This window comes from Thioalkalivibrio sp. AKL19, from assembly GCF_000420165.1.
GTDB lineage: Bacteria > Pseudomonadota > Gammaproteobacteria > Ectothiorhodospirales > Ectothiorhodospiraceae > Thioalkalivibrio.
Genome location: NZ_ATUK01000010.1, coordinates 565,778 through 620,515, shown reverse-complemented (window position 1 = coordinate 620,515; position 54,738 = coordinate 565,778). Strand labels below are relative to the sequence as shown.

Genomic DNA, 54,738 nt, shown 5'->3' with positions numbered 1-54,738 from the left:
GCACGATCCTCGACATGTTCAACATGTTCTCGGGCGGTGCGCTGGAACGGCTGTCGATTTTCGCCCTCGGGGTGATGCCATATATCTCGGCGGCGATCATCATGCAGCTGCTCGCGGCGACCGTGCCGGCCCTGCAGCAGCTGAAGAAGGAGGGCGAGCAGGGTCGCCGGAAGATCACGCAGTACACGCGCTACGGGACCGTGGCGCTGGCGCTGTTCCAGAGTATTGGGATTGGTATCGCGCTCAATGGGCAGACCATCCAGGGGATGCCGATGGCGCTGAACCCGGGCCCGATCTTTATCTTCACCGTTGTTGTGTCGCTGGTGACCGGGACATTGTTCCTGATGTGGCTCGGTGAACAGATCACCGAGCGCGGGATCGGGAACGGTATCTCGATCATCATCTTCGCGGGCATCGTGGCCGGGCTTCCTGGTGCGATTGGCGGTACGCTGGAACTGGCCCGAACCGGTGAGCTCGCCGCGGCATTCGTGGTGATCCTGATCGTCCTTGCCCTGGCGGTGACCGCGTTTGTGGTCTTCGTCGAGCGGGGGCAGCGGCGGGTCACGATCAACTATGCGAAGCGTCAGGTCGGGCGCAAGATGGTGGGTGGGCAGTCTTCCCACCTGCCGCTGAAACTGAATATGGCCGGGGTGATCCCGCCGATCTTCGCATCGAGCATCATCCTGTTCCCCTCGACGCTTGGGCAGTGGTTCGGCCAGGCGGAAGGGATGGACTGGTTGCGCGAGATCTCGACGACGCTCGCACCCGGGCAACCGCTCTACGTGATGTTCTATGCGGCTGCGATTATTTTCTTCTGCTTTTTCTACACCGCACTGGTGTTCAATTCGCGGGATACCGCGGAGAACCTGAAAAAGCAGGGCGCCTTCATTCCGGGGATTCGGCCCGGGGTGCAGACGGAACGCTTTATCGACGGGGTAATGACCCGGTTGACCGCAGTGGGTGCGGTGTACATCACCGCCGTCTGCCTGTTGCCGGAGTTCCTGATCCTGTACTGGAACGTGCCGTTCTACTTCGGGGGGACGTCACTGCTGATCATCGTGATCGTGGTGATGGATTTCATGGCCCAGTTGCAGTCGCATCTGGTGTCCCACCAGTACGAAGGCTTGATGAAGAAAGCGAATCTGAAGGGTTTCGGCGGGACCGGGATCCGCTAGACCAGGAGAAAGACCATGAAGGTACGTGCATCTGTAAAGCCGATCTGCCGGAACTGCAAGGTGATTCGGCGTAACGGTGTCGTGCGGGTAATCTGTTCGGATGCCCGCCACAAGCAACGCCAGGGCTAACGCTTGGCGTAACGGATATTCATTGCTACTATAGCCGGCTTTGCCGGATTTAGATGGAGAGGTTGGATGGCTCGCGTCGCTGGAATCAATATTCCTGACCAGAAGCACACGGTAATCGCGCTGACCGCGATCTATGGCATTGGCCCGACCCGGGCCGGCCTGATCTGCGATGCCGCCGGTGTGCGTCGGGACATCAAGGTGCGGGATCTGACTGATGCCGAAGTGGACGCCCTGCGCGCCCAGATCGACAAGATCCCCGTGGAAGGGGATCTTCGCCGCGAAGTCAGCATGAACATCAAGCGGTTGATGGATCTGGGCTGCTACCGGGGTGTGCGTCATCGCCGCGGGCTTCCGCTGCGTGGTCAGCAGACGCAGACCAACGCACGCACCCGCAAGGGCCCGCGTCGCCCGATTCGCAAGTAATCAGACTGGGATCTCAGGTACATGGCACAAGCGCAGACTCGGACCAAGAAAAAGGTCCGCAAGAACATCGCCGAGGGCGTGGCTCACGTATATGCCACGTTCAACAACACGATCATCACGATCACCGACCGGCAGGGCAACACGATCAGCTGGGCCACCTCGGGTGGTTCCGGTTTCCGTGGTTCCCGCAAGTCGACCCCGTTCGCCGCGCAGATCGCGGCCGAACGTGCCGGGACGACGGCGGCCGAGCACGGCGTGAAGAATCTTGACGTGATGGTGCGTGGCCCGGGTCCGGGCCGCGAATCGGCGGTACGTGCGCTGAACAATGCCGGGTTCAAGATCACGAACATCAGTGACGTGACCCCGATCCCCCACAACGGCTGCCGGCCGCCCAAGAAACGCCGCGTTTAAGGCTGGAGTTCAAGAATGGCTCGTTACATTGGACCGAAATGCAAGCTCAGTCGCCGCGAAGGCGTTGACCTGGGGCTGAAAAGCGGCGCCCGGGCGCTGGAGACCAAGTGCAAGCTGGACAAACCGCCGGGTCAGCACGGCGAGCGCCGTACTCGGCTGTCGGATTACGCGGTGCAGCTGCGCGAGAAGCAGAAGCTTCGCCGGATCTACGGCGTGCTGGAGAAGCAGTTTCGCAATTATTACAAGAAGGCCGCCCAGCGCAAGGGCTCCACGGGCGAGAACCTGCTGAAGCTGCTGGAAGGCCGGCTGGATAACGTGGTGTATCGCATGGGCTTCGGCTCGACGCGGTCGGAGGCCCGCCAGCTGGTAGCCCACCGCTCGATCATGGTGAATGGTCAGGTGGTAAACATCGCCGCCTATCAGGTCCAGCCGTCGGACGTGGTCACGGTTCGCGAGAAGGCACGCAAGCAGGTTCGGATCCAGGACGCGATGACCCTGGCCGAGCAGAGCGGCTTCCCGAGTTGGGTCGAGGTCGACACCAGCAAGTTCGAAGGGACGTTCAAGGCGATCCCGGATCGCTCGGATCTGCCCGCGGACATCAACGAGTCGCTCGTCGTCGAGCTGTACTCGAAGTAATCGTTTTTCGGCCTGGCGCCAGGAGTCACAATGCAGTCGAACGAACTGGTCAAGAAACAGCAGATCGAGGTCGAGGCCGAGAACCGGAATCAGGCCAAGGTCGCACTCGAGCCGCTGGAACGCGGCTTCGGTCACACGCTGGGCAATGCCCTGCGCCGTGTGCTGCTGTCGTCCATCCCCGGAGCCGCGATCGTCGAGGCCCGGATCGAAGGCGTCCTGCACGAGTACACCACGATCGAGGGTGTGCAGGAGGACGTGGTCGATATCCTGCTGAACCTGAAGGGTGTGGCGCTGCGGATGCACAGCCGTGACGAGTCCACGCTGAGCCTGAAGAAAAAGGGGCCGTGCGTCGTAACCGCTGGTGATATCCAGGTGGACCATGACGTGGAGGTGGTCAATCCGGAACACGTGATCGCGACCATCACCAAGAACGTCGAGCTGGACGTAACCCTGACGGCGCGTGCCGGCCGTGGCTACGAGCCGGTGAGCACCCGTCGCCAGGCCGAGGGCGGGGACGACACCGGGATTGGTCGGCTGCTGCTGGACGCCAGCTTCAGTCCGATTCGCCGTGTCTCCTACCGTGTCGAGAGCGCGCGTCTGGCGCAGCGCACCGACATGGATCGGCTGGTTCTGGAACTCGAGACCAATGGCGCGATCGCCCCGGATGACGCGGTGCGTCAGGCGGCCACGATCCTTCAGGGGCAGCTCGCCCCGTTCGTCGACCTGCAGGAAGAGGCCGGTGAAGTGGCGGGCGTCGCGGGGGGCGCGATCGATCCGGTGCTGCTGCGTCCGGTGGACGAGCTGGAGCTGACCGTTCGCTCCGCGAATTGTCTGAAGGCCGAGAACCTGTACTACATCGGCGACCTGGTGCAGCGCACCGAGGTCGAACTGCTTCGGGCCCCGAACCTGGGCAAGAAGTCGCTGACCGAGATCAAGGACACGCTGGCGACCCACGGGCTGTCGCTCGGCATGCGTCTCGAGAACTGGCCGCCGCCGGGTCTGCGCGACGACAACGAGTAACCACGGCGCGCCGCGCCCATCGTTTTTCTAGAGGAAGCCTCTCATGCGTCATCGTCATTCCGGCCGTCAGCTGGGCCGTAACAGCTCTCACCGCAAGGCCACGTTTCAGGCCCTGTCCGTGGCCCTGTTCCGGCACGAACTGATCAAGACCACGCTGCCCAAGGCGAAGGAACTGCGCCGCGTCGCCGAGCCGCTGATCACCCTGGCCAAGGAAGATAGCGTGCACGGTCGCCGGACCGCGTTCGCCCGCCTGCGGGACAAGGAGATCGTGGGCAAGTTGTTCAGCGAACTGGGTCCGCGGTACCAGCAGCGCCCGGGTGGCTATCTGCGCATCCTGAAGTGCGGCAACCGTCCGGGCGACAATGCCCCGATGGCTTACGTCGAGCTGGTCGATCGCCCGGAGAGCGAGTCCGGGGATGGCGAGGCCGCCTGAAACGTTCACCGTCTGACGAAGTCGTAGCGCCCGAACGGGGCGCCTGAGAAGCCGGCCTCGAGCCGGCTTTTCTGCGTCTGGTGCCGGCCATCAGCGATCAGTGGGGTGAGGGATGAAGCCGCTGGCGGAACGGCGTCCCCGGCGGGTGGCGGTCCGGGGCGCAGGGATCAGCCGCTGGCGGCCGCTGGTCTGCTGGCGGGGAGCATGGGGGCGAGGAACTGGCCGGTATGGCTGTGGGGTGTAGCGGCCACGGTCTCCGGGGTTCCGGCGACCAGCAGTTCGCCACCGCCGCTGCCGCCTTCGGGTCCGATGTCGATCAGCCAGTCGGCGGTCTTGATCACGTCGAGGTTGTGCTCGATTACTACGATGGTGTTGCCGTGGTCGCGGAGCCGATGCAGGACGCGCAGGAGCTGTGCGATGTCCTCGAAATGCAGGCCGGTAGTGGGCTCGTCCAGGATGTAGAGGGTGCGGCCGGTATCCCGCTTGGACAGCTCGCGGGCGAGCTTGATGCGCTGGGCCTCGCCCCCGGAGAGGGTGGTGGCGTTCTGCCCGAGCTGGATGTACGAGAGTCCGACCTCCATCAGCATTTCCAGCTTGCGGTGGATGACCGGGACGGGCTGGAAGAAGTCCAGTGCCTCCTCCACCGTCATCTCCAGGACTTCGTGGATGTTCTTGCCCTTGTAGCGGACCTCCAGGGTCTCGCGGTTGTAGCGATGCCCCTTGCAGACATCGCAGGGTACAAAGACGTCGGGGAGGAAGTGCATCTCCACCTTGATGACGCCGTCGCCCTGACAGGCCTCGCAACGGCCACCGCGGACATTGAACGAGAAACGCCCGGGCTTGTAGCCGCGCGAACGGGCCTCGGCCGTTGCCGCGAACAGCTCACGGATGGGCGTGAACAGGCCGGTGTAAGTTGCGGGGTTGGAGCGTGGGGTGCGCCCGATCGGGCTCTGGTCGATGTCGACCACCTTGTCGATCAGCTCCAGGCCGTCGATGCGGTCGTGATCTTCGATGTGGTGGCGGCCGCCGTGCAGCTCGGTAGCGACCGCCGGATAAAGCGTGTTGTTGACCAGCGTGGACTTGCCCGAGCCGGAGACGCCAGTGACGCAGGTGAACAGTCCGGTGGGAAAGGCGAAGTCACCCCCCTTGAGGTTGTTGCCGCGGGCCCCGATGACGCGGACCTCGCGTTCCGGGTCAGCCTCGGTGCGCTGCTCGGGCACCGGGATACAGCGGGTGCCGCGCAGGTAGGCACCGGTAAGCGAGTCCGGGTGGCTGGCGACCGTCTCGGGGGTGCCGGCGGCCACGATATGTCCACCGTGGCGGCCGGCGCCGGGCCCGATATCGACCACGTAATCCGCCTGGCGGATGGCATCCTCATCATGTTCCACGACGATCACGGTGTTGCCCAGGTCGCGCAGGTGGCTAAGGGTGTTCAGTAGCCGTGCGTTGTCGCGCTGGTGGAGGCCGATGGAAGGTTCGTCGAGGATGTACATGACCCCGACGAGCGCCGACCCGATCTGTGACGCCAGGCGGATGCGCTGGGCCTCCCCACCGGAGAGCGTGTCCGCCGAGCGGTCCAGCGTCAGGTAGTCGAGGCCGACATCGTTGAGGAAGCCCAGCCGCGAGGCGATTTCGCGCACGATCTTCTCCGCGATCTGGGCGAAACGGCCCGGGAGGCGAAGGTCGGCGAAGAACGCCTGGGCGTTGGCCACGCTCATGTGCGTGACCTCGGGCAGGGTGAGGGCGTTGACGAACACGTGGCGTGCGGCGGAGTTCAGGCGCGTGCCATGGCAGTCGGGGCAAGGCTGTTCCGCCAGATAGCGGCCCAGCTCCTCACGCACGGCGGAGGAGTCGGTCTCGCGGTAGCGGCGTTCGAGGTTCGGGATGACCCCCTCGAACACGCGCTCGTCCGTACGCAGCCGACCGTTGGCGGCGGGGGTCGAGAGCTTGACCTTCTCCTTTCCGGACCCGTGCAGGACGACGGCGCGGACCTCGGGGGGCAATTCCTCCCACGGGGTTTCCACGTCGAAGCCGTAGTGCCGGGCGAGACTGGTCAGCAGGCTGAAATACCAGGCGTTGCGTCGGTCCCAGCCGCGCACGGCCCCGCCCGCCAGACTCAGCTCCGGCTGCGACACCACGCGCTCCGGATCGAAGAACTGGTGCACGCCGAGCCCGTCGCAGGTGGGGCAGGCACCCGCGGGGTTGTTGAACGAAAAGAGCCGCGGCTCCAGTTCGCGCAGTGCATAGCCGCAGACCGGGCAGGCGAAGCGCGCGGAGAAGATCATCGGCTCGCGCTCGGGCTCGTCCATCCAGGCGATCAGGGCCAGGCCGTCGGCGAGCTCGGTTGCGGTCTCGAAGGATTCGGCCAGGCGCTGGCGCAGGTCCTCGCGCACGCGGAACCGGTCGATCACGATCTCGATGTTGTGCTTGCGTTTGGGGTCCAGTGGCGGGAGCGCGTCGAGGTCGTGGATCTCGCCGTTGATCCGTGCGCGCAGGTAGCCCTGGGAGCGCATCGCCTCCAGCATCTTGTGGTGTTCGCCCTTGCGACCGCGCACGACAGGCGCCAGCAGCATCACCTTGTCGCCCTCGGGCAGCTCCAGCACCTGGTCGACCATCTGCGAGATCGTCTGCGCGGCCAGGGTCTCGCCATGCTCCGGGCAGCGGGGTTCGCCGGCGCGCGCGAACAGCAGGCGCAGATAGTCGTAGATCTCGGTGATGGTGCCGACGGTAGAGCGCGGATTGTGCGAGGTGCTCTTCTGTTCGATGGAGATCGCCGGCGAGAGGCCTTCGATCTGGTCCACGTCGGGTTTTTCCATCATCGACAGGAACTGCCGGGCGTAGGTGGACAGGCTCTCCACGTAGCGGCGCTGGCCCTCGGCGAACAGCGTGTCGAAGGCGAGCGAGGACTTGCCCGAGCCGGAGACGCCGGTAATCACGATCAACCGCTCGCGCGGAAGGTCGAGGTCCACGTTCTTCAGGTTGTGCGTGCGGGCGCCGCGTATGCTGATGCTGTCCATGGGGCTGGATCGACTCCACTGGGTTGCGTCGCGCGGCGCCGCCGGGATGCCTCGAGGCGCCGCAAACCGTCCATGGTAACACCCGGTGCCGCGCCGCCACGGGTTCCCCCTGCGCGGGTGGCGGCACGCCCTCTGCTACACTCCGCGCGCATGAAGACCCGCTCCCTCCACTGTCGCGACTGAGCCCATGAACCCTCGCGAACTGCGCGCCACTACGGGCCTGGCGGCGATCTACGGCGTGCGCATGGCGGGCCTGTTCATGGTCCTGCCGGTGTTCATGCTGCATGCCGACCGCATCCCCGGCGCCACCCCGCTGTTGATGGGCCTGGCGCTGGGGATCTACGGGCTCACCCAGGCCGTGCTGCAGATCCCCTTCGGTCTGCTGTCCGATCGCGTCGGGCGCAGGCCACTGATCCTGGCCGGGCTCCTGCTGTTTGTCGCCGGCAGCCTGGTGGCGGCCCTTGCCGAGACCATCCACGGGATCATCCTGGGACGCGCGCTGCAGGGGGCGGGCGCGGTGGCGGCGGTGATTCTGGCGCTGACGGCGGACCTGGTCGGCGAGGAGCGGCGCATGCGGGCGCTGGCGGTGATCGGCCTGACCATTGGCCTGACCTTTACCGCCGCGATGGCGCTGGGGCCGGTGGTGGATCGTTCCGCGGGGCTGGAGGGGATTTTCGGGCTCTCCGCGTTGCTCGGGCTGGTCGCGATCGCGATCCTGTTCCTGTGGGTGCCGGCACCGGACCGGGCGAGGGTGCATCCCGACATGGTGCCGGTGTGGTCGGCCCTGCCACGGGTCCTGCGCGAGCCCGACCTGCTGCGGCTGAATCTCGGCATCTTCGTGCTGCACCTGGTGCTGGCCGCGAATTTCCTGGTCATTCCAGTCCTCCTGCTGGAGACCCTGGGATTGCCGGGGCCGAGCCACTGGAAGTTCTACGTGCCGGTCCTGCTGGCCGGCTTTGTGTTGATGCTGCCGGGGATCATCTTCGGCGAGCGCCACCGCCGCGTGCACAGCGTGCTGCGCGCGGCCATCGTCCTGCTGGCCGGGGTGCAGATCCTGCTGGCCCTGCTGGTTCTGGACGGCGGGGGCCTGTGGTCGTTCGCCGCCCTGATGATCCTGTTCTTCGCCGCGTTCAACCTGCTCGAGGCCGGGTTGCCGTCGCTGGTGGCCCGCATGGCCCCGGTGGCGCACAAGGGCACCGCGATGGGCGGCTTCGCCACCGCGCAGTTCCTCGGGATCTTCGCCGGCGGCGTGCTTGGCGGCGTGCTGCTGACCGTGGCCGGTCCGGCCGGCGTGTTTCTTGCCGGGGTGCCGTTGTTATTGCTCTGGTGGTGGACCGCTCGCGGGATGCATCCGCGCTACCGCTCCAACCGGGTGCTGGCGGTGCCCGCCCACTGGTCCGGGCGCGAGCTCGAACTGCGACGGATCCTGGCGGACTGGCCGGGCGTGCACGAAGCGGAGTTGTCGCCGGATGCGGGCACCCTGTACCTGAAGGTGGACCCCGGTGGGCCGGATACCCCCGATCTGACCGACTGGCTGGCGCGCCCGGCCGCCCGCTAGGTGTGGAGTCTCACAAGGTTGTCCTCGGTCTACCTGAGGACAACCTTGTGAGACTCCACACCTAGGGCCCTGCGTACCGGACCCGCATCCTCATCGCGGACCGGTGCACTGTCGCGGCGGGGGTGGGCTGCTACACTATCGGGTCTGTCTCTCCATGCCCGACTGAAGGAGGCCCCATGGCCCGCGGCGTCAACAAAGTCATCCTGCTCGGAAACCTCGGGGCCGACCCGGAAAAGCGCGAGACCCCGAACGGGGTTACCGTCACCAACCTGCGTCTGGCGACGTCGGAGCAGTGGACCGACAAGAACTCCGGCGAGAAGCGCGAGAACACCGAATGGCACCGGGTGGTGATGTTCGGGCGCCTGGCGGATATCGCCGCGCAGTACCTGTCCAAGGGCTCGCAGGTCTACATCGAAGGCAAGATCCAGACCCGCAAGTGGCAGGACCAGTCCGGCAATGACCGCTACAGCACCGAGGTGGTCGCCAACGACATGCAGCTGATCGGCGGTCGCGGTGGCGGCGGCGGAGGCGGGTTCGACCAGGACCCGGGCTACGGCGGCGGCAATGCCTACGGCGGTGGCGGCCAGCAGGGCGGCAATCGCAGCAGCGCGCCGGCCTCCGGTGGCGGCTTCGACGATGACGACGTCCCGTTCTGACGTCCGGCGATTCCTGAACTCCCCAACCAGCGAAGTACCCATAGCATGATCCGCAAGGTCTACATCCAGACGCACGGCTGCCAGATGAACGAGTACGACTCCGATCGCATGCTCGACGCGCTGCGCGAGCTGCACGGGGCCGAGCGCACCGACGATCCGGAGCAGGCCGACGTCCTGCTGATGAATACCTGCTCCATTCGCGAGAAGGCGCAGGAGAAGGTCTTCTCGCTGCTGGGCCGCTGGCGGCAGATCAAGGAGCGCCGGCCGGAGGTGATCATCGGCGTGGGCGGCTGTGTGGCCAGCCAGGAGGGCGACGCCCTGCGCGAGCGCGCCCCGTACGTGGATCTGGTATTCGGGCCGCAGACCCTGCACCGGCTGCCGGCCATGATCCAGTCGGTGCGCCGCGAGCGCGCCCCGGTGGTGGATATCTCTTTCCCCGAGATCGAGAAGTTCGACCGTCTGCCGGAGCCGAAGGCCGAGGGGCCGACGGCGTTCGTCTCGGTGATGGAGGGCTGCTCCAAGTACTGCAGCTTCTGCGTGGTGCCCTATACCCGTGGCGACGAGATCAGCCGCCCGTTCGACGACGTGATCGCCGAGGTGGTCGCGCTCGCCGCGCAGGGGGTCAAGGAGATCAACCTGCTGGGGCAGAACGTGAACGCCTATCAGGGGCCGATGGAGGATGGCGACACCGCCGACCTGGCGTTGCTGATCCACTACGTGGCGGCCGTCGAGGGCATCGAGCGCATCCGTTTCACCACCTCGCACCCGGTGGAGTTCTCCGATTCGCTGATCCAGGCCTTTGCCGACGAACCGAAGCTGGTCAGCCACCTGCACCTGCCGGTGCAGAGCGGTTCGGATCGCATCCTGGCGCAGATGAAGCGCGGCCACACGATCCTGGAGTACAAGTCCAAGATCCGCCGCCTGCGCGAGGCGCGCCCGGATCTGGATCTCTCCTCGGACTTCATCGTCGGCTTCCCCGGCGAGACCGACGCCGACCACGCCGCCACGATGAAGCTGATCGAGGAGCTGCACTTCGATTTCTCCTTCAGCTTCATCTACAGCGCGCGCCCGGGCACCCCGGCCGCATCGCTGCCGGACGACGTGCCGATGGCGACCAAGAAGGCCCGTCTGGCCGAGTTGCAGGCCCTGATCGAGCAGAACGGGCGCGCGCGAAACGAGTCGATGGTGGGCAACGTCGAGCCGGTACTGGTAGAAGGTCCGGCCAAGCGCAACCCTGGCGAACTGGCCGGGCGCACGGCGAACAACCGTATCGTCAACTTTGCCGGGGATCCCGGCCTGATCGGGCAGCTGATCCCGGTCGAGATCACCGAGGCACTGGCGCATTCCCTGCGCGGCCGCACGGTGGAGCGGGCAATGCCCGCCGCCGTCGGCGCCTAGGGAAACCGACGCATGGCCAATCGTCTGGACTTCACCCTGGAGCCCGGTGACCAGGAGACGCTCGCGCGGATCTCCGGACCCCTGGATGCCCACCTGCGCCTGATCGAGTCGCGCCTGGGCGTGGCGGTGCACAACCGCGGGCCGCGTTTCAACCTGACCGGCCCGCAGTCCGCCGTGCAGGCGGCCGGCGCCCTGATCCACGACCTGCACCGCATGGCGCAGGAGGAACCGGTCAGCCTGGAGCAGGTGCACACGGCCCTGCAGACGGCGCACGTCGAGGGACTGGCCGAAGCCGACAATGACGGCGGTGACCCGTCGCTGCGCCTCAAGCGCGCGGTGATCCGCGGGCGTGGCCCGCGGCAGGCGAAGTACCTGTCCGCGATCGCGCAGCACGACCTCAGTTTCGGCATCGGCCCGGCGGGGACGGGCAAGACCTTCCTCGCGGTGGCGGCGGCGGTGGCCGCGCTGGAGCAGGATCGCGTCCAGCGCCTGGTGCTGGTGCGCCCGGCGGTGGAGGCCGGCGAGCGCCTGGGCTTTCTGCCCGGCGATCTGGCGCAGAAGATCGACCCCTACCTGCGGCCGATGTACGACGCCCTGTACGAACTGATGGGGTTCGACCAGACGGCGCGCCTGATGGAGCGCCAGGTGATCGAGGTCGCCCCGCTGGCCTACATGCGCGGACGCACCCTGAACGAGGCCTTCATCATCCTTGACGAGGCGCAGAACACCACCGTCGAGCAGATGAAGATGTTCCTGACCCGCATCGGTTTCGGCTCCACCGCCGTGGTCAATGGCGACATTACCCAGGTCGATCTGCCGCGTGGCCAGCGTTCGGGGCTCAAGCACGCGATGCAGATCCTGAACGACGTGGAGGGGGTGCATATCACCCGCTTCCAGGCCGGGGACGTGGTACGGCATCCACTGGTGCAGCGCATCGTGGAGGCCTACGACGCCCATGACAGTGCCTCCGGGAAACCGGGAGCGGCGCCCGAGTCCGATGCCGGTGGTGCCACCGTGGACGGGCAGGACGCCGATGGCGCTTGAAGTCGCGGTACAATACGCCGTGCCGCGGGCCGGCCTGCCGGCCGCCGCCACCCTGCATCGCGCGGCCCGGGCGGCCTGGCGCCGGGAGGGCGAGGCCGCGGTCACGCTGCGGGTGGTCGACGCCGCCGAGGGGCAGTCACTGAATCACGCCTTTCGCGGACGCGATTATGCAACCAACGTGCTGTCCTTTCCCGCCCCCGCCCTGCCGCCCGGTCTGCCCCCGGAGGCGGACGCCTATCTCGGCGACGTGATCCTGTGCGCGCCGGTGCTGGCCCGCGAGGCGGCGGAGCAGGGCAAGACCCTGGCCGCCCACTACCACCACATGGTGGTGCACGGGATGCTGCACCTGCAGGGCATGGACCACCAGACGCCGGACGAGGCCGCGCGGATGGAGGCAATTGAGTCCTCGATCCTGGCCGGGTTAGGCTATCCGGACCCCTACGCCGAGCATCCGGCCCGCGTCCTGTCGTCGCCCCCAGCCGGAAACGCCCCCGATGCCTGAACCCGAACCCGACGAGCAACCGATCTGGCGGCGCTGGCTGAGCCGTGCCGGGGAGATCCTGCGCCCGCGCCGTGAGCCGGCCACCCGCCGCGAACTGGTCGAGACCCTGCGGGGCGCCCAGGACCGCGAACTGGTCGATCCCGAGGCCCTGACCATGCTCGAGGGCGTGCTCAACGTCGCCGACATGCAGGTGCGCGACATCATGATCCCGCGGGCACAGATGGAAGTGGTGCGCCGCGATGCCGGGCTTTCCGAGTTCCTCCCCGACGTGGTCGCCTCCGCGCATTCGCGCCTGCCGGTGGTGGGGGACCATCGCGACGAGGTCGTCGGCGTCCTGCTGGCCAAGGACCTGCTGCGCTTCTTTGGCGAGCCGGACGATGCCGCCTTCGACATGCAGGAGATCCTGCGTCCGGCGGTGTTCGTGCCCGAGAGCAAGCGTTTGAACGTGCTGCTGAAGGAATTCCGCCTGAGCCGCAACCACATGGCCATCGTGGTGGACGAATATGGCGGCGTGGCCGGCCTGGTGACCATCGAGGACGTGCTGGAGCAGATCGTCGGCGAGATCGAGGACGAGCACGACGTCGAGGACTACCTGACCCAGATCATGCAGCACCCGGGCGGGCGCTATACCATCAAGGCGCTGACCCCCATGGAGGAGTTCAACGCCTACTTCCAGACCGCCTACAGCGAGGATGACTTCGACACCATCGGGGGCCTGGTGCTGTCGCATTTCGGGCATGTACCGCGCCGCGGCGAGCAGATCGTCGTGGACGGCATGCAGTTCCGCGTGCTGCGCGCCGACAACCGGCGCCTGCACCTGCTGGAGATGCGCCTGCCCGAGCCGGATGCCCAGGCCGCCACCAGCGCGGGATCGCAGCCGTTCGATGGTCTGGCCCCCGAGCCGGACGACCGCAGCACCCGTTGAACCTCATGCCGGTTCGCGTCGCACAGTTGCCTCCCTTGGCTGCGGGGCTCGCGGCCCTGATGGCCGGGGCGGGCGCGACCCTGGCCTTTGCCCCGGTCAGCTGGTTCCTGGCCGCCCCGCTGGGGCTGGCGGCATGGTTCGCCCTGCTGCCCGGGGTTGCCCCGCGCCGGGCCGCCTGGATCGGCTACGCCTTCGGCCTCGGGTTCTTCGGGACCGGGGTGACCTGGATCTTCAACAGCCTGCTGGTGTTCGGCCAGGCGCCCCTGTTGGTTGCCTCGCTGATTACCGTGCTGTTCGTGCTGGCCATGGCGGCCTATCCGGCACTGCTGGCCGGATTGGCGGCACGCTTTCTGCCGCTGGAGCGTCCGGCCGGGATGCTGGCGCTGGCGGCTGGCCTGGTGCTGATGGAGCTGGCGCGTTCCTGGTTGTTCTCCGGGTTCCCCTGGCTGCTGTTCGGCCACACCGTGCTGGATACGCCGCTGCAGTCCTGGCTGCCGCTGGCCGGCGAGTTGGGGGCGGGGCTGGTGGTCGCACTGCTGGCGGTGGCGCTGGTCAGCGTGTTCCGGCCCGGACAACGCGGGCTCGGAGCGGGGCTGGCGGGGGCGCTGGTACTGGCCTCGCTGGCGCTGGGACTTGCCCGCTGGGTGGAGCCGGGCGGCGAGCCGATCTCGGTGGCCATGGCGCAGGGCAATATCGATCAGGCGCGTAAGTGGGATGCCGATGGCATCGAGTATTCGCTGGGGATCTATGAGGAACTGACGCGCGAGGCAGACGACGTCGACCTGGTGGTCTGGCCGGAGACCGCGATCCCGGCGTTCTATGTCGAGGTGCAGCGCCCGCTCGGGCAGCTCGCGCAGTCGTTGGCGGAGCATGACAGCGAACTGCTGACCGGGGTCTTCGACCATGCGTCGGCCGGACGCCATGTGTACAACTCGGTGGTCAACGTGACCACGGGTGCCGGATACAACAAGCGCCAGCTGGTGCCCTTCGGCGAGTACATCCCGTTGCGCGGCCAGCTCGACTGGCTGGACCGGTTGCTGGCGATCCCGATGTCCGACCTGTCCCCGGGCACCGGCGACGGGCGCATGCGGGTCGCCGGTCAGACGGCCGGGGTCAGCATCTGCTACGAGGCGGCATATTCGCGCCACATTCGCGCCGCGCTGCCAGAGGCCGGGTTCCTGGTCAATGTCTCCAACGATGCCTGGTTCGGTGACAGCCTCGCCCCGGCCCAGCATCTGCAGATTGCGCGGGTGCGGGCGGTGGAGACCGGGCGCCCGATGATCCGGGCAACCAATACCGGCATCTCGGCCCTGATTGATGCCGATGGCCGGATACTCGAGCGTTCGGGGATCTTCACCCGCGAGGTGGTGACGGGCACGCTGCAGCCTCGCCACGGCGTGACGCCGGCAACCGCCACCGGGGCGGGGCCGGCCGTGCTGGCCGCGCTGGTGCTGGTGGTTGCCGGTGCCGCGGTCGGCCGTCGCCGCCGACGCTGACGGGTTATTCGGCCTCGGTGCCGCCGGGGCCGCGACGGAACGTCGTGTTGTGGCAGTTGGAGCACGGCGGGATGCGGCCGACCTTCGTCATGTGCACGGGATGGCCGCATTGCTTGCAGAGCAGTTCGCCGGGGCCGGTGATCTCGCCGGTGTGCCACTCGCCCATCACCTGGGCGCGCGCGGTCAGTTCGGTGATCTCGATCCGGGTGCGATCGGCGATGCGCTCCAGGGCGCTCTTGATACTGGCCTCGATCAGGCCCAGGTCGATCTGCAGCCAGCCGCGCCAGTCGGAGCTGCGGCTGTCGAGGTAGGCGCCCAGATCCTGCAGGTCCCGGCGCAGGTAGTCCATGACCTCGTGGGCCTCTTCGCGGGTCAGGTCGCTGGCCTTCTGTACGCGATCCCGGGCGTTCTCGAGGGACTCGGTAATGGCCTTGCTGGTCTTGTCTTCCAGCTTTTCGAGATCCTCGGTGACCTCGTGCAGCATGCGGTGATAGGCATCGCTCAGGCGCGACTCGCGCTCCTGGTCCTGGGCCTGATCCTTCTGTTCTTCGCTCATCGGCCTCTCCTTTGCGGTCGCAGATCCGTTCGACAGGGTCCCACGTTAGCACGAGCGCCCGCACCCGGAGCAGCGATGCCCCGGGTGGGTGGTATGGCTATACAGGTGGGTGGGGTGGGCATCTCGCGCCGACGGGATCAGGTCGTCGCGACCAGATCGCGGTAGCCGTGCCACATGGCGAAGCCCAGCCACGGGAAGATCACGATCAGGGCCAGCAGGGCGGTCGCGACCGAGACCATGAACAGGGCCGTGATGACCAGGCCCCAGAGGATCAGTGGCCCCGGGTTGTGGTTGAAGGCCTTCAGGCTGACGCCGATGGATTCGATCAGGCTCTTCTGTGCGGCCTCGTCGCGTACCCGGTGATCCAGCAGGGCCGGGATCGTCGCCAGACTCAGGGCGAATACCACCAGGCCGAAGACGATAGCGGCCACCACCACTCCGATCAGCGAGACGATGCCGGCGCCGCTGCTGAGCATCGCGCCGATCAGGTGATGCAACTGGCCCATCACCGCGAGTTCGCCGATATTGAGCACCGCGATCCACATCCACACAAAGCTGGCCCAGATCACGAACAGCAAGGCGAGCAGGGCGGCGAAGGCCCAGACCGAACCGCCCAGGGCCCCCAGCCAGCCAAGACCGGCGCCGCCCGGCTCCCCGCGTTCCCTTTGCAGGGCGAGGTAGTTCACGCCCACGGCGAGCACGGGGCCCAGCAACAGGATGCCGGCGAGGAATGAAAACGCCATCCACGGCTGGTTCCACGACAGGCTGATCAGCACCAGGCCGGCCAGGGCGATCACCAGGCCGTGCACCAACGCCACCGGCATCTGCCAGAGGTCGCGCCAGCCCTTGCCGAGCCAGGTGCCGAGGTCCTCGGGCGTGACCTCGCGAATGGTCGGGGACTCGGTCTCCGGGGTGTGTTCGGGGTGGGTTTCGCCCAGATCCTCGGGGTAGGCCCGCTGCACAACGGGAATTTCGTCCTTCTCGTGCATATCCAGCCTCCTTGGAAACTCCGGTTCAACGTTTCCAGTCGATCTACCCGTGAGGCAGTCCGGAAAGGGCCTCTGTTCCTGACTGGTTGTGATGGGAGTCACATGCCACCGGCGGCGAGACGGGTCGTCCGGCGCACCTCGGTTGGCGGTGCGGCCGTATCGGTGAGGGGCGGTTTCCCTTGGAGGGGGTGGGGGGCGCTGGTATTCTGCGCAGTTCTTTGTTTCCGGCGACGACAGGACAGGTGAGGCGCATGCAGGAGCACTATTCCCCCGAGGCGATCGAGGCGCAGGTGCAGCGCCAGTGGGAGGAGGCCGACTGCTTCCGGGCGCGCGAGGATGCTGCCGGCGAGCCGTTCTACTGCCTGTCCATGTTCCCCTACCCCTCGGGCAAGCTGCACATGGGCCATGTGCGCAACTACACCATCGGTGACGTGATCGCGCGCTTCCAGCGCATGCAGGGGCGCAGCGTGCTGCAGCCCATGGGCTGGGACGCCTTCGGCCTGCCGGCCGAGAACGCGGCGATGCAGAACCACGTGCCGCCGGCCGCCTGGACGCGTCAGAACATCGAGCAGATGCGCACCCAGCTCAAGCGTCTGGGCTTTGCCTACGACTGGTCGCGCGAATTCGCTACCTGCGACGCCGACTACTACCGCTGGGAACAGTGGCTGTTCGTGCGCCTGCTGAAGAAGGGCCTGGTCTATCGCAAGAAGGCGACCGTGAACTGGGACCCGGTGGACCAGACGGTGCTCGCCAACGAACAGGTGATCGAGGGCCGTGGCTGGCGCTCCGGGGCGGTCGTCGAGCGCCGCGAGATGCCGCAGTGGTTCCTGCGCATTACCGACTACGCCGACGAACTGCTGGAGGCTCTGGATGACCTCGACGGCTGGCCGGACCAGGTGCGCACCATGCAGCGCAACTGGATCGGGCGTTCCGAGGGCGTGGAGCTCGAGTTCGCAGTCGAAGGCGGCGAGGCGCTGGCTGTCTACACCACGCGCCCGGATACCCTGTTCGGTGTGTCCTACATGGCGCTGGCGCCGGAGCACCCGCGGGTGCAGGCGCTGGCGGAGCAGGACGCCGAGCTGGCCGCGTTCGTCGCCGACTGTGCGCAGGGCGGGGTGGCCGAGGCGGACCTGGCCACGATGGAGAAGAAGGGCCGCTCGCTGGGCTTCACCGCTCGCCACCCGCTGACCGGCGAGGATGTCCCGGTCTGGGTCGCCAACTTCGTGCTGATGGAATACGGCACCGGTGCGGTGATGGCCGTTCCGGCGCACGACGAGCGCGACCACGAGTTCGCCACGAAATACGACTTGCCGATCCGCCAGGTGATCGCTCCGGCCGACGGCGCGGAGGTCGATGTGCAGCAGGCCGCGTTCACCGACGCCGGCGTGCTCGTGAACTCGGGGGATTTCGACGGGCAGGCATCGGAGGCGGCCAAGGCAGCGATCGCCGAGCACTTGGAGCAGACCGGCATCGGCCGGCGCCGGCGCAACTACCGCCTGCGCGACTGGGGCATCTCGCGCCAGCGCTACTGGGGTTGCCCGATCCCGGTGATCCATTGCGAGGCATGTGGCGCGGTGCCGGTGCCGGAGGCGGACCTGCCGGTGCGCCTGCCGGAGGACGTGATCCCGGACGGGGCCGGCTCGCCGCTGGCGCGCATGCCCGAGTTCTTCGAGGCGACCTGCCCGGAATGCGGGAAGCCGGCGCGGCGCGAGACCGATACCTTCGACACCTTCTTCGAATCCAGCTGGTACTTCGCCCGCTATGCCTGTGCCGACAACGACACGGCGATGCTGGATGCGCGCGCCGACCACTGGCTGCCGGTGGATCAGTACGTCGGTGGCATCGAGCACGCCGTGCTGCATCTGCTATATGCGCGCTTCTTCCACAAGCTGCTGCGCGACGAGGGCCTGCTGGCCTCCGACGAGCCGTTCACCCGCTTGCTGACCCAGGGCATGGTGATCGCACCCACCTTCTACCGCGAGCGCAGTGACGGCGGGAAGGACTGGATCAACCCGGCGGACGTCGAACTGGAACGTGCCGAGGACGGCTCGGTGAAGGCCGCGCGCCACCGCGAGGATGGCCAGCCGGTCATGGTCGGCGGCATGGAGAAGATGTCCAAGTCGAAGAACAACGGCGTGGACCCGCAGGCCCTGATCGAGCGCTTTGGCGCGGATACCGCGCGGCTGTTCACCATGTTCGCCGCACCCCCGGACCTGTCGCTGGAATGGTCCGACTCCGGCGTGGAGGGCGCGCATCGCTTCATCAAGCGCCTGTGGCGCGCGGTGCACGAGCACGTGGGCGGCGAGTCGCCCGGGGCGCTAAACACGGACGCGCTGGACGATGCCGGGCGCGAGCTGCGGCGCAAGCTGCACGACACCATCGCCAAGGTTACCGACGACATCGGCCGGCGCCAGACCTTCAACACCGCGGTGGCCGCGAACATGGAACTGCTGAACGACCTCGGCAAGTTCCCGCAGGACGCCGCCGGGGCTGCGGCCGTGCGCCAGGAGGCGCTGGAGGGGATCGTGCGCATGCTGGCGCCGATCATCCCGCACGTGACCGAAACGCTGTGGCGGACCCTGGGTCGCGACGAGCTGGTGGCCGCCACGCAATGGCCGCAGGTCGACGAGGCCGCACGCCAGGCCGCGCAGGAGACCCTGGCGGTGCAGGTGAACGGCAAGCGCCGTGCCGAGATCGCGGTCCCGTCCGGGGCTGACAAGGACGCGATCGAGACCGTCGCCCGCAACGACGAGAACGTGCAGCGCCATATCGAGGGGCAGGATGTGATCAAGGTAATCGTGGTGCCCGGACGCCTGGTCAACTTCGTGGTGAAGCCGCAATGACCGCCCTGCTGCGCGCGGGGCTGGTGCTGTTGCTGGCGGTTTCGCTGGCCGCCTGCGGCTTTCAGTTGCGCGGCAGCGGCGAATGGCCGGAGGCGCTGCAGCCGGTGCAGATCACCGGCATCAATACGCGCGACTCGCTGTACCGGGAACTGGCCGTGACCCTGGGTTCCTCCGGCGTAGAGGTAGTGAATCAACGCCCGGAGGGGCAGGGCGCGATCCTGGAGATCCGCTCGGTCAACGATCAGCGGCGCACGCTGTCGGTGACCGAGGCCGCCCGGGTCTCCGAGTACGAACTGATCCGCACGGTCAACGCCCGTCTGCGCCCGGTGGAGGGGGAGGCGGTCGACCTGGGGCCACTGCGTGCCTCGCGCATCTACCTGTTCGACGGGACCGCGGTGCTCAGCCGGGGCGAGCGCGAGGCCACCCTGCGCGCGGCGATGGACCGCGACATCGTCGGCCAGCTGCAGCGGCGGATCGCCGCGCTGATCGAGCCGGACGGCAGCCTGCGCCAGAGTGTGGAGGACCCGGCCCCGTAATGGCGCTGGATATCGCCCGCCTGGAGCAGGATCTGGCGCGCGGGCTCGCCCCGATCTACCTGTTGCTGGCCGAGGAGCCGCTGCAGGCGATCGAGGCGGCCGATGCAATCCGCGCCGCCGCCCGCGACCAGGGCTTCCTGGAACGTACGGTGCTGGATCTGACCGCGCAATCCGACTGGGGCCCGTTCGAGGCCGCGATCCGTGATCGTTCGCTGTTCGCCGAGCGCGCGGTGCTGGACATGCGCCTGGCCACCGGCAAGCCGGGCAAGACCGGCGGCGACCATTTGAAGGCCTACGCCGGCGACCCGCAGGATGACCTGGTCCTGCTGCTGCACCTGCCGCGTCCGGACCGCGACATGCGGCGGGCCGCCTGGTTCAAGGCTCTGGAGAACCGTGCGGTGGTCATTCATGCACGTCCGGTGCCGCTGGCCCAGCTGGGCAACTGGATCCGCGCGCGGCTGCAGAAGAACGGTCTGCGCATCACGGACCCGGCGCTGGCGTTGCTGGTCGCGCGGGTGGAGGGCAACCTGCTGGCCGCGCGCCAGGAGATCGAGAAGCTGGCACTGGCCGGCGTGACCGAGATCGACGAGACCGTGCTGGCGGAGGCCACCACGGATTCTGCGCGCTTCGAGCTGTTCGCTCTGGCCCCGACCGCGCTGCGCGGTGATGTCCGCCATGCCCTGCGCATGCTGGAGGGTCTGCTGGATGAGGGCCAGGCCGAGCCGCTGATCCTGTGGGCGCTGGCGCGCGAGTGCCGGCTTCTGGTGCAGGCGATGGAGCGCAAGGCCGCCGGTGCGCCCGACCGCGAGGCGTTCCAGGGCAGCTTTGGCGACGGCCAGAAGGCCCTGCGCCAGGCGATGTCGCGTCTGGACCTGAGCGCGGCGCGGGGCCTGCTGGGCGAGGCCGCGCGCGTGGATCGGGTCATCAAGGGTCAGGAAAACGGCAATGCCCGGCAGGGGTTGCTAGACTTGGTGGCCCGTATGGCGGGGCGGCCGCTTGCCCGGCCCGAACCCGCACTGAATCCCCAACGAGTCTGATTGCATGAACGCTGCCGTGAACCCCACCGAATCCCCTGCCGACGACGTGATCGCCCAGGTCGAGGCGCTGGGGCGCGCCGCGCGCGCTGCTTCCCGGCGTATGGCCGAGGCCGAGCCGGGCGCGAAGAACGCCGCGCTGCACGCGATCGCCGAGGGCATCGCCGCGCGCCGTGCGGAGCTGGCGGAGGCCAATAGCCGCGACCTCGAGGCCGGGCGTGAGCGCGGCCTGGACGCCGCGATGCTGGATCGCCTGGCGCTGACCGATGCGCGCGTCGATACCATGATCGAGGGCTGCCGCCAGGTAGCCGGGCTGCCTGACCCGGTGGGCACGATCTCCGACATGGCCTACCAGCCGAGCGGTATCCAGGTCGGCCAGATGCGCGTACCGCTGGGCGTGATCGGGATCATCTACGAGTCGCGGCCGAACGTGACCATCGACGCCGCCGCGCTGTGCCTGAAGTCCGGCAATGCGGCGATCCTGCGTGGCGGCTCCGAGTCGCTGCATTCCAATCAAGCCCTGGCCGCGATTATCCAGGCCGGGCTGGAGCAGGCGGGGCTGCCGCGCGAGGCGGTGCAGGTGGTGCCGACCACTGACCGCGCGGCGGTCGGGGCGCTGCTGCGCATGCCGCAGTACGTGGACGTGATCGTGCCGCGCGGTGGCAAGGGCCTGATCGAACGGGTCAGCAACGAATCGCAGATCCCGGTGATCAAGCACCTGGACGGTGTCTGCCATGTCTACGTGGATGGCGGGGCCGATCTCGACAAGGCGCTGGCGGTCGCGGTGAACGCCAAGACCCAGCGCTACGGCACCTGCAACACCATGGAGACGCTCCTGGTGCACGCGGACCAGGCCGAGGCCTACCTGCCGCGCCTGGCGGCCGCGCTGGGCGAGCACCAGGTCAGTCTGCGCGGCTGCGCGCGCACCCGGGCCATTCTTGCCGAGAGCGGGGCCGACATCGCGGAGGCCACCGAGGATGACTGGGTGGCCGAATACCTGGGGCCGATCCTCGCGATCCGTGTGGTCGACGACCTGGACATGGCGATCGACCATATCAATACCTATGGCTCGCACCACACCGACAGCATCGTGACCGAGGACTACACCCGCGCCCGGCGTTTCCTGCGCGCGGTGGACTCCAGCTCGGTCATGGTGAATGCCTCCACCCGCTTCGCCGACGGCTTCGAGTACGGCCTGGGCGCGGAGATCGGCATCTCCACCGACAAGCTGCATGCCCGGGGTCCGGTGGGTCTGCACGGGCTGACCACGCTCAAGTACGTGGTGTTCGGCGACGGTCATGTGCGCCGCTAACGATCAGGGATACCGACCGGCGTGATCGGGATCCTCGGCGGCACCTTCGACCCGATCCACTTCGGCCACCTGCGCCCGGCGCTGGAGATCCAGCAGCACCTGGGGCTGGAGCGCGTGCACTTCATCCCCTGCCACGTACCGCCGCATCGTGCGAGCCCCGGCACCGGCAGCGACGATCGCCTGGCGATGGTGGAGCAGGCGATTGCGGATGTACCGGGATTTGCCGCCGACCGTCGCGAGCTGGATCGTCAGGGGCCGTCCTACACCGTGGATACCCTGCTCAGTTTCCGCGAGGAGCTGGGGCCGGACGCGCCGCTGGTGCTGATCATGGGCATGGATGCCTTCGCCGGGCTGCCATCGTGGAACCGCTGGCAGCAGATCTTCGAGCTGGCGCATATCGTGGTCTCGCACCGCCCCGGCAGCCCGGCCTCCCACGATCTTGGCGGCTGGCTGGGGAACGCCGCGACCCATGACCCGGCGGCCTTGCGCGAGGCCCCCGGGGGGCTGGTCTACTTCCAGCCGGTGACCCAGCTCGACATCTCCGCGACCGCGATCCGGGACGAACTGCGGGCCGGGCGCAGCCCGCGCTTCCTGCTCCCCGGGTCCGTCAATCGCTACATCCAGGACCACGGCCTGTACCGGGCCGGGTCGAACCGCAATCACGGGACATGACCGACACAATGAACAGCGAACAACTGCTGGAGCTGGTGACCACCGCTCTGGACGACATGAAAGCCCAGAATATCCGCACCATCGACGTGCGTGGCAAGACCACGCTGGCGGACTTCATGGTGATTGCCTCCGGGACCTCCGGGCGTCACGTGCAGTCCACCGCCGAATCCGTGGCGGCCGAGGCCAAGCAGGCCGGCATCCAACCGCTGGGTGTCGAGGGTCAGGAGAGTCAGGAGTGGGTGCTGGTGGACCTGAACGACGTCATCGTCCACGTGATGCTCCCGGAGACCCGCGATTTCTACAACCTGGAAAAGCTCTGGCTGGCGGAGGAGGCGGCCGACCCGGAAAAGGCCGCACCCGAGGACCCCAGCCTGGAACGCGTCCGCCGCCTGCGCGGCTGAGCGCCGAACGCGTCTTCGCCCGATGCGTCTGGACCTGATCGCGATCGGCAAGCGCATGCCGGACTGGGTGGCGGAGGGCTTCGCCGAATATGCCGGGCGCCTGCCGCGCGAGCTGGAGCTGAACCTGCAGGCCCTCCCGGGGCCCTCCGGTGCCAAGTCCATGGACACCACCACGCTGCTGCGCCGCGAGGGCGAGATCCTGCTGAAGGCGATCCCCGAGGGTGCGCGCGTGATCCTGCTGGATGAGCGCGGCAAGGCAGTCGACACCAGGGGCGTGGCGAAGCGCCTGGAGGACTGGCAGGCGGACGGTCGTGACGTCGCGCTGGTGATTGGCGGGGCCGCCGGGCTGGACGAGGCCGTGCGCGCCCGCGCCGAGTGGGCCTGGTCGTTGTCGCCGCTGACCTTCCCGCACATGCTGGTGCGGGTGCTGGTCGCCGAGCAGCTCTACCGCGCCTGGTCGCTGCTCAACAACCACCCCTACCACCGGGCCTGATCCCCCATGAGATCGACGCCGCCGCTGTTGCTCGCCTCCGCCTCGCCGCGTCGGCGGGAGCTGCTGGAGCAGATCCAGCTCGCCTTCGAGGCGGCGCCGATGGACGTGGACGAGAGCGCGCGGCCCGGCGAGACCCCGGAGGCCCTGGTCGAGCGCCTGGCCGTCGCCAAGGCGGAGGCGGCGCGCGAGCACCTGGCGCCCGGCCAGTGGGTGCTGGCGGCCGACACCGTGGTGGCCATGGACGACGACGCACTGGGCAAGCCCGCAGATTTCGCCGACGCCGCGGCGATGCTCGGGCGGCTGTCCGGGCGCGAGCATCGGGTGGTCTCCGGCATGGCCCTGTGGCGCCCCGGCGAGGCCATGCGCGCCCGTCACGTGACGACCCGGGTACGCCTGCGCGAGCTGAGCCCGGCCGATATCGAGGCCTACTGGGCGACCGGCGAACCGCGCGGCAAGGCCGGTGCCTACGCCATCCAGGGTCGCGGCGCCGCCTTCGTCGAGTGGATCGAGGGCTCCTACACCAACGTGGTCGGCCTGCCCCTGTTCGAACTGGAGCAGTGGCTGCGCGAGATCGCCGAGCCGCCGCCGCGCGTTTGAACGGACCTCGTCGCCGGCTTCCCTACTGGATGTTGTGGTGCTCGAGCGGGTAGCCGCGCTCCTTGAAGAAGCGATAGCGCGCGCGCCCGGCCTCGCGCTCGGGCTCTTCGCCGCCGACGATGTCGGCGACGCGCTCGAAGCGACCGCAGTACTCCGGGACGTCGGGGGCGAGATTGATCAGGACGTCGCAGCGATCCGACGGGGCGTGCGCCTCGTGCAGGGAGACCGGGACGTCCGTGTCGCGCACGTCGGTGCTGTGCGGCAGGAAGGCGGTGTCCTCGAAGGTCCACAGCCATTCATCCAGCGTGCGCGTCAGCTCCAGCGAGCCGGTGTGGATGTGAACCCGGTGCCCCTGGCCGCTGGCCTTCTTCGCCAGACGACAGGCGAAGCGCAGGCGGGCCTCCGGGGCCGGGTCCTTGAGCAGGTAGAAGCTGACGTGGGTCATGCCCGCCGGACCGCGATCAGGCCTGGTCGAGCAGGTAGCGCATCAGCATCGGCACCGGGCGCCCGGTCGCGCCCTTTTCCTTGCCGCTCTTCCAGGCCACGCCGGCGATGTCGACATGCGCCCAGGTGTAGTCCTCGGTGTAGCGCGACAGGAAGCAGGCGGCGGTGATGGTGCCGGCCGGGCGCCCGCCGATATTGGCCATGTCGGCGAAGTTGCTCTTCAGTTGCTCCTGGTACTCCGGCCACAGCGGGAGCTGCCAGGCGCGATCCCCGCTTTCCTCACCGGCGGCCAGCAGGCCCTTGGCCAGGCGCTCGTTGTTGCCGAGCACGGCCGCGCCCTGGTGGCCCAGCGCGATGATGCAGGCGCCGGTCAGGGTGGCGATGTCGATCACCGCCTTCGGCTTGTAGCGCTCGACCCAGGTCAGGGCGTCGGCCAGGACCAGGCGGCCCTCGGCGTCCGTGTTCAGGATCTCCACCGTCTGCCCGGACAGGGTGGTGATGATGTCACCCGGGCGGGTCGCGCGGCCGTCGGGCATGTTCTCGGCGCTGGTGACCACGCCGACCACGTTAATCGGCAGTTCCAGTTCGCAGCAGGCCTCGATCACGCCGAACACGCTGGCCGCGCCACACATGTCGTACTTCATCTCGTCCATCTCGGCACCCGGCTTGAGCGAGATGCCCCCGGTGTCGAAGGTGATGCCCTTGCCCACCAGGACCACCGGGGCGTCATCCTTCTTGCCGCCGGAGTATTCCATCGCGATCAGACGCGGCGGACGCTCGGAGCCCTTGCCTACGGCCAGGATCGCGCCGGCGCCGAGTTTCTCCAGGTCCTTCTCGTCCAGCACCGTGGTCTTCAGCTTCTTGTGCTGCTTCGCCATTTCGCGCGCGGTGTCGGCCAGGCTCTCCGGGTAGCACACGTTCGGCGGGGTATTGCCCAGGTCCTTGGCACGGTTCACGCCGGTGGCAATCGCCGCGGCCTCGGAGCAGGCCCGCTTCGCCGCGTCGGCCTCCGTGCGCTCCACGCCGAGCTGGATCCTGTCCAGCTTGACCGGCGTGGTCTTCTCCTTGCCCTTGAACGGGGTGAAGCGGTAGGCGGCATCCGAGATCGCCGCGACCAGGGTATGCACCACCCAGGCGATGTCCTTGCCGCGCGGCTGGAAGTCCGCCACCGCGATGACCGCGCTGGTGGCGGGGCGCTCGACCAGGGCGGCCGCGAGGGTCTGTGCCGCCTTGCGCGCGGCGCGGGCGTCAAAATCCTTCTTCGCGCCCAGGCCGATCAGGAGTGCGTTACCCTTGCTCCCACCGGTGGGCAGCAACAGTCGGCTGCCGGCCTCGCCATCCATCTCGCCGGCCTTCAAAAGGGCGGTGATCTCGCCGTCGCGCGCCGCATCCAGCACCGTGGCCCCGGCGGCCGGCTTGCGCTTGTGATGGATTCCGGCGGCACGGATGCCGGCGCGGGGTTTGTCGAGGGTCGAGGTGGTGACGGAGAATTGCATCAAATGCCTCCCGAGAATGAGTTCGATCATGGTACCAGCGCCACGCGGCGCCCGACCACGCGCCGTGCGGGCCGCGGGGTAATGCGCGCATGATCCTGCGCCGCGCCGAACGTTTCATCGCCCGCGAACTGCTGGTCACGCAGACCGCGGTCACCGTCGTGCTGTTGCTGGTGATCATCGGCGGCGTGTTGGGGCGGGTGCTGCGCGATGTCGCCGAGGGCAGTATCCCCGTGGATTTCCTGCCGGGCATGGTCGCCTTCGGCGCGTTCAAGGGCATTGTGTTCCTTTGGCCGGTGGCGCTGTTCCTGGCCTTTATGCTGGTGCTGGGCCGGTTGCAGCGCGACAGCGAGCTGGTGGCGCTACAGGCCAGCGGCATGTCCTTCGCCGCGTTTTATCGCGCGCTATTCTGGGTGGCTGTGCCGGCTACGTTGCTATTGCTGGTGCTGATGACGCTGGTGGTGCCACGTACCGAAGCGCAGATCGACCAACTGCGCGACCTCGCCGAGACACGCTCCGATCTGGTCGGCATCACGCCCGGGCGCTTCCTGCGCTCGCGGGTGGGCGAGCAGGTCTTCTTTGCCGAGCGCCTGAGCGAGGACCGCGAGGCCCTGCTGGAGGTGTTCATCTACCGCGAGGTCGACGGGGAGGCCCAGGTGACCGTGGCCGAACGCGCGATCCCCGATCCCGGTTCCGAGGGCAGTGGCTTCCTGATCCTCGAGAACGGCTATCGCCACGTCGGCGTGCCGGGCGAAGGCAGCTTCCGCATGCTCGAGTTCGAGCGCCTGCGCACCCAGATCACGGAACCGGATGCCGGGGCCGGAAGGCGCTCGCTGAATGCGATGTCGACACTGGAGCTCTGGGAACAGAGGCATCGTCCCGAGCACCGCGCGGAACTGGAATGGCGCATCGCCATGCCACTGTCCATCCTGGTGCTGAGCCTGATCGCGCTCCCGCTGGCGCAGGTGCCGCCGCGGACCGGACGCTATGCTCGCATCCCGGCTGCGATCGGGGTCTATGTGCTGTACGCCAATCTGCTGATCCTGGGGCAGGGACAGCTGGCCGACGGGCGTACGCCACTGGCGCTGGGCCTGTGGTGGACGCACGGCGTGATGCTGGTGCTGTGGCTGGTACTGGCCTGGCGCAAGGGCATGCTGGGGCTCGGGCGGGGAACCGCCCCTGGCGCGCGCAAGCCGGGCACGGACGAGGTGACAGCGTGACGACCGTTCTGGGCCGCTACATCATGCGCCAGGTCCTGATCGGGACCGCGCTGGCCGTGGTCCTGCTGGTGGCACTGGATGCGGTGTTCGCGCTCATCGACGAGTTGCGCGATACCGGACGCGGCAACTACGGGCTAAGCGAGGCGCTGCTGTACGTGGCGCTGACCCTGCCGCGGCGGATGTACGACATGCTGCCGTCGGCGGCGCTCCTGGGCGGACTCCTGTGGTTGGGCAACCTGGCCGCGAACAGCGAGCTGACCGCGATGCGCGCGGCCGGGATGACGCTGGGGCGCTTCATCGCCTGGGTGATGCAGGCCGGCCTGGTGGTCGTGGTCGTGATGGTGGTGGTCGGCGAGTTCTTCGCCCCGGCCGCCGAGAGCCGGGCCCAGAACCTCAAGGCCACGGCCTTCGACGAACAACTGAGCGTGAGCCCGATTGGGCTGTGGGCGCGCGACGGGCGGCGCATGGTGCAGGCGGATACGGTCCTGCCGGGGAATCGCCTGATCGGCGTGCGCATCATCGAGGTGGATGCGGACCGCGAGCCGCGGGAGATCACGCGTGCGCGGAGTGCCCAGTACGAGGACGGGGCCTGGCGGCTGGAGGAGGTGGAGCGTTCGCGGCTGTCGCTGGAGCGCGTCGAGGCCGAGCGCCTGGAGACGGAGACCATCGACCGGCTGATCGCACCGGAGTACTTCGACGTGCTGGTGGTCGAGCCCAGCCAGATGGCGGCACAGAATCTGGCGCGCTATATCGACTACCTGCAGGAAAATCGCCTGGACTCGGCCCCCTACGAGGTCGCGTTCTGGCAGCGACTGACCCTGCCGGCCAGTACCTTCGTGATGCTGCTGCTGGCGGTCCCGTTCCTGTTCGGCTCGCAGCGCGAGGGTGGCGCCGGTCGGCGCCTGTTCATCGGCATCGCCATCGGCGTGTCGTTCGCCATCGTGATGCGCGCCATGACCCATCTGGGGCTGGTCTACAACCTGCCCCCGGTGGTCGCGGCGAGCCTGCCGGTGGCGCTGTTCCTGATCCTGGCACTGGTGGCGTTGCAACGCATGGGGCGCCAGACATGAGGGACGGGATGCGTGCGCTGTTCCTGGTCGTGCTCGTGGCCCTGCTGGCCGCCTGTGGCGGTTCCGGGCCCGGTGACTTCGATCCGCTCCCGCGGCAGGCGACGGTGCTCGCCTTCGGCGACAGCGTGACGCATGGAACCGGGGCGGGGGGCGGCGAGGATTTTCCGACACGCCTGGCGGCGATCACCGGCTGGACGATCATCAACGACGGGGTGCCGGGCGACCGCGCCAACAGCGCCCGCGAGCGTCTGGGCCCGAGCCTGCGCGAGCATGAACCCGACCTGGTGCTGATCTGGCTGGGCGGCAACGACTTCCTGCGCCAGCGCGAGCCGACCGCGGTCAAGGAGGATCTGCGCGCCCTGGTCGGCACCGTCCGCGACCACGGGGCCCGTCCTGTCCTGCTGGGCGTGCCGCGGGCCTCCGCACTGGGGGCCGCCACCGGCCGGCTGCGGGACGATCCGATCTACCGCGAACTCGCCCGCGAAGAACAGGTGGCCCTGATCGAGGGCGTGCTCTCCGGCGTGTTGTCCGAGCGCGATCTGCGTGCAGACCCGGTCCACCCGAATGCCCGTGGTTACCGCCGCATCGCCTCCGAGATCGCCGAGGCCCTGGACGACCTCGGCCTCTGGCTCGCCCCCTGATGATTGCCGACCACGAAAGGTCAAAAGCGATTCACAGGAAGGTAGGAAGGCGGGAAGAAGTTCAAGGACGAAAAGCATCTACCGGAAGGCGCGAAGACGGGAAGGTTCTGGTGTTGGGGCGTCAGGACAAAAACGAACGGTGATGGTGGCGCTGCACGTCCGGGCAGCACGAGCGCCTGCCCAAAAAGCCTTCCCATCTTCGCGCCTTCCTGTTAGCCGCTTTTGACCTTCGGTCGGGCGCGTCGTGGTTGGATCCGGGGAGCGTCAGGTCTTGCGGTTCTGCTTCCAGCGGGGCTTGGCGAGGCCGGGGATGCGCACCAGCTCGGTGCCGGTGAGCCAGTCGTGCAGCATCCAGCGGCGCGGGTGGAACTGCGACAGGCCCAGCGCGAACAGCGCGGCTGCGGTGATCACCGTGATGGCGACCGCGCCGTATTCGCGCACCGCCCAGATCGCCATCAGGATCACCAGCCACTGGGCCACCGCGACCAGGTAACGCAGGGTCGCCTGCCAGGCATTGACGGCGTGCCCGGCTTCGGTGCGCAGCTGGATGTTCCAGGCCTGCATGCCGAGCGTTTGCCCGGTGCGGGTCCAGAACCAGTAGAAGAAGCCCCAGGCCACGATCAGGTTGAGCACGAAATGCGCGCGCGGGGAGTACAGCCCCGTGGTGTTGCCAATGACCACCACCAGCAGGCCGAGGACCATCCAGATCGCGACCAGCAGCAGGGCGTCGTAGACGATGGCGGCCAGGCGGCGGAGCAGGCTGGAAGGCTGGCCGTCGATGGACGGGGCGGTTTCGGTCATGGGGTTCCCGGATGGTTCTCGATTTGGCCGCAGGCGCGGAGTGGGGGTAGTCTTGCCGCATGGAGCGACGCTTTCAACGTATCCCCCTGGAATTTCCGGCTACCCTGTTGACCGATGGCGGGGGCTGTCCGGTCCGCGTGGAGGATATCTCCCTGAGGGGTGTGCTGCTGGAGGCGGCCGACCTGCCGGCCATGGCCGATGGTGACGAGGTCAGCGTGGACATCCCGCTGAGCGACGAGGCACGCATCACCTTCGAGGGCCGGGTGCGCTGGCACGAGGGCCTGTGGGTGGGTGTGGAGATCGAGGCCATGCCGCTGGAATCCGCGTCCCACCTGCGCCGCCTGGTGGAACTCAACCTTGGTGACGAGGCCCTGCTGGAGCGGGAGTTCGCCGCGCTGATCGCGTCGCATTGAGCCAGGTCTGACTTACACCTCCGGGAAGACCTCCCGGAACGGCAGGACCTCCACCCAGTCGCCCGCACGCGCCCCGGCGGATTCGCGCGGCAGCACCACGTAGGCATTCGCGTCGCTCATCGCGCGCAGCTGGTGCGAGCCCTGGCCGCCGGCGGCTCGAACCACCCAGCCGCGGTCGTCGGTTTCCAGCAGCCCGCGCTGGAAATCCGTGCGCCCCGGGGTCTTGTACAGATCCTCCAGCAGCCGCGCGTTCAGGGTCTGTGGTTCGGTCGCGTCGCGGCCGGCCAGTTGCAGCAGCGCCGGGCGCACCAGCAGGGCAAAGGTGGTCATCACCGCTACCGGGTTGCCCGGCAGGCCGAAGAAATGCGCCTGTCCGAAGTGGCCGAAGGCCAGGGGGCGTCCGGGCTTCATCGCCAGTTTCCAGAAGCCGACCTGGCCCGAGGCCTGCAGCACTCGGGTCACGTGGTCAGCGTCGCCGACCGATACGCCCCCGGTCGTGATGATCAGGTCGGCCTCCTCGCCGGCGCGCGTCAGGGCGCGCGAGACCTCCTCCTCGGTGTCGCGGACGACGCCATAGTCCATGGCATCGACCGGATAGGCTGCGAGCAGGGCCCGGAGGGTGTGGCGGTTGCTGTCGTGGATCTGTCCCGGGCCCAGCGGTTGATCGACCGAGACCAGTTCATCCCCGGTCGAGAAGAAGGCTACGCGCGGGCGGCGCAGCACGCTCACCCCGGCAATACCCTGGCTGGCCAGGACTCCGATCTCGGCGGCGCCGATGCGTTGTCCGGCGGCGTACAGCGGTGAGCCGGCCGCGGTGTCGTCGCCCGTGCCACGGATGTTGTGGCCCGGTGCCAAGCCGCCTTTTTGCAGGGTGATGGCATCGTCGCCGCGCTCCACCTGCTCCTGCATGATCACCGCGTCGGCGCCTGCCGGGACGACCGCGCCGGTCAGGATGCGCACGCACTGGCCCGGTTGCACCTCGCCATCCCAGGGATGTCCGGCCGCCGATGTGCCCACCAGCGCGAGGCGGGTACCTTGCGTTGCATCCGCGGCTCGCAGGGCGTAGCCATCCATGGCCGAGACCGCGGCCGGGGGCACGTCGATGCGCGCGTGAACCGGCTGGGCCAGGGTGCGCCCGAGGGCTTCTTCCAGCGTGACCTGCTCGCTTTGGGTGATCGTCCGGCAGACCTCGAGGATGGCGGCGCGGGCCTGCTCCAGGGTCTTGGCGTTGGGGTCGAACTCGTCGCAGCCGGGTGCAGCCTCGGGCATGGGGTGTCTCCGCTTCGGGTTCAGGGATGGATGTCCAGATAGTCGATGATGAAGGCGGCCACCGCATCCGGGTCGTTGACCGGCAGCAGCGGCCCGTCGAAGTCGAGGCTGGTGGCGTCGGTGGCCACCGCGACCACCCCGCCGACCTCGCGGTACAGCGGCGGCTTGCCGACTGACGGGCGGTGTACCTCGATCTTGGGCAGGTCCCACTGCTTGAAGCCCTCGACCAGGATCAGGTCGGAGCGTCGCGGGTCCAGCCGCGCGCACAGCATGTCCAGGTCCGGCACGCGGCCGTCGTCGGTCTCCGGCGTCTCCACCATCAGGGCGTAACGCCGCCCGGAGGCGACCAGCATCTGGTCCGCCCCGGAGTGGCGCAGCTCAAAGCTGTCCTTGCCGGGCTTGTCCACGTCGAACTCGTGGTGGGCGTGCTTGATCATCGCCGGGCGCAGGCCGCGGGCGCGCAGGGCCGGGATCACGCCCTTGAGCAGCGTGGTCTTGCCGCTGCCGCTCCAGGCGGCGAAGGCGATGCGGGGCAGGGACGTGGGGCTTGTCGGTTCGATCATGGGCGTTTTCCCCCAGGGCTCGGGCGGGTCAGTATAGCGGTCACGGCCCGGGTGGCGATGGCTGGAGGTCCTCTGGCGTGTTGATGTTGGCGAAGGCCCGGGGCTGATCGGAGAAGTCCACCGTGAGCGCGCCGACGTCGCGGAACCAGCGACCGACCGCCAGGGCGCCGCGGGCCAGTTCCCGGTCCAGGCGGTCCGCCAGGACCGGGCGCAGCAGGCCGAACAGGGGCTGCAGGCGTTCGCCGTCGTGGGCGATGGCGGCGGGGGCCGTGCCTGCTTCGAGTGCCTGGCGCAAACGCCGTTCCAGATCGCGGGGCAGCTCGGGTGCGTCGACCGGTGCGCACAGGATCTCGTGATCGGGGAAGGCTGCAAATGCGGCCGCGATCCCGGCCAGCGGGCCGCGGTAATCGGGGTGGGAATCGGTCAGCACGGGAAACCCCAGCGCCCGGTAGCGGTCGATATCGGTATTGCTGCTGATGGCCAGCTGCGCGGCCTGGGGACGCAGGCGCTCGATCGCGTATTCGATCAGGGGACGCCCGCGGTACTCGACCCAGCCCTTGTTGCGCCCGCCCATGCGCCGGCCCTGGCCGCCGGCCAGGATCACGGCGGTGAGGGTTTCGGGCGGGGTCTGCATTGCCTGCGTTTCCATGCGGGTTTGCGGGTTCGGCGCCGGTCCGGCCTTTGGTTTATCGTGGAGGTGTCGGCTGTCGCGTGTGCGCACGCAGTGTACGACGAATCCATCCTGACGGGAGAGGAAGCCCATGCGGGTTTCATTTGGACGCAAGGCGGGATCGGGCGCAGGGCGCCGCTGGCGCCACCTGCTGTGGCTGGCCTTGCTGGTGCTCGGTGCCGGCTGGCTCGCCGCCGCGAGCCTGGCGGATACCGGCGGACGCCATGCCCTGATGCTCACGGTGCAGGACGCGATCGGCCCGGCCACCGGCGATTACATCCGTCGCGGCATCGAGCGCGCCGAGGCCGAGGACGCCGAGATCATGATCCTGATGCTGGATACCCCGGGCGGGCTGGATTCCAGTATGCGCAGTATCATCAAGGACATCCTGCAATCCGACGTGCCGGTGGTGACCTATGTCCATCCGTCCGGCTCGCGCGCGGCGAGCGCCGGCACCTACATGCTCTACGGGTCGCATGTTGCGGCCATGACCCCGGCCACCAATCTGGGTTCGGCCACGCCGGTGCAGATGGGCGGTGGCGGGCTCCCGGGCATGGATCCGCCGCAACCCGACGAAGACGCGCGTGGCGACGGGGATGCCGACGAGGCCAATGGCGACGCACGCGACGAGGAGGCGGACACGGCGTCCGAGGAGCCCGTGGACGATAACGCAACGGCCAACGGCGAGGTCGAACCGGCCAGCGAGGAGGAATTGCTGGAGGACGACCCGGAGCCGCGGCGCGGCGAGGACGCGATGGGGCGCAAGGTGCTGGAGGATGCGGTGTCCTATATCCGCGGCCTGGCCGAACGCTACGGGCGCAATGCCGACTGGGCCGAGGAGACGGTACGCGAGGGCTCCAACCTGACCGCGACCGCGGCCCTGGAGCAGAACGTCATCGACTTCGTGGCGGACAACCTGGACGACCTGCTTGCCCAGATCGACGGGCACACCGTGCGCATGCATGACGGTGAGCGCGCCCTCGCCACCGAGGGACTGGAGATCGTGCGCATGGACCCGGACTGGCGCACCCAGCTGCTGTCCGTGATCACCAACCCGAACATTGCCTATATCCTGATGCTGCTGGGGATCTACGGCATCATCTTCGAGCTCGCCAATCCGGGTGCGATCTACCCCGGGGTCATTGGCTCGATCGCGCTGATCCTGGCGTTCTTCGCGCTGCAGGTGATGCCGGTGAACTATGCGGGCCTGGCGCTGATGCTGCTGGGGATGATCTTTATGATCGCGGAGGCCTTTGTGCCCAGTTTCGGGGCCCTGGGCATAGGAGGCATTGTGGCATTCACCACCGGTTCGATCATTCTGTGGGACGATCCCAACCTGAACGTGGCCCTGCCACTGGTGATCGGCACGGCCATCGCCATCGGCATCCTGTCGGTCTGGGTGCTGGGACGCCTGTTCAGCCTGCGCGGCAAGAAGCCCGCGACCGGCTATGAAGAGATGATCGGCATGATTGGCGAGGCGCGCGAGGACTTCGAGCGCAGCGGCCGGGTCTGGGTCCACAGCGAGCAGTGGAACGCCGAGACCTCGGTGCCGGTCCGCGAGGGCCAGAAGGTCCGCGTGACCGCCATAGAAGGGCTCAAGCTTCGGGTCGAACCCGTGACCGAAGAGGGCCATCCGGGCACTGCATCGGCCGGCTAACCAGCCGTTCGGTGTTCACAACGTAGAAGGAGCAGGACATGAACGATCTCGGTTTCTTTGTCGTCCCGCTAGTCATCCTGATCGCCATCATCGTGATGTCGATCAAGGTGCTGCGCGAGTACGAGCGTGGCGTCATCTTCTTCCTGGGCCGGTTCCAGTCGGTCAAGGGTCCCGGACTGATCATCGTGATCCCGGGCATCCAGCAGATGGTGCGCATTGACCTGCGCATCATCACCCTCGACGTACCCAGTCAGGACGTGATCTCGCAGGACAACGTCACCGTCCGGGTCAACGCGGTGCTGTACTTCCGCGTGGTGGATTCGGCCAAGTCGGTCATCCAGGTGGAGGACTACTACGCCGCGACCAGCCAGCTGGCGCAGACCACGTTGCGTTCGGTGCTCGGCAAGCATGATCTCGACGAGATGCTCTCCGAGCGTGACAAGCTGAACAACGACATCCAGGAGATCCTCGACGCGCAGACCGACGCCTGGGGCATCAAGGTCACCAACGTCGAGATCAAGCATGTCGATCTGGACGACTCCATGATCCGCGCGATCGCCCGCCAGGCCGAGGCCGAGCGCGAACGCCGCGCCAAGGTCATCCATGCGGAAGGCGAGCTGCAGGCCGCCGAGAAGCTGGTGCAGGCGGCGCAGAAGATGGAGGCGAGCCCGGCCGCGCTGCAGCTGCGCTACCTGCAGACCATGGCGGACATGTCGACCAACGGCACCGCCAACAGTATCTTCTTCCCGCTGCCGCTGGAGCTGACCAAGGTGTTCGAGAGTCTGGCCGGCAAATTCCGGGCGGAGACCCCGGAGGCACCGGCCAACCCGGGCAACCCTGGTGGCGGCCAGCCCTGACGCGTGACCGTCGCCGCGACGAGCTCGCGGGCCCTCGACCGTTTCCTGGATGAGCTCTGGGCGGTCGAGGGCCTGTCCGACCACACCCTGGTGGCCTACCGCCGCGATCTGGAGAGCCTGACGCACTGGCTGGAAGCCAGGGGCGCAAGCCTGGAGACCGCCGGTGCGGCCGATCTCCTGGGCTATGTCAGCACGCGGATGCAGGGCGGGGCGCGGCCGAAGTCCATCACCCGGGCACTGTCCAGCATTCGCCGTTTCTATCGCTACCTGGTTCATCAGGGCGAGCGCGAGGACGACCCCAGCGCCGGCATCGAATCCCCCCGGGCCGGACGCCCGTTGCCGGACAGCCTGTCCGAGGCCCAGGTGGAGGCCCTGCTGCGGGCCCCGGATCTCGCGGATGCGGTCGGCCTGCGGGACCGCGCGATGCTGGAACTGATGTACGCCACCGGGTTGCGGGTCTCCGAACTGGTGGGGCTGGAGCAGTCGGAGGTGAACAGCCGCCAGGGGGTGGTGCGCATTACCGGCAAGGGTGACAAGGAACGCCTGGTCCCGCTGGGCGAGGAGGCGGCCCACTGGCTGGCCCGCTATCAGCGCGAGGCACGGCCGGATCTGATGGACGGGCATCCGCCCTGCGAGTCGGTTTTCGTCACCCGGCGCGGCAGCGGCCTCACCCGCCAGGCCTTCTGGTACCGCATCAAGGCCCACGCGCGCCGTGCCGGCATCGAGTCGCCGCTGTCGCCACACACCCTGCGCCATGCGTTTGCCACCCACCTGCTGGACCACGGGGCGGATCTGCGCGTGGTGCAGATGCTGCTGGGCCATAGCAGCCTGTCGACCACGCAAATCTATACCCACGTCGCACGTGCCCGTCTGCAGGGCCTGCATGCGGAACATCATCCCCGCGGTTGACGTCTACTACCCGATCTCGCCGGATGCCCGGGGTACACCCCCGTGCTGGTAGACTGGCACCGCTTTTTGTATCGACACGAGAGAATCCATGTCCCTGAAACACGCTCTTCCCCTTGCCGCGGCCCTGGCCGTGTTCAGCACCCCGCTCATGGCCACCGAGGCCATCGAGGAATCCATGGCCGGGGTCATTCCGGACACCGAGATCGACAGCATCCGGCAAACGCCGATGGAGGGGGTCTACGAGGTCCGCTACGGCACCGATATCCTCTACGTGTCCGCGGATGGCCGCTATCTGATCCAGGGCAACATGGTGGATCTGGAGACCCGCGAGAACCTGACCCAGTCCGCGCTCAGCGGCGTGCGTGCGGACATGTTCGCCGCCATCGACGACAGCGAGCTGGTGACCTACTCGCCGGATGGCGATACCCGCGGCGTCCTGAATATCTTCACCGATCCGAACTGCCCCTACTGCCGCGAGATCCACCAGGATCTGCCGGAATACCTGGCCGCCGGCATCAAGGTGCGCTACCTGATGTTCCCGGTGCTGGGTCGCGACTCCCCCGAGATCATGGACCGGATCTGGTGTGCGGACGATCGCGAAGAGGCGATGGACCGGGCCAAGGAAGGCGACAAGCTGAATGACATCGATGGCAGCTGTTCCACGCCGCAGGACCAGCACATGGCCATGGGCCAGCAGCTCGGGCTGCGTGGCACCCCGGCGCTGATCACCGAGAGTGGCCAGCAGATGTCCGGCTACCAGGAACCGCAGGCCGTGATCGAGCGCATCCTCGGCAGCAACTGACGCGTCGGCGCCCGGTACGAACCGGGCGCCGCGCCCGCGGGGAAATCGCATGCTCGAATATCAACTGAATGTCGACCGGATAGACACGCACGGGAGTCTGGCGCGCGCCAAGCAGGCCGAGGTCACGCTGGACACCGACATGGACGGGCGCGACGATGCCCTGAGTCCGCCGGAGCTGATGCTGGCCTCGCTGGGCGCCTGCATGGTGCGCGGTATCCAGCGCGCCCTGCCGATGCTGCGCATCGAGGTGGACAGCATCGCCATCCAGCTGCGCGGCTGGCGCCAGGACGATCCGCCGGCCATCGCGAAGATCGAATACCGCGTCGAGGTCGGCACCGATGCCGATGAGGAAATGCTCGAGATCCTGCACCGCAACGTGCAGAAGGGCACGATCTACTCGACCCTCGCCGCCGGTACCCAGCTCACCGGCGAGGTCGTCGCCAGACAATAGTTGCGTAACAGGTGGGGAAGCCCCCTGTGGGAGCGAGCTTGCTCGCGAAGCCCCCGCCCGCGCTTGATCAGCGTCTCCTTAAGCAATCGGAACCCGGTCAATACAGCAGCGAGGCCATCTGCCGACGGAACTGACCCACCAGCGGGTGGTCGTTGCCGAGTACCTCGAAGGCCGCCAGCAGGCCCTTCTGTCCCGCCCCGTCGTTGTAGGCGCGGTGCTGCTTCATCAGCTGCAGGTACAGCCCCAGTGCCTCCTCGGCGCGGCCGGAAAGCATCGCGTAGGCCGCCATCTGTTCGAGTGCCTCGGGGCGCGGGTCGCCTTCCTGCAGCTCCTGCGCCACCGCCTGGGGATCAATGCCGGCGGCGGCCTTCGCGAACACCAGTCGGGCACGCAGGGCCCTGGCCTCTTCCTTCTCGCTCTGGCCCAGCGGAAGCTTGCCGAGTTCGGCCTCGGCGCCGTCCGTGTCGCCGGCCTGGGCCAGCGCGCGGGCCAGTTCGATGCGCAGGTCGCTGCTGTCGGGGTCTTCCTCGAGAGCTGCGCGCAGCGTAGCCACGGCGCCGTCCGTGTCGCCTGCCTGGGCCTGTTCGCGCGCCTTTTCGATCAGCTTGTCCGAGGGCTTCTCGAGGTACTTGTCGATCATCGCGCGGATGTTCGGCTCCGGCTGCACCCCCATGAACTGGTCCACCGGCTTGCCGTGACGAAACACCATCACGGTGGGCAGGCTGCGCACGCCATACTGCTGTGCTAGGGCCTGTTGCTCGTCGCTGTTGACCTTGGCCAGACGGAACTTGCCGGCATACTGGGCCGCCAGTTGCTGCAAGAGCGGCATCAGCTGCTGACAGGGGCCGCACCAGGCGGCCCAGAAATCCACCACGACCGGGCGCAGGTGGGACTCGTCCAGCACGGCCTGCTGGAAACTCTCCTGGGTGACGTCGAGGATGTCGTCGCCGGTTGCGCTTGCGGCGTCTGCCATGGGAACCCTCCTGGAACACTTGAACACGGAATCTGTCGTGCATTGTTGGGATCGTCCCCGGGATTGCAAGCAGCCTTTCCCCCGCAGGCTTTGGTACGCTGCGCACTGGCTGGCGCGGGGTCGCGCCGGCAACGATACCAACCACCTTCGTCATCGCGAGGCGCGCAGCGCCGTGGCGATCTCTGCGGGTGGCCCCGGCGCCGGCCGGAGCGGACGTCGGGGGTTGCGTTGGGAGGTTGCTTCGTCGCCTTCGACTCCTCGCAATGACGGTGCATGATGACCGAGGCTGTGCCCGGTGGTGGGCACGATCAATATCAATAAAGGGATTCCTGCGTGAGCTATTCCGCATCCGATATCGAGGTCCTCGAGGGGCTGGACCCGGTGCGCAAGCGCCCGGGCATGTACACCGACACGACCCGCCCGAACCACCTGGCTCAGGAGGTGATCGACAACTCGGTGGACGAGGCGATCAGCGGCCACGCCAGGCGCATCGACCTGATCCTGCACAAGGACGATTCGGTCTCGGTGTCCGATGACGGCCGCGGCATGCCGGTGGACCTGCACCCGCGCGAGAACCGTCCCGGGGTCGAGGTGATCCTGTCCACCCTGCATGCGGGCGGGAAGTTCTCGGACAAGAACTACCAGTTTTCCGGCGGCCTGCACGGGGTCGGCGTGTCGGTGGTCAACGCGCTGTCGAAACAGCTGGAGGTGCAGATCAAGCGCGACGGCCACGGGTACCGCATGGCCTTCGCCGGCGGATACAAGACGCAGGACCTGGAGGCGGTCGGCGACGTCGGCAAACGCAACACCGGTACCACGCTGCACTTCTGGCCGGACCCGCAGTATTTCGATTCCGCGAAGTTCTCGGTGCCCCGGCTCAAGCACATCCTGCGGGCCAAGGCCGTGCTGTGCCCGGGACTGACCGTGACATTTCGCGACGAGACCACCGGCGAGGCCTGCGAGTGGTGCTATCAGGCGGGGCTGCGCGACTACCTGGTGGAGGCCCTGGATGGCCTCGAGCGCCTGCCGGAGGAGCCGTTCATGGGCTCGGTCTCCGGCGCCACCGAGGCCGCCGACTGGGCGGTCACCTGGTTGCCGGAAGGCGGCGAGGTGGTCAGCGAGAGCTACGTGAACCTGATCCCCACCACCCAGGGCGGGACGCATGTGAACGGTCTGCGCACCGGTCTGACGGATGCCGTGCGCGAGTTCTGCGAGTTCCGCAGTCTGCTCCCGCGCGGGATCAAACTGGCCCCGGAGGACGTCTGGGAACGGGTCTCCAGTGTGCTCTCGTTCAAGATGCAGGATCCGCAGTTCGCCGGACAGACCAAGGAGCGGCTGTCCTCGCGCCAGGCCGCGCCGTTCGTCTCCGGTGTGGTCAAGGACGCGTTCAGCCTGTGGCTGAATCAGCACCCGCAGCAGGGCGAGCGGATCGCCGAGCTGGCGATCCAGAACGCTCAGAAGCGCAGCCGCGCCGGGCGCAAGGTGGTACGCAAGAAGGTCACCCAGGGCCCGACCCTGCCGGGCAAGCTGGCCGACTGCGCCAGCCAGGACCTCGAGCGCACCGAGCTGTTCCTGGTCGAGGGTGACTCGGCCGGTGGCTCCGCCAAACAGGCCCGTGATCGCGACTTCCAGGCGATCATGCCGCTGCGCGGGAAGATCCTGAATGCCTGGGAGGTGGACCCGGACCAGGTGCTCGGCTCGCAGGAGATCCACGACATCTCCGTGGCCCTGGGCGTGGACCCGGGCCAGGCCAGCCTGGACGGGCTGCGCTACGGCAAGGTCTGCATCCTGGCCGATGCCGACTCCGACGGTGCGCATATCGCCACGCTCCTGTGTGCGTTGTTCCTGAAGCACTTCCGGCCGCTGGTGGAGCGGGGGCACGTGTATATCGCCATGCCGCCGCTTTATCGTGTGGACGTCGGCAAGCAGACCTTCTACGCTCTGGACGACGACGAGAAGGCTGGCGTGCTGGAGCGCATCGAGGCAGAAAAACTGAAGGGCAAGATCTCCGTGACCCGTTTCAAGGGGCTGGGCGAGATGAACCCGCTGCAACTGCGCGAGACCACCATGAACCCGGACACCCGGCGCCTGGTGCAGCTCACCCTCGACGCCGCCGACGACACCATGCAGCTGATGGACATGCTGCTCGGCAAGAAACGCGCCTCCGAACGCCGCGCCTGGCTGGAGGGCAAGGGCCACCTGGCCGACGTCGCTGTCTAGCTAATTCAGAGGCCCTGCCGACGGCCGGAAAGAGCCACGGGTCACGTGAGCGCCGGGTAGTCGGTGTAGCCGTGTTCGTCGCCGCCGTAGAAGGTGGCTTCGTCCCACTCGCTGAGCGGGGCGCCCTGGCGGAAGCGTTCGGGCAGGTCCGGGTTGGCGATGAACGGGCGGCCAAAGGTGACCAGGTCGCAGCGGCCGGCGTCGATGCGCTGGCGTGCCTCTTCGGCGGTGTAGGCGCCGTTGCCGATGTAGGTATGGCTGAAGCGCGCGCGGATCGCGTCGATGATGGATTCCGGGCGGCCGGATTCGTGGTTGCCCTGGAAGGAGTCCTCCACCACCTCGATGTAGGCGATGCCGGTGGCATCCAGGGCCTCGGCGAAGGCGCTGTAGGTTTCCAGCGGATCATCATCATGCATGCCGTTGAAACTGCCGGTCGGGCTCACGCGGATGCCCACGCGCTCCGGACCCCAGATCTCGATCACCGCGCGCACCACCTCGAGCGGCAGGCGGATGCGGTTCTCCACCGAGCCCCCGTAGGCGTCGGTGCGGTGGTTGCTGCCACTGCGGATGAACTGGTCCAGCAGGTAGCCGTTGGCGGCGTGGATCTGCACGCCGTCGAAGCCCGCCGCCTTGGCATTCTGCGCGCCCTGGCGATACTGCTCCACGATGCCCGGCAACTCGTCGAGTTCCAGCGCGCGCGGCTCCAGTACTTCAACCATGCCGGATTCGGCACTGATGAAGGTATAGGCGTCCTCCGGCTGGATCGCGGAAGGGGCGACTGGCTTCTGACCGTCGGATTGTAGCTCCGGGCGCGAGATGCGGCCGACGTGCCACAGCTGCGCCTGGATGCGTCCCCCGGCGCCATGCACGGCCTCGGTGACCTTGCGCCATCCGTCCACCTGCTCCTGCGAGTGGATGCCCGGGGTGAACGCATACCCCTTGCCCTGCGGCGAGACCTGCGTCGCCTCGCTGATGATCAGGCCGGCACCGGCACGCTGCGCGTAGTACTCGGCGTTCAGATCAGTGGGCACGTCGCCTGGCTGCCCGGCGCGCGAGCGCGTCAGCGGGGACATCAGCACCCGGTTCGGCAGCTCCAGCGGGCCCAGGCGGTAGGGGCGAAAAAGTGCGTCATCCAGCTCGGTCATGAGGTCTTCCTTTGGGTTCGTATCGCTCCGTGCCGCGAATCGGACCCGGATCAACCGAACACGTTCCTTTCAGGCGGGAGCATTCCGCTGATTCACGGTCGGACACCCGGTTCGGCCGCCTCGATCAGGGCACGGGTGCGCTCGGCGATGTAGTGTGCGGGGCGGGCCAGGGCCTGGTCCAGGGTGATGCTGCCGTCGCACAGGGCGCGGGCGTCGCTCAGGCCGAAGTCGGCGATCTCGGCCTCGTCGCAGGCGATGGAGCCGGCGATCGCCACCACGGGGACCTGCAGGTCCCGCGCGCGGCGTACCACCTCGGCGACCACCTTGCCGTGCGAGGTCTGGCCGTCCAGCTGGCCCTCGCCGGTGATGACCAGATCGGCCTCGCGGATTGCGGCGTCCAGCCCGATCAGTTCGGCCAGGTAGCCCGCGCCCATGCGCGCGCTGCCGCCGAGGACGCAGTCCAGTGCGAACCCGAGCCCACCGGCGGCGCCGGCACCCGGGGTGTCGGTGGGACGTTGGAGGTGCCCGGCGGCATCAATGCAACGCGCCAGGTGCTCCATGTGCCCATCCATCGCCGGGATGTCGGCCGCCTTCAGGCCCTTTTGCGGGCCGAATATCGCCGCCGCGCCATCCGACCCGGTCAGGGGGTTGTCCACGTCGTTCACTACGGTGATGTCGATGCGGGCCAGGCGTGGGTCCAGTGCGTCGAAATCGACCCGCACGAGATCGGCCAGGCCGGCCGGGTGGGGCGCAAGCGCGTGCCCCTCGGCATCCAGGAAGCGTACGCCCAGGGCGGCCAGCATGCCCGCGCCGCCATCCACCGTGCCGCTGCCGCCGAGGCCGATCAGCAGGTGTTCGGCGCCGGCGTCCAGGGCCGCAAGCATCAGTTCGCCGACGCCGAAGCTGTGGAGCTGCCAGGGGTCGTGCCGGTCGTCGGGGATCCGGTCCAGCCCGCAGGCGGAGGCGACATCAATGACCGCCCGTTGCTCGTGGTGGTCACAACCCCATCCGGCGCTCAGGTGGGCGCCGGTGGGGTCGGTCACATCCGACAGGTGCCAGGCCCAGCCAAGGGTGTGGCTGACGAGTCGGGCCGTGCCCTCGCCGCCATCCGCCATGGGCAGGGAGCGTACCCGGGCATCCGGTCGGGCGGCGTGCACCCCGCGGGCCATGGCGGCGGCCACGTCCTCGGCCTCCAGGCTGCCCTTGTAGCTGTCCGGGCAAACGACGACCCGGAGTCGTTCAGACAAAGATCAGGCCCAGGATGTAGATGGTGATCATCGCGCTGATGCCCTGTAGCAACGTGGCGGTGGTGAAAACCTTGTACGCGGTGGACACCTTCATGCGGCTGAACTGGGTGACCACCCAGAAAAAGCTGTCGTTGGCGTGCGAGACGGTCATCGCACCGGCACCCACGGCCATCACGGCCAGCACCATGCCCATGGTCGAGTCCAGCCCCAGCGAGGCCAGCATCGGCGCGATCATGCTGGAGGCGGTGACCAGCGCCACGGTTGACGACCCCTGGGCGGACTTCAGCGCCGCCGCGATCAGGAACGGCACCAGCAGGCCCAGACCCAGGCCGCTCAGCAGGTCACCCAGCTGATCGCCGATCGGGGTCTCGCGCAGCACGTTGCCGAAGGCGCCCCCGGCCCCGGTGATCAGGATGATCGGGGCCGCGAGCAGGATGGCGTCCACCGTCATCTGGTGGAACCGATCCTTGATGCCGGCGCCCTTGATCAGCAGCAGCGCGAAGATCACGCCGATGGCCAGCGCCACGACCGGGGTGCCGAGGAAGATCAGTGCGCTGGCGAATATCCCGGCCTCGGTGTCGCGGGTGGCCAGCAAGGCGACGGAGCCGATGGAGATCAGCACGATCGGCGCCAGGATGGGCATGAACGCGCCCAGCGTGGTCGGGCGGTGCTCCAGCTTGATCTCTTCCCTCTCGACCTCCTGCCCGGTGGCCTCGCTGATCGGGTCCGGTTCCAGCAGCTCTTCGTCATTGGCATGCGCGTAGCGGCTGGCCCACAGCCAGCCCACCGCGGCCGCTACGGCCGAGACGAACAGCCCGACCAGGATCACCAGGCCCAGGGCATCGGCGATGCCGATGTTGCTGGCGGCCGCGATCGGGCCGGGGGTGGGCGGCACGAAGTTGTGCGTGGCGAACAGCCCGGTGGCCAGCGCGACACTCATGGCCACCACCGAGATGCCGGCGGTCTTGGCCAGCGCGTTCTTCAGCGAGTTCAGGATCACGTAGCCGGAGTCGCAGAACACCGGGATGGACACGATGTAGCCGATGATCGAGACCGTCAGGGTGGGGAAGCGGTCGGACAGCGCGCGGATGATCGCCTCCGCCATCACCACGGCCGCTCCGGTGCGGTCGAGGATGACCCCGATGATCGTGCCCAGGGCGATCACGATGCCGATGTAGCCCAGGGTGCTGCCGAAGCCGTCGTTGATGACGCTGATCGCCTCGCGCGGCGCGATACCGCCGATGAGTGCCATCGCGAAGGCGGCGATCAGCAGGGCGAGGAACGGATGTACGCGCAGTTTCGCGGTGGCGAACACCAGCGCGGCGACGACCACAATCAATCCGATAATCAGCATGTCGCGTCCTTTTGCCTTTTTATGAGTATCGATCCGGAGTCTAGACGTCCGCGAACGATTCGGTGTCCCATGATCGACCGGGCACTACAATCCAGACGCCATTTCTTGCCAGGGGATTCCTTCATGCATCGTGTTATCGCGTTTTTGGGGTTGGTGGGCGCGAGCCTTGCACTGGTGATGTCCGCATCGGCCGCGACAAATCCGTATTCCGGGTTGCAGGAACGCGAAATCAAGGCGCTCTCCGCGCAGGAGACCGAAGACCTCCTGGAAGGGCGCGGCATGGGGATGGCGCTGCCGGCCGAGCTGCACGGCTATCCGGGCCCGCTGCATGTGCTGGAGGTGGCCGGGGAGCTGGGCCTGACGACCGACCAGCACCGCGAGACCGAGCGGCTGTTCGAGACCATGCGGGAGCAGGCGCGCGAATTGGGCCGGCGCATCGTGGAGCGCGAAAGGGAACTGGACGCGCGCTTCGCGGAGGGCGGGATCTCCAGCGATACCATCGAGACGGTCACGGTCGAGATCGGCGAGTTGCGTGGCCGCCTGCGCCACCTGCACCTGTCCTACCATCTGAAGATGGATGCGTTGCTCAGCGAGGAGCAGAAAGCGCGCTATCGGCAGGCCCGCGGTTATCACGGCGAGGCGGAAAACCACCCGGGGGCTGAGCATCACGGCCACGAAGGTCACCACCACTGAACGCCCGTGCCCTTGCTGGAAAGGAACTAACCGGCCGGGGCTGTGTTCGATTGAAAAGACGATCGGAGCGCGCATGACGGGAGCCCTGAACCTGGATCTGAACCGGCCGGTGGTCGTGGAGACGTCGGCGCAGCCCTGGAGCGGCAGCCGTGCCGACGGCGTGGTGCGCAAGCCGCTGGAGCGCGAACAGGCGGAAGCGGGCCGCGCCACCAGCATCGTGCAGTTCCAGCCCGGAGCCCGCTTCCCGCCACACACGCATGCGCTGGGCGAGGAGATCCTGGTACTGGACGGCGTGTTCTCCGACGAAGCCGGTGACTATCCCGCTGGCACCTACCTGCGCAACCCGCCGGGTTCCCGCCACACGCCGCACTCGGATCCCGGCTGCACGTTGTTCGTGAAGCTGGAGCAGTTCGCGCCCGAGGACCGCGAGAAGGTGGTGGTGGATACCCACTCGGCGCCCTTCCAGCCGGGCATCGGCGGCTTGCGCGTCCTGCATCTGCACAGCTTCGGTGCCGAGCACACCGCACTGGTGCACTGGCCGGCCGGCGAGCATTTCCAGGCCCACCGGCACTGGGGCGGCGAGGAGATCCTCGTGCTGTCCGGTGAGTTCATCGACGAGCACGGACGCTATCCCGCCGGCACGTGGATCCGCAGCCCGCATTCGAGTCAGCACGATCCCTGGGTGGAGGAGGAGACGCTGATCTATGTGAAGACCGGTCACCTGTGACGCCCTGTGCCCGGGTCTGCGCTTCGACAGGCTAAGGCGCCGGGGTCGGGTACAGCGATCCTCTTTCTGGCGCTGTACCGGTCGCGAATGACGCGCAATGGGGCGCTGGCGGGGATCGTGGTCGGCGCAGCCACGGTGATCCTCTGGAACCTGGCCGAGGGCGGGCTGTTCGACGTCTACGAACTCCTGCCCGGATTCCTCTTGGCCACCGTAGCCATCGTCGTTGTCAGCCTGCTGACGGGCGGGCCGTCGGAGTTGGTGCAGCGCCCGTTCCAGGCGTCCCGGCGGCGCCCCGCGGACTGACCGCGGTGGAGCACCGGTCAACGACGGCGTCGCGGGCCCACTGGCGGGCCAGCGAACGCTTGGTACGCGGCGAGGTCTGTTTGACCCGGTGTTCCTCGCGCAGGGCCTCGTTGCGCGAGGCGAAGCCGCGGGCCGCCAGTAGCTGTACGGGTTTGTGCATGCGGGTGAACCGGGCCCCGCGCCCGGCAGCGTGGGCAGCCATGCGCGCCGCCAGGTGCGGCGTGATTCCGGTATAGATGCGCCCACCCTGGCATTCCAGCAGATAGACGTACCAGGTCCCGTCACGCGGCCCGGACACGGCCGCGGCAGGATTCGGCACCACGGCTTGTGCCGCGCGGGCCGGGGTCATCGGCGTTTCTTGCGGCGCTTCTGGCCTACCTTGATGCGCTGCAGCGCGGCCTGCAGTTCAGCGTGGGCCTCCTTCGGGATCGAGGACGATCCGCGCAGGCGCAGCCCCTCCTGGCGGCGGATCGCGGTCAGCCGGCCCTTCTGGATAGCGTAGCGTCGCGCCACATCCCGCACCGTGTGCTGGAACGTCTTTGGCGGATCACCGCGGCGGACCCGCGGGTGTCCGTCCTCGATCTCGATGCTGAAGATGATGCTGACCTGCCAGATCAGCAGGGCGCCCGCGACCAGAAGCAACGCAATCATCAACAGCAGCGAGATCAGCATGGCGTTCCCTCCAGCGGGATGGGCCCGAAGGATTCGGGCCGTGGGGCAATGGGCTGGGCCGATCGTAGCACTCCAGCCCCGGTTTGCGATTCCATCGTGTCCACTCGGGCCCGACAGAAGGGACTTTGTCCGCAATGGAATGGCCTGAACCGATATGCTTAAAGAATGTGCTATCGGCACATCCGTTGGTACGATGTGTCATATGGAGCTGTTTGGAGAGGCGTCATGAGCGCTACAGAAGGCCTGGCCGCGGAACGCGCGGATGTCCTGCGCGAGGCGCTGGTCAATGCCGGCAAGGCGCTGGGCCTGACCCAGGCGGAGCTGGGAGAGGTGATCGGACGCGGGCGTACGGACATCAGCCGGGGCAACGTCGACCCGGCCAGCAAGCCGGGTGAGCTGGCGCTGTTGCTGATTCGCTGCTATCGCGCCCTGTACGTCCTGACCGGCGGGGATGCCAGTGCGATGAAACACTGGATGCAGACGCACAACCACCACATCGGCGGCGTGCCCGCCGAGCAGATCCGCACGGTGCAGGGCCTGGTGGGCGTGCTGGAGTATCTTGACGCGATCCGCGGCAAGCTATGAGGGCAACCTGACATGTCGGACTGGGATGCCCTGGTCGAAGCGGCGCCGCGTGTCACGCTGAGAGGGGAGGTCCTGCGCCTGGTGGAGAGCCAGGAGCAGGTTGCCACCAACCAGATTGTCAGCTCGCTCGACCGCCAGGCCGTTCTGGAAGAGATGCTGGAGGCCACCAAGCCGCCCCGGCGCCCGGGTACGGAACGGCTGCACTACCTGCTGGCGACGCCGTTTCGCTACCCGCCGCTACGTCACGGATCGCGCTTCGGCCGTCGCCACGAACCCAGCCTGTTCTACGGCGCCCTGCGCGAGCGCACGGTCCTCGCCGAGGCGGCCTACTACCGGTTTGTGTTCTGGCATGGCATGGCGACCCCGCCACCGCGCAAGCTCGATACCCAGCACACGTTGTTCGCCGCACGCTACCAGAGCCCCAATGGCTTGCAGCTCCATCAACCGCCGTTCGCTGCACACGCGGACCTGTTGCGTCATCCCGCCGACTATCAGGCCACCCAGGCCCTGGGCGCCGCGCTGCGCGAGGCCGGCATCGACCTGTTCGAATACCCGTCCGCACGCGATCACGAGGCCGGCCTGAACCTCGGGCTCTTCAATGCGCGCCCGTTTACCCGCAACAAACCCACGCGCCAGGATCCCTGGCTGTGCCAGCTCACCGCCGACCACGTCCGTTTCCTCAAGCCCCGCGACGGCGCCCTGCACGACTTTCCCCTGACCCAGTTCCACTACCAGGGCCGGCTGCCGCTACCCGCCTGACAGCCGTACCCACACCGGCCATTGCGAGGCCTCGCAGAGGCCGTGGCAATCGGTCGGACCCGCCCACAGGGCCTCGATGCTCTCGATGGCGTATGCCTGGCAGGAAAATGTCAGAAGTAGTCGTCTTCGTGCTGTTGGCGAAACGCGAGGAGGGTGACCCTTTCGGCATCGTCAATTTCGAACAGGGCCACGTAGCCCGAACGGCCAAAGGGGATCAGGAACTCTCGGATGCGGGGATGGGCGGGGTCCAGCGTACGGCAGCTCAGCGGGAAAGTTTCCAGTAGCGATAGGGCCTGCCCAATGGCCGTGCGGGCGCGGTTTGCGGCTGTCGGATCCTGTTCTGCCAGGAATGCGACAAGCCGCATGAGGTCGTCGCGCGCCTGCGCCGTAAAGCGGACCGAATAACTCATCCTTGAGCCTCCGGTTGACGGGCTATTTCGTGCTCAACATCTGGTCGAGCTCGTCCAGGACCGATTGCGCCGGATAGTACACACCCGTCTCCCGGGCGTTTCGCGCCGATTCCAGCCCGCGCTCCAGAAATTCGGCGTGCGCCTGGCGGCGGTGAATCTCGTGACGCACGGCATCCTCGATAAACGCCGATAGCGTTTCTTCCTTGCCCAGGGCCTGCTCGACCTGGTGGCGAAACGCAACACTGACCCGCAGGGCGGGTAACGTCGCATTCTTCATGGTCCGTCTCCGGCTCAACCTTTCAGCAATGTATCGCATATGCAATACAGTTCCCACAGGGGCATTTTGATCAATGCGTCCTCGCTCTACGCTCGCGGCCTTGATTCTCTGAATACGAAAAGGGCTCGGACAAGATACGGGCTGAGGATGGCGAGCAGGAAGGCCGAATTCTTCACCCAATGTGGTGCCGTTTCCGGCAAGAATGAGAAAGCCAAAACCATGAGTGCGACCGGCGCTAGCAGGGCTAGCGTGGCATAAGACGCGCGCGTACCAAAGCGGGCCCTTCGGCTGGAACAAGCAATGATCAGGGCCGTCCCGAGAATGAGTGTGGCCATCGCCACAAGACCGATCACCATGGCACCCATCTGCGGATCTCCCGGTTAGGAGTCGTAGGGTGTGAGCCCCTTGGGGACCTCGGTATCGAGGTCCCCAAGGGGCTCGACTCTGCGTTTGCTCGTGCAGTTCGACCGGGCAAAATCCGAGGCGAATCTCCGCGGTCCACGTGCTGCGGCCGTACTGGATGCGACGAACTGACTCAGGATGTTCAGGATCTCGGGCCGCTCGTCGGCGCTTGCCGAGCTGGCGAGGCCGAATATCAGCAGGAACAGCCCGGCCGTGGCGGCGAGAAGCCGGCGAGGTGGCGGGCGGGTAACGGGGTATGGGGCGGCAGGGCGCACATGCCCCTCGCGGACAGAATAGGAGAATCCTTTCTTCATCGTTTCCCTCCCTGGAAACATCGCGAGCCCATTGATCGGTCGCGCCCACAATCTAGCTGCTGTTTCCCGACCTGTCATCCTTTGTCCTTCTACGGAGCACCACGTCATTGCGAGGCGGCGCAGAGGCCTCGGCAATCGGTTGGATACGCCCCGATCGCCGCCCGGCTGCGAGGGTGGAGAACGACAAGGCCAGGCTCGGGGCCATTCGCGGCGGAACAAGAATCGACCTTTCGGCGTACCGACTTTGCTCGAGCCGGCTTCTTTCTGCGTACCCGACACGGCCGCCGGGCCTGGTCTACACTCCCCGCAAACGTGCATGCACCCCGCGATCCAGGAATGAGTCCACCATGGCCAGGCGTGGTTTCGGGCCGGCGGCCCAATGGCAACCGAACGATCTTTCCCCCGTCTCCGAGCCGAGTCCGGAAGCGGGGGCGAGGAGTGGTGGTTCGCCGCCCAGGGGAGAAGGCACCCCGGTGGAGGGGCAACTGGAATTCGTGAAGGTCTCGCCGCTCCGGCGGCTGCCGTTGTTCGGCCGGGGCGGACGCAATATCGCGGAATTGAAGCAGGTTGGCACGCCTGTCGCCTGGCTACGGCGGCCCAGCGGTGGGTTTGCGGCGTGGTTCGGCAAGCCGGAGCTGCATTTCGCAACCACGCGCCTGCGCCTGGCCGACCCGTCCGATGCGGGGTTTCTGGAGCAGATCCAGCGAACTATCCGTTTTTTCGGGATGCCCCAGCGCCAGGGGGTCTGGCGGGCCGGCGCGGGCACAGTGACGCAGATCGAGGAAACCAGCGTTGACGACGAGAACCTGAGCGGGCGGTTCCGTTACCGCGAAAGGGATTACCACATAAGTGGTCAGAAGACGGACTGGCGCGTCCTTTTCACCTACACCCTCCGGGATGCCCAGGAGGTGGTTGCCACATTCCAGCCCAAGGCCGAGTCGAGTCTGGTTGGCGGCTGGTTCGTGGAGGTCAATCACCCACGACCGCTTGGCGCCATCGCCATTGCCTGTCACATGGCCATGTGGCTTGAAGAGAGCGTGACTACCTCGGGCGGTGGCGGTGGTGCAGGAGGTGGTGGCGGCGGAGGCGGCTGCTGACGTCATGCCCCTCACCGAGGTCCGTTTCCTCACCCCCCCCGCGACGCTTCCCTGCGCGACTGCCCCCTGACGCAGTTCCTGTCTCGAGCCGTCTGCCGCCACCCGCCTGACACTCGCACCCGAACCCGTCATTGCGAGGCCTCGCAGAGGCCGCGGCAATCGGTCGAGCGTGCTCAAACACCGGGCGGTCGTAATGTTGGTGCAAAAGCTCGGACTGGATCCGGCGCCTGGGATCCCCGCACACATGGGAGGCACTCGGTGCGCCTTGGCTACAGCGTGTGCCCGGTGAGTCGTCGGTAGATGGCGAAGCCGGCCTCGCGGTCACGGCAGCGCAGGATGGCGGCGCGGCCCGGGGTGGAGGGATCGGGCTGCAGGTTCACGCCGGCCGCCTCGGCGGCCCGGAAGTCGTCATCCCGCAGTTCGGCCTCGCCGAACACCGAGATCACGAAGCCACCGGGGATGGGCGGGGGCGGGGTGAACGCCTCGCCGTCGGCCAGCGCGACCCAGGCTGAAATGAACTCTGGGCCGTAGAAGTCGAAGAAGCCGTTGGAGCCGCGCAGGTGGGCCTCGATCGGCCGGCCGCCGATCAGTTCGATGTTGCAGAGGCCGCTGTAGCCGGCCAGGTTGCGGCGTACCCAGTCGGCGATCCAGGGTTCGATCTCGGGCGCGGCGGCGCCGATCTCCCAGTAGATCGGGCGGGCGGCGTCCTTCGCCTCCGAACCGCGGGTGTGGGCAAACCAGCGGGCCGCGCCGTTCTCCACCAGGCAGTCGGTGCTGGTGTGGGTACCCAGCAGGCGCTGGCACCAGAAGCTGCCGGGCTCTGCCGGCACGTCGCCGGCCGGCAGGGTGCGTGCGTTCAGCCCCATGCCGGCCAGGTTGGTGACCGGCTTGACGAACACCTCGGCGTCCGCCGCGATGCCGAGGTCCGTAGGTGCCACGCCGCAGGGCGCGGCGGTCAGTCCGGCATCCAGGGCCAGATGCAGTTTGTCATAGACATGCCGGTGGTCCGGATTGAGCCGCCAGGCGGCGACGTCGGACACGGCCACCTCCCGGCACGGCTCGGGCCGGAAGATATGCTCGCGTTCGGGGAGGACACCGACAAACGGCACTACCCGGCCTCCGCTTGGCGTTTTGCGTGGCCCGCCGCCAGGCGCTCCACCTCGCACAGTAGAGACTTGAACGCGGGAAACCCGCTGATCGGGTCCAGCGAGCGGTCGTCGGTGAGCTCGTTCACGTTGGCGTGGTTCCAGCCGTGCTGGCAGTGCGCCACGCCGGGCTTGATGCGGTCCGTGACCTTGGCCACGAATGCCACGCGCCCGCGTGGCGAACGCACCTCCACCGTGTCGCCGTCGGCGATCCCGCGCGCGGCGGCATCCATCGGGTGCAGCTCCACCAGCGGCTCCGGCATCGCCCGGCGCATGCGCTCCAGCTGCTGGTGCTGCGAGTGGGTGGCGTGCTTGTGGCGGGCGCCGCTGGTCAATACCAGCGGATAGTCGCGGGCGAGCTCCGGCGTGGAGACCGGGCTCTCCGCCGGTTCACGGTAGACCGGCAGGCCGTCGTGCCCGGCCGCGCGCAGTTCCGCGGCGTCGAACTCCACCTTGCCGCTGACCGTGCGAAACCCGTCGATCCGGTACTGGCGGTCGCCTTCCTCGAAGCCGTGCGCAAGCATGTCGTCCAGTGCCCTGGCGAACACGGTGACGCCGTCCGGGTCGTTATAGACCTGTTCGCGGATGGTCTCCGGTATGCCCTCGGCGGCCTCGGCCCAGCTGGCCTCCAGGTCGCCGTTCCAGAACGGCTCTGCCATCCCCAGGCGCACGCCCAGCTCCAGGAATACCTCGCCATCCGGGCGCGCCTCGCCGCGCGGGGCAACGGCGGCGTGGCGGTAGCGCAGTTCGCCGCGGAAGTTGCAGCCGGGGTAGGCGATCAGCGCCGCGCGTTCCAGGCTGGTGGCGGCCGGCAGCACGATGTCCGCCATGCGCGTGGCCGGGTTGTGGAAGAAGTCCGACGCGGCGAAGAAATCCAGGGCGCCCAGCGCCTGTTCCATGCGCTTTGAGTTCGGCCACATCGCGGTGTTGATGCCCATCGCCAGCAGGGCGCGGACCGGCTGTGGCTGCCCCTCGAGGATGGCATCCGGCAGCAGCATGCTTTGTGCCGCCGGCCAGTGGGCCGTCCACACCGGAAAGGTCTCGTCGCCGATGCGCGGCGGGAGGTTCTGCTTGCAGTGGTCGAACAGGTCGATGGGCCTGGGTGTGACCTTGTCGTTGAAGAAGCGGTTGCCGCCCTCGCGGTCGATGTTGCCGGTCACCGCGGCCAGCAGGATCACCGCGCGGTGGTTCTGGAAGCCGTTGGAATGCTGCACGGTGGCGGTGGGCGAGAGCATGATCTGCGCCGGCGCGTTGGCGCCATAGAGCTCGGCGGCGCGGCGCAGATCGGCCGCGTCGATGCCGCAGATCTGTGCGACACGCTCCGGCGGGAATTCGCCCACGTAGTCGCGGAAGGCCTGCACGCCGCTGCCCCATTCGTCGAGGAAGGCCTGATCCTGCCAGCCGTTTTCGAAGATCAGGTAATGCATGCCCAGCGCCAGTGCGCCATCGGTACCCGGGCGGATCTGCAGGTGCACCTCGGCCTGCTCCGCCAGCGGGGTTACCCGCGGGTCCACTACCACGGTGGCGCAGCCGGGGCGGGCCTCAGCCAGGGGGTGCTGGTGAAACGGCGGGATGGAACCGCGCGGGTTGGTGGACCACACCAGCAGGCAGCGCGTCGCATCCGAGGCCACGGTGGATGAGGTCTTGATCCTGGTGCCGAAGGTCACCTCCTCCGCCACCTTGGTGGAGGAGAAGCAGCAGCCGCTCTCGGTCAGGTAGTTGGGCGAGCCGAAGGCATGTGCCAGGCGCTGGAGCTGCGGCCGGGCCTCCTTGGTATAGCCGGCGAAGAAGGCCGCCGCCGGGGCCCCGTGTTCCTCGCGGGTGGCGCGCAGGCGCTCGGCGATGGTGTCCAGTGCCTCGTCCCAGGAGATGCGCTCGAACTGGCCGCTGCCGCGCGGGCCCGTTCGCCGCAGCGGGTACAGCAAGCGCTCCGGGTGGTTGCGCCGGTCGAGCTGGACGTAGCAGCGCGGGCAATCGGGGCCGTCAATGGCGACCGGCTCGCCGACGGCGTCCAGGGTGACGTCGATGGCGCAGTTGGCATCGCATTCGTAACAGGTACTTTTTACGCTCGCCATCGGGCGATGTTCCTTGTTCCGCGGGCAGTTCCGGTTGCTGGCAAATGATTATGCCGGGACGCCTTTCGCCTCACGAACAACGCCTCGAACCGCGGGGCCACCTCTATGCAGGCTGGCTGAACGTCCACCTTGATACGAGGCCGGCGGGTGTTCCGGCGGGTCCTTCAGGCCGCCGCGAACGCAGGTGCTGATCGCTGTTTCCCGAAGGACAGGCCACGCGATTGCCCCCGGTGGTGCGGCGATTCGGTGCGTTTCAATGGCTTGCGGTGGCGGTGCGGAGCCCGCGCCGGGCGAGCATCGAGGCGGCTGCGGCATAGGCTGCGAGTACGAGCACGACGTGTTCCATGGACCATGCCAGGTCCAGCAGCGCGCCGGCCGCGACGGGTGCCGCGGCGGTGGCGAAGATCATCACGGACTGGGCCACGGCACGGATGGCGCCGAGGTGGGTGGTGCCGTAGAGCTCCGCCCAGATCACGCCCATCAGGGTGTTGGCGATCCCCATGCCGAGCCCGGCCAGCGCCAGGTACACCGGCGCGAGCCAGACGCCCTCCAGCAGACTCAGCGCCAGCAGGGCCAGGATCAGCGGGGCGAGGTGCCACGGCAGCAGGCGCCGCGAGCCGAACCGATCCACCAGCGGGCCGGCCACGAACAAGGACAGCAGGTGCATGGCGGCAAAGGCCACGAAGCTTGAGGCCAGCCAGGCAAGCGTCCAGTCCTTGGATTCCGCTAGCGGCACCTGGTGGAAGAACACCGCGGTGATGATGAACGGTGCGCCCATCAGCGCCGGCAGTACCATGTAGAAGCGCGGATCGCGCAGGACCTCG

Annotated in this window: 56 protein-coding genes and 2 pseudogenes (2 of these 58 only partly in view); 38 read left to right on the top strand and 20 right to left on the bottom strand. The window is 67.8% G+C overall.

Annotated features, from left to right (window positions below):
- The 7 genes from secY to rplQ form a co-directional block, all read left to right on the top strand.
- Positions 1–1,175 carry the 3' portion of a preprotein translocase subunit SecY gene (gene secY / locus F817_RS0104840; protein WP_018146441.1) on the top strand. It extends 172 nt beyond the left edge of the window, so the window shows 1,175 of its 1,347 coding nt (coding positions 173–1,347); its start codon lies beyond the left edge, outside the window; its stop codon occupies positions 1,173–1,175.
- A gap of 15 nt (positions 1,176–1,190) precedes the next feature.
- Entirely contained in the window at positions 1,191–1,304 is a 114-nt protein-coding gene (gene rpmJ / locus F817_RS14095; protein ID WP_018881305.1) for a 50S ribosomal protein L36, read from the top strand.
- Positions 1,305–1,370: 66 nt separating this feature from the next.
- A complete protein-coding gene (gene rpsM, locus F817_RS0104835; protein ID WP_017941092.1) occupies positions 1,371–1,727 on the top strand; it encodes a 30S ribosomal protein S13 in 357 nt (118 codons plus the stop codon).
- A 21-nt stretch (positions 1,728–1,748) separates the two neighbouring features.
- Complete coding sequence (gene rpsK, locus F817_RS0104830; protein ID WP_017941093.1) at positions 1,749–2,138, top strand: 30S ribosomal protein S11; 390 nt, start codon at positions 1,749–1,751, stop codon at positions 2,136–2,138.
- A gap of 15 nt (positions 2,139–2,153) precedes the next feature.
- A complete protein-coding gene (rpsD, locus tag F817_RS0104825) occupies positions 2,154–2,774 on the top strand; it encodes a 30S ribosomal protein S4 (protein ID WP_024326596.1) in 621 nt (206 codons plus the stop codon).
- Between the two features lie 30 nt (positions 2,775–2,804).
- Positions 2,805–3,794 carry a DNA-directed RNA polymerase subunit alpha gene (gene rpoA / locus F817_RS0104820; protein WP_024326595.1) on the top strand — a complete coding sequence of 330 codons (990 nt, stop codon included), beginning with the start codon at positions 2,805–2,807 and terminating at the stop codon, positions 3,792–3,794.
- Between the two features lie 43 nt (positions 3,795–3,837).
- The gene (gene rplQ / locus F817_RS0104815) at positions 3,838–4,227 is read left to right on the top strand and encodes a 50S ribosomal protein L17 (RefSeq protein ID WP_024326594.1); all 390 of its coding nucleotides are present in this window, start codon (positions 3,838–3,840) and stop codon (positions 4,225–4,227) included.
- Between the two features lie 167 nt (positions 4,228–4,394).
- On the opposite strand, the gene uvrA is transcribed toward rplQ, so the two are convergent.
- Positions 4,395–7,244: an excinuclease ABC subunit UvrA gene (gene uvrA / locus F817_RS0104810; RefSeq protein ID WP_024326593.1), complete on the bottom strand. Its 2,850-nt coding sequence runs from the start codon at positions 7,242–7,244 to the stop codon at positions 4,395–4,397.
- Positions 7,245–7,431: 187 nt separating this feature from the next.
- On the opposite strand from uvrA, the gene F817_RS0104805 reads away from it, so the two are divergent.
- From F817_RS0104805 to lnt, 7 genes are all read left to right on the top strand, one after another.
- Entirely contained in the window at positions 7,432–8,802 is a 1,371-nt protein-coding gene (locus tag F817_RS0104805; RefSeq protein ID WP_024326592.1) for an MFS transporter, read from the top strand.
- 176 nt (positions 8,803–8,978) lie between these two features.
- On the top strand, positions 8,979–9,458 hold the full coding sequence (ssb, locus tag F817_RS0104800) for a single-stranded DNA-binding protein (protein WP_024326591.1): 480 nt from the start codon (positions 8,979–8,981) through the stop codon (positions 9,456–9,458).
- A gap of 45 nt (positions 9,459–9,503) precedes the next feature.
- Positions 9,504–10,856: a tRNA (N6-isopentenyl adenosine(37)-C2)-methylthiotransferase MiaB gene (gene miaB, locus F817_RS0104795; RefSeq protein ID WP_024326590.1), complete on the top strand. Its 1,353-nt coding sequence runs from the start codon at positions 9,504–9,506 to the stop codon at positions 10,854–10,856.
- A gap of 12 nt (positions 10,857–10,868) precedes the next feature.
- Positions 10,869–11,900: a PhoH family protein gene (locus F817_RS0104790; protein WP_024326589.1), complete on the top strand. Its 1,032-nt coding sequence runs from the start codon at positions 10,869–10,871 to the stop codon at positions 11,898–11,900.
- Positions 11,890–12,402, top strand: coding sequence for an rRNA maturation RNase YbeY (gene ybeY, locus F817_RS0104785; RefSeq protein WP_024326588.1), 513 nt, complete (start codon positions 11,890–11,892; stop codon positions 12,400–12,402). The genes F817_RS0104790 and ybeY overlap by 11 nt, the downstream gene beginning before the upstream one ends.
- Entirely contained in the window at positions 12,395–13,327 is a 933-nt protein-coding gene (locus F817_RS0104780; protein WP_024326587.1) for an HlyC/CorC family transporter, read from the top strand. Before ybeY ends, F817_RS0104780 begins: the two co-directional genes overlap by 8 nt.
- A gap of 5 nt (positions 13,328–13,332) precedes the next feature.
- Entirely contained in the window at positions 13,333–14,823 is a 1,491-nt protein-coding gene (gene lnt, locus F817_RS0104775; RefSeq protein WP_024326586.1) for an apolipoprotein N-acyltransferase, read from the top strand.
- A 4-nt stretch (positions 14,824–14,827) separates the two neighbouring features.
- Here lnt and F817_RS0104770 read toward each other — a convergent pair whose 3' ends face one another.
- Both F817_RS0104770 and F817_RS0104765 read right to left on the bottom strand, forming a co-directional pair.
- Entirely contained in the window at positions 14,828–15,379 is a 552-nt protein-coding gene (locus F817_RS0104770; RefSeq protein ID WP_024326585.1) for a zinc ribbon-containing protein, read from the bottom strand.
- A gap of 137 nt (positions 15,380–15,516) precedes the next feature.
- The gene (locus F817_RS0104765; protein ID WP_024326584.1) at positions 15,517–16,368 is read right to left on the bottom strand and encodes a DUF2189 domain-containing protein; all 852 of its coding nucleotides are present in this window, start codon (positions 16,366–16,368) and stop codon (positions 15,517–15,519) included.
- A 251-nt stretch (positions 16,369–16,619) separates the two neighbouring features.
- On the opposite strand from F817_RS0104765, the gene leuS reads away from it, so the two are divergent.
- Genes leuS through F817_RS0104725 form a run of 8 tightly spaced genes read left to right on the top strand, consistent with a single transcriptional unit; the run spans position 16,620 to position 24,256 of the window.
- On the top strand, positions 16,620–19,211 hold the full coding sequence (leuS, locus tag F817_RS0104760; RefSeq protein WP_024326583.1) for a leucine--tRNA ligase: 2,592 nt from the start codon (positions 16,620–16,622) through the stop codon (positions 19,209–19,211).
- Complete coding sequence (gene lptE, locus F817_RS0104755; protein ID WP_024326582.1) at positions 19,208–19,747, top strand: LPS assembly lipoprotein LptE; 540 nt, start codon at positions 19,208–19,210, stop codon at positions 19,745–19,747. Before leuS ends, lptE begins: the two co-directional genes overlap by 4 nt.
- Complete coding sequence (gene holA, locus F817_RS0104750) at positions 19,747–20,784, top strand: DNA polymerase III subunit delta (RefSeq protein WP_024326581.1); 1,038 nt, start codon at positions 19,747–19,749, stop codon at positions 20,782–20,784. Before lptE ends, holA begins: the two co-directional genes overlap by 1 nt.
- A gap of 4 nt (positions 20,785–20,788) precedes the next feature.
- On the top strand, positions 20,789–22,093 hold the full coding sequence (locus F817_RS0104745; protein ID WP_024326580.1) for a glutamate-5-semialdehyde dehydrogenase: 1,305 nt from the start codon (positions 20,789–20,791) through the stop codon (positions 22,091–22,093).
- Between the two features lie 21 nt (positions 22,094–22,114).
- A complete protein-coding gene (gene nadD, locus F817_RS0104740) occupies positions 22,115–22,765 on the top strand; it encodes a nicotinate-nucleotide adenylyltransferase (RefSeq protein ID WP_024326579.1) in 651 nt (216 codons plus the stop codon).
- Between the two features lie 8 nt (positions 22,766–22,773).
- Positions 22,774–23,166 carry a ribosome silencing factor gene (gene rsfS / locus F817_RS0104735; RefSeq protein ID WP_024326578.1) on the top strand — a complete coding sequence of 131 codons (393 nt, stop codon included), beginning with the start codon at positions 22,774–22,776 and terminating at the stop codon, positions 23,164–23,166.
- A 22-nt stretch (positions 23,167–23,188) separates the two neighbouring features.
- Positions 23,189–23,659: a 23S rRNA (pseudouridine(1915)-N(3))-methyltransferase RlmH gene (gene rlmH, locus F817_RS0104730; RefSeq protein ID WP_024326577.1), complete on the top strand. Its 471-nt coding sequence runs from the start codon at positions 23,189–23,191 to the stop codon at positions 23,657–23,659.
- A 6-nt stretch (positions 23,660–23,665) separates the two neighbouring features.
- Positions 23,666–24,256 (top strand): nucleoside triphosphate pyrophosphatase, encoded by a 591-nt coding sequence (locus F817_RS0104725; RefSeq protein ID WP_024326576.1) that lies wholly within the window; start codon positions 23,666–23,668, stop codon positions 24,254–24,256.
- 22 nt (positions 24,257–24,278) lie between these two features.
- Here F817_RS0104725 and F817_RS0104720 read toward each other — a convergent pair whose 3' ends face one another.
- A complete protein-coding gene (locus tag F817_RS0104720; protein ID WP_024326575.1) occupies positions 24,279–24,701 on the bottom strand; it encodes a DNA polymerase III subunit chi in 423 nt (140 codons plus the stop codon).
- A 16-nt stretch (positions 24,702–24,717) separates the two neighbouring features.
- Positions 24,718–26,196, bottom strand: a complete 1,479-nt coding sequence (locus tag F817_RS0104715; protein WP_024326574.1) for a leucyl aminopeptidase — start codon at positions 26,194–26,196, stop codon at positions 24,718–24,720.
- A gap of 89 nt (positions 26,197–26,285) precedes the next feature.
- Between F817_RS0104715 and lptF the strand changes: the two genes are divergently transcribed.
- From lptF to F817_RS0104700, 3 genes are read left to right on the top strand one after another with little or no spacing between them, the layout of a single operon-like run.
- Positions 26,286–27,413, top strand: coding sequence for an LPS export ABC transporter permease LptF (gene lptF / locus F817_RS0104710; RefSeq protein WP_024326573.1), 1,128 nt, complete (start codon positions 26,286–26,288; stop codon positions 27,411–27,413).
- A complete protein-coding gene (gene lptG, locus F817_RS0104705; RefSeq protein WP_024326572.1) occupies positions 27,410–28,483 on the top strand; it encodes an LPS export ABC transporter permease LptG in 1,074 nt (357 codons plus the stop codon). Before lptF ends, lptG begins: the two co-directional genes overlap by 4 nt.
- An 8-nt stretch (positions 28,484–28,491) precedes the next feature.
- Entirely contained in the window at positions 28,492–29,124 is a 633-nt protein-coding gene (locus F817_RS0104700; RefSeq protein WP_369774199.1) for a GDSL-type esterase/lipase family protein, read from the top strand.
- A 264-nt stretch (positions 29,125–29,388) separates the two neighbouring features.
- Here the strand turns inward: F817_RS0104700 and F817_RS0104695 are convergent, their stop codons facing one another.
- Positions 29,389–29,925, bottom strand: coding sequence for an RDD family protein (locus F817_RS0104695; protein WP_024326570.1), 537 nt, complete (start codon positions 29,923–29,925; stop codon positions 29,389–29,391).
- A gap of 59 nt (positions 29,926–29,984) precedes the next feature.
- Between F817_RS0104695 and F817_RS0104690 the strand changes: the two genes are divergently transcribed.
- Positions 29,985–30,338 (top strand): PilZ domain-containing protein, encoded by a 354-nt coding sequence (locus F817_RS0104690; protein WP_024326569.1) that lies wholly within the window; start codon positions 29,985–29,987, stop codon positions 30,336–30,338.
- Positions 30,339–30,350: 12 nt separating this feature from the next.
- On the opposite strand, the gene glp is transcribed toward F817_RS0104690, so the two are convergent.
- Genes glp through mobA form a run of 3 tightly spaced genes read right to left on the bottom strand, consistent with a single transcriptional unit; the run spans position 30,351 to position 32,804 of the window.
- Positions 30,351–31,607 (bottom strand): gephyrin-like molybdotransferase Glp, encoded by a 1,257-nt coding sequence (glp, locus tag F817_RS0104685; protein WP_024326568.1) that lies wholly within the window; start codon positions 31,605–31,607, stop codon positions 30,351–30,353.
- A 20-nt stretch (positions 31,608–31,627) separates the two neighbouring features.
- The gene (mobB, locus tag F817_RS0104680) at positions 31,628–32,170 is read right to left on the bottom strand and encodes a molybdopterin-guanine dinucleotide biosynthesis protein B (protein ID WP_024326567.1); all 543 of its coding nucleotides are present in this window, start codon (positions 32,168–32,170) and stop codon (positions 31,628–31,630) included.
- Between the two features lie 40 nt (positions 32,171–32,210).
- Positions 32,211–32,804 (bottom strand): molybdenum cofactor guanylyltransferase MobA, encoded by a 594-nt coding sequence (gene mobA, locus F817_RS0104675; protein WP_231369390.1) that lies wholly within the window; start codon positions 32,802–32,804, stop codon positions 32,211–32,213.
- 127 nt (positions 32,805–32,931) lie between these two features.
- Between mobA and F817_RS0104670 the strand changes: the two genes are divergently transcribed.
- From F817_RS0104670 to F817_RS0104650, 5 genes are all read left to right on the top strand, one after another.
- Positions 32,932–34,497 carry a nodulation protein NfeD gene (locus F817_RS0104670; protein WP_024326565.1) on the top strand — a complete coding sequence of 522 codons (1,566 nt, stop codon included), beginning with the start codon at positions 32,932–32,934 and terminating at the stop codon, positions 34,495–34,497.
- A gap of 38 nt (positions 34,498–34,535) precedes the next feature.
- Positions 34,536–35,354 (top strand): slipin family protein, encoded by an 819-nt coding sequence (locus F817_RS0104665; RefSeq protein WP_024326564.1) that lies wholly within the window; start codon positions 34,536–34,538, stop codon positions 35,352–35,354.
- A gap of 3 nt (positions 35,355–35,357) precedes the next feature.
- Positions 35,358–36,263 carry a site-specific tyrosine recombinase XerD gene (gene xerD, locus F817_RS0104660; RefSeq protein ID WP_024326563.1) on the top strand — a complete coding sequence of 302 codons (906 nt, stop codon included), beginning with the start codon at positions 35,358–35,360 and terminating at the stop codon, positions 36,261–36,263.
- An 88-nt stretch (positions 36,264–36,351) separates the two neighbouring features.
- Positions 36,352–37,065, top strand: a complete 714-nt coding sequence (locus F817_RS0104655; RefSeq protein ID WP_024326562.1) for a DsbC family protein — start codon at positions 36,352–36,354, stop codon at positions 37,063–37,065.
- A 49-nt stretch (positions 37,066–37,114) separates the two neighbouring features.
- On the top strand, positions 37,115–37,516 hold the full coding sequence (locus F817_RS0104650) for an OsmC family protein (protein WP_024326561.1): 402 nt from the start codon (positions 37,115–37,117) through the stop codon (positions 37,514–37,516).
- Between the two features lie 97 nt (positions 37,517–37,613).
- Here F817_RS0104650 and trxA read toward each other — a convergent pair whose 3' ends face one another.
- Complete coding sequence (trxA, locus tag F817_RS0104645) at positions 37,614–38,489, bottom strand: thioredoxin (RefSeq protein WP_024326560.1); 876 nt, start codon at positions 38,487–38,489, stop codon at positions 37,614–37,616.
- Between the two features lie 333 nt (positions 38,490–38,822).
- Here trxA and parE point away from each other — a divergent pair, with 333 nt between their 5' ends.
- The gene (parE, locus tag F817_RS0104640; RefSeq protein WP_024326559.1) at positions 38,823–40,709 is read left to right on the top strand and encodes a DNA topoisomerase IV subunit B; all 1,887 of its coding nucleotides are present in this window, start codon (positions 38,823–38,825) and stop codon (positions 40,707–40,709) included.
- A gap of 41 nt (positions 40,710–40,750) precedes the next feature.
- Here parE and F817_RS0104635 read toward each other — a convergent pair whose 3' ends face one another.
- The 3 genes from F817_RS0104635 to F817_RS0104625 all read right to left on the bottom strand — a co-directional run bounded on the left by F817_RS0104635 (position 40,751) and on the right by F817_RS0104625 (position 44,455).
- Positions 40,751–41,854, bottom strand: a complete 1,104-nt coding sequence (locus tag F817_RS0104635; RefSeq protein WP_024326558.1) for an alkene reductase — start codon at positions 41,852–41,854, stop codon at positions 40,751–40,753.
- Between the two features lie 92 nt (positions 41,855–41,946).
- Positions 41,947–43,101: a glycerate kinase gene (locus F817_RS0104630; protein ID WP_081644455.1), complete on the bottom strand. Its 1,155-nt coding sequence runs from the start codon at positions 43,099–43,101 to the stop codon at positions 41,947–41,949.
- Entirely contained in the window at positions 43,094–44,455 is a 1,362-nt protein-coding gene (locus F817_RS0104625; protein WP_018938810.1) for a GntP family permease, read from the bottom strand. The genes F817_RS0104630 and F817_RS0104625 overlap by 8 nt, the downstream gene beginning before the upstream one ends.
- Positions 44,456–44,578: 123 nt before the next feature.
- Between F817_RS0104625 and F817_RS0104620 the strand changes: the two genes are divergently transcribed.
- The 3 genes and pseudogenes from F817_RS0104620 to F817_RS13720 form a co-directional block, all read left to right on the top strand.
- Positions 44,579–45,148 carry a Spy/CpxP family protein refolding chaperone gene (locus F817_RS0104620; RefSeq protein ID WP_024326556.1) on the top strand — a complete coding sequence of 190 codons (570 nt, stop codon included), beginning with the start codon at positions 44,579–44,581 and terminating at the stop codon, positions 45,146–45,148.
- A gap of 73 nt (positions 45,149–45,221) precedes the next feature.
- Positions 45,222–45,875 carry a cupin domain-containing protein gene (locus F817_RS0104615; protein WP_024326555.1) on the top strand — a complete coding sequence of 218 codons (654 nt, stop codon included), beginning with the start codon at positions 45,222–45,224 and terminating at the stop codon, positions 45,873–45,875.
- A gap of 57 nt (positions 45,876–45,932) precedes the next feature.
- Positions 45,933–46,178: pseudogene (locus tag F817_RS13720) on the top strand (sodium:proline symporter); the annotation flags it as partial.
- Between the two features lie 31 nt (positions 46,179–46,209).
- Here the strand turns inward: F817_RS13720 and F817_RS14090 are convergent.
- Both F817_RS14090 and F817_RS0104605 read right to left on the bottom strand, forming a co-directional pair.
- A pseudogene (locus tag F817_RS14090) lies at positions 46,210–46,527 on the bottom strand (GIY-YIG nuclease family protein); the annotation flags it as partial.
- Entirely contained in the window at positions 46,524–46,850 is a 327-nt protein-coding gene (locus F817_RS0104605; RefSeq protein ID WP_024326553.1) for a DUF3634 family protein, read from the bottom strand. The pseudogene F817_RS14090 and the gene F817_RS0104605, both read right to left, overlap by 4 nt.
- A 225-nt stretch (positions 46,851–47,075) precedes the next feature.
- Between F817_RS0104605 and F817_RS0104600 the strand changes: the two genes are divergently transcribed.
- The gene (locus tag F817_RS0104600; protein WP_024326552.1) at positions 47,076–47,435 is read left to right on the top strand and encodes an MbcA/ParS/Xre antitoxin family protein; all 360 of its coding nucleotides are present in this window, start codon (positions 47,076–47,078) and stop codon (positions 47,433–47,435) included.
- A 12-nt stretch (positions 47,436–47,447) separates the two neighbouring features.
- Complete coding sequence (locus F817_RS0104595; protein ID WP_024326551.1) at positions 47,448–48,194, top strand: RES family NAD+ phosphorylase; 747 nt, start codon at positions 47,448–47,450, stop codon at positions 48,192–48,194.
- A 110-nt stretch (positions 48,195–48,304) separates the two neighbouring features.
- On the opposite strand, the gene F817_RS0104590 is transcribed toward F817_RS0104595, so the two are convergent.
- A complete protein-coding gene (locus F817_RS0104590; protein WP_024326550.1) occupies positions 48,305–48,604 on the bottom strand; it encodes a type II toxin-antitoxin system RelE/ParE family toxin in 300 nt (99 codons plus the stop codon).
- A 22-nt stretch (positions 48,605–48,626) separates the two neighbouring features.
- On the bottom strand, positions 48,627–48,881 hold the full coding sequence (locus F817_RS0104585; protein WP_024326549.1) for a YlcI/YnfO family protein: 255 nt from the start codon (positions 48,879–48,881) through the stop codon (positions 48,627–48,629).
- A 1,189-nt stretch (positions 48,882–50,070) separates the two neighbouring features.
- Here F817_RS0104585 and F817_RS0104570 point away from each other — a divergent pair.
- Entirely contained in the window at positions 50,071–50,694 is a 624-nt protein-coding gene (locus F817_RS0104570; protein WP_024326546.1) for a hypothetical protein, read from the top strand.
- A gap of 269 nt (positions 50,695–50,963) precedes the next feature.
- On the opposite strand, the gene F817_RS0104565 is transcribed toward F817_RS0104570, so the two are convergent.
- The 3 genes from F817_RS0104565 to F817_RS14085 all read right to left on the bottom strand — a co-directional run.
- The gene (locus F817_RS0104565) at positions 50,964–51,803 is read right to left on the bottom strand and encodes a hypothetical protein (protein ID WP_024326545.1); all 840 of its coding nucleotides are present in this window, start codon (positions 51,801–51,803) and stop codon (positions 50,964–50,966) included.
- Positions 51,803–53,914, bottom strand: coding sequence for a molybdopterin-dependent oxidoreductase (locus F817_RS0104560; protein ID WP_024326544.1), 2,112 nt, complete (start codon positions 53,912–53,914; stop codon positions 51,803–51,805). The genes F817_RS0104565 and F817_RS0104560 overlap by 1 nt, the downstream gene beginning before the upstream one ends.
- Positions 53,915–54,167: 253 nt before the next feature.
- Positions 54,168–54,738: the 3' portion of an MFS transporter gene (locus tag F817_RS14085; protein WP_081644452.1), read on the bottom strand. Its footprint extends 395 nt past the window's final position; 571 of the gene's 966 nt are visible here — the last part of the coding sequence; its start codon lies beyond the right edge, outside the window; its stop codon occupies positions 54,168–54,170.

Coding starts and splice junctions, on each gene's coding strand:
- rpsD (WP_024326596.1), top strand. CDS start 2,154: ATGGCTCGTTACATTGGACCGAAATGCAAGCTCAGTCGCCGCGAAGGC.
- trxA (WP_024326560.1), bottom strand. CDS start 38,489: ATGGCAGACGCCGCAAGCGCAACCGGCGACGACATCCTCGACGTCACC.
- ssb (WP_024326591.1), top strand. CDS start 8,979: ATGGCCCGCGGCGTCAACAAAGTCATCCTGCTCGGAAACCTCGGGGCC.
- rsfS (WP_024326578.1), top strand. CDS start 22,774: ATGAACAGCGAACAACTGCTGGAGCTGGTGACCACCGCTCTGGACGAC.
- mobB (WP_024326567.1), bottom strand. CDS start 32,170: ATGATCGAACCGACAAGCCCCACGTCCCTGCCCCGCATCGCCTTCGCC.
- rplQ (WP_024326594.1), top strand. CDS start 3,838: ATGCGTCATCGTCATTCCGGCCGTCAGCTGGGCCGTAACAGCTCTCAC.
- rpsM (WP_017941092.1), top strand. CDS start 1,371: ATGGCTCGCGTCGCTGGAATCAATATTCCTGACCAGAAGCACACGGTA.
- miaB (WP_024326590.1), top strand. CDS start 9,504: ATGATCCGCAAGGTCTACATCCAGACGCACGGCTGCCAGATGAACGAG.
- glp (WP_024326568.1), bottom strand. CDS start 31,607: ATGCCCGAGGCTGCACCCGGCTGCGACGAGTTCGACCCCAACGCCAAG.
- F817_RS0104790 (WP_024326589.1), top strand. CDS start 10,869: ATGGCCAATCGTCTGGACTTCACCCTGGAGCCCGGTGACCAGGAGACG.
- F817_RS0104600 (WP_024326552.1), top strand. CDS start 47,076: ATGAGCGCTACAGAAGGCCTGGCCGCGGAACGCGCGGATGTCCTGCGC.
- lptE (WP_024326582.1), top strand. CDS start 19,208: ATGACCGCCCTGCTGCGCGCGGGGCTGGTGCTGTTGCTGGCGGTTTCG.
- rpsK (WP_017941093.1), top strand. CDS start 1,749: ATGGCACAAGCGCAGACTCGGACCAAGAAAAAGGTCCGCAAGAACATC.
- F817_RS0104585 (WP_024326549.1), bottom strand. CDS start 48,881: ATGAAGAATGCGACGTTACCCGCCCTGCGGGTCAGTGTTGCGTTTCGC.
- ybeY (WP_024326588.1), top strand. CDS start 11,890: ATGGCGCTTGAAGTCGCGGTACAATACGCCGTGCCGCGGGCCGGCCTG.
- F817_RS0104720 (WP_024326575.1), bottom strand. CDS start 24,701: ATGACCCACGTCAGCTTCTACCTGCTCAAGGACCCGGCCCCGGAGGCC.
- F817_RS0104650 (WP_024326561.1), top strand. CDS start 37,115: ATGCTCGAATATCAACTGAATGTCGACCGGATAGACACGCACGGGAGT.
- F817_RS0104635 (WP_024326558.1), bottom strand. CDS start 41,854: ATGACCGAGCTGGATGACGCACTTTTTCGCCCCTACCGCCTGGGCCCG.
- holA (WP_024326581.1), top strand. CDS start 19,747: ATGGCGCTGGATATCGCCCGCCTGGAGCAGGATCTGGCGCGCGGGCTC.
- F817_RS0104670 (WP_024326565.1), top strand. CDS start 32,932: ATGCGGGTTTCATTTGGACGCAAGGCGGGATCGGGCGCAGGGCGCCGC.
- F817_RS0104805 (WP_024326592.1), top strand. CDS start 7,432: ATGAACCCTCGCGAACTGCGCGCCACTACGGGCCTGGCGGCGATCTAC.
- rpoA (WP_024326595.1), top strand. CDS start 2,805: ATGCAGTCGAACGAACTGGTCAAGAAACAGCAGATCGAGGTCGAGGCC.
- uvrA (WP_024326593.1), bottom strand. CDS start 7,244: ATGGACAGCATCAGCATACGCGGCGCCCGCACGCACAACCTGAAGAAC.
- F817_RS0104605 (WP_024326553.1), bottom strand. CDS start 46,850: ATGCTGATCTCGCTGCTGTTGATGATTGCGTTGCTTCTGGTCGCGGGC.
- F817_RS0104780 (WP_024326587.1), top strand. CDS start 12,395: ATGCCTGAACCCGAACCCGACGAGCAACCGATCTGGCGGCGCTGGCTG.
- F817_RS0104765 (WP_024326584.1), bottom strand. CDS start 16,368: ATGCACGAGAAGGACGAAATTCCCGTTGTGCAGCGGGCCTACCCCGAG.
- F817_RS0104620 (WP_024326556.1), top strand. CDS start 44,579: ATGCATCGTGTTATCGCGTTTTTGGGGTTGGTGGGCGCGAGCCTTGCA.
- F817_RS0104715 (WP_024326574.1), bottom strand. CDS start 26,196: ATGCAATTCTCCGTCACCACCTCGACCCTCGACAAACCCCGCGCCGGC.
- lnt (WP_024326586.1), top strand. CDS start 13,333: ATGCCGGTTCGCGTCGCACAGTTGCCTCCCTTGGCTGCGGGGCTCGCG.
- F817_RS0104725 (WP_024326576.1), top strand. CDS start 23,666: ATGAGATCGACGCCGCCGCTGTTGCTCGCCTCCGCCTCGCCGCGTCGG.
- F817_RS0104745 (WP_024326580.1), top strand. CDS start 20,789: ATGAACGCTGCCGTGAACCCCACCGAATCCCCTGCCGACGACGTGATC.
- F817_RS0104625 (WP_018938810.1), bottom strand. CDS start 44,455: ATGCTGATTATCGGATTGATTGTGGTCGTCGCCGCGCTGGTGTTCGCC.
- lptF (WP_024326573.1), top strand. CDS start 26,286: ATGATCCTGCGCCGCGCCGAACGTTTCATCGCCCGCGAACTGCTGGTC.
- leuS (WP_024326583.1), top strand. CDS start 16,620: ATGCAGGAGCACTATTCCCCCGAGGCGATCGAGGCGCAGGTGCAGCGC.
- F817_RS0104615 (WP_024326555.1), top strand. CDS start 45,222: ATGACGGGAGCCCTGAACCTGGATCTGAACCGGCCGGTGGTCGTGGAG.
- F817_RS0104595 (WP_024326551.1), top strand. CDS start 47,448: ATGTCGGACTGGGATGCCCTGGTCGAAGCGGCGCCGCGTGTCACGCTG.
- F817_RS0104665 (WP_024326564.1), top strand. CDS start 34,536: ATGAACGATCTCGGTTTCTTTGTCGTCCCGCTAGTCATCCTGATCGCC.
- F817_RS0104690 (WP_024326569.1), top strand. CDS start 29,985: ATGGAGCGACGCTTTCAACGTATCCCCCTGGAATTTCCGGCTACCCTG.
- rpmJ (WP_018881305.1), top strand. CDS start 1,191: ATGAAGGTACGTGCATCTGTAAAGCCGATCTGCCGGAACTGCAAGGTG.
- F817_RS0104655 (WP_024326562.1), top strand. CDS start 36,352: ATGTCCCTGAAACACGCTCTTCCCCTTGCCGCGGCCCTGGCCGTGTTC.
- mobA (WP_231369390.1), bottom strand. CDS start 32,804: ATGCAGACCCCGCCCGAAACCCTCACCGCCGTGATCCTGGCCGGCGGC.
- F817_RS0104590 (WP_024326550.1), bottom strand. CDS start 48,604: ATGAGTTATTCGGTCCGCTTTACGGCGCAGGCGCGCGACGACCTCATG.
- F817_RS0104695 (WP_024326570.1), bottom strand. CDS start 29,925: ATGACCGAAACCGCCCCGTCCATCGACGGCCAGCCTTCCAGCCTGCTC.
- F817_RS0104770 (WP_024326585.1), bottom strand. CDS start 15,379: ATGAGCGAAGAACAGAAGGATCAGGCCCAGGACCAGGAGCGCGAGTCG.
- rlmH (WP_024326577.1), top strand. CDS start 23,189: ATGCGTCTGGACCTGATCGCGATCGGCAAGCGCATGCCGGACTGGGTG.
- F817_RS0104700 (WP_369774199.1), top strand. CDS start 28,492: ATGCGTGCGCTGTTCCTGGTCGTGCTCGTGGCCCTGCTGGCCGCCTGT.
- F817_RS0104560 (WP_024326544.1), bottom strand. CDS start 53,914: ATGGCGAGCGTAAAAAGTACCTGTTACGAATGCGATGCCAACTGCGCC.